The sequence below is a fragment of the Oceanirhabdus seepicola genome (assembly GCF_023684385.1).
In the GTDB taxonomy this organism is placed as follows: Bacteria; Bacillota; Clostridia; order Clostridiales; family Clostridiaceae; genus Oceanirhabdus; species Oceanirhabdus seepicola.
In genome coordinates this window covers 1,153,424-1,211,094 of the sequence record NZ_JAGSOJ010000002.1, presented here as the reverse complement: position 1 = coordinate 1,211,094, position 57,671 = coordinate 1,153,424, and the positions used below count along the sequence as shown (strand labels likewise).

The 57,671-nt window shown below is 30.7% G+C and carries 52 protein-coding genes and 1 other RNA gene (2 of these 53 running past the window's edge); 10 read left to right on the top strand and 43 right to left on the bottom strand.

Features of this window, described 5'->3' with window-relative positions; genetic code table 11:
• The 3 genes from KDK92_RS13005 to KDK92_RS12995 all read left to right on the top strand — a co-directional run.
• Positions 1-2,105: the final stretch of a nicotinate-nicotinamide nucleotide adenylyltransferase gene (locus KDK92_RS13005; protein ID WP_250859738.1), read on the top strand. The gene continues 2,734 nt to the left of window position 1, outside the view; 2,105 of the gene's 4,839 nt are visible here — the last part of the coding sequence; the start codon falls outside the window, past its left edge; it ends in the stop codon at positions 2,103-2,105.
• Between the two features lie 294 nt (positions 2,106-2,399).
• The gene (locus tag KDK92_RS13000; RefSeq protein WP_250859737.1) at positions 2,400-3,674 is read left to right on the top strand and encodes a Rossmann-fold NAD(P)-binding domain-containing protein; all 1,275 of its coding nucleotides are present in this window, start codon (positions 2,400-2,402) and stop codon (positions 3,672-3,674) included.
• 37 nt (positions 3,675-3,711) lie between these two features.
• On the top strand, positions 3,712-4,770 hold the full coding sequence (locus KDK92_RS12995; protein WP_250859736.1) for a flavodoxin family protein: 1,059 nt from the start codon (positions 3,712-3,714) through the stop codon (positions 4,768-4,770).
• Between the two features lie 220 nt (positions 4,771-4,990).
• On the opposite strand, the gene KDK92_RS12990 is transcribed toward KDK92_RS12995, so the two are convergent.
• The 8 genes from KDK92_RS12990 to KDK92_RS12955 form a co-directional block, all read right to left on the bottom strand.
• Complete coding sequence (locus KDK92_RS12990; RefSeq protein ID WP_250859735.1) at positions 4,991-6,697, bottom strand: methyl-accepting chemotaxis protein; 1,707 nt, start codon at positions 6,695-6,697, stop codon at positions 4,991-4,993.
• A 241-nt stretch (positions 6,698-6,938) separates the two neighbouring features.
• The gene (locus KDK92_RS12985; protein ID WP_250859734.1) at positions 6,939-7,559 is read right to left on the bottom strand and encodes a nucleotidyltransferase domain-containing protein; all 621 of its coding nucleotides are present in this window, start codon (positions 7,557-7,559) and stop codon (positions 6,939-6,941) included.
• 130 nt (positions 7,560-7,689) lie between these two features.
• Complete coding sequence (gene folK / locus KDK92_RS12980) at positions 7,690-8,505, bottom strand: 2-amino-4-hydroxy-6-hydroxymethyldihydropteridine diphosphokinase (RefSeq protein ID WP_250859733.1); 816 nt, start codon at positions 8,503-8,505, stop codon at positions 7,690-7,692.
• Positions 8,506-8,526: 21 nt separating this feature from the next.
• Entirely contained in the window at positions 8,527-9,339 is an 813-nt protein-coding gene (gene folP / locus KDK92_RS12975) for a dihydropteroate synthase (protein ID WP_250859732.1), read from the bottom strand.
• A gap of 96 nt (positions 9,340-9,435) precedes the next feature.
• The gene (locus tag KDK92_RS12970) at positions 9,436-9,915 is read right to left on the bottom strand and encodes an HD domain-containing protein (protein ID WP_250859731.1); all 480 of its coding nucleotides are present in this window, start codon (positions 9,913-9,915) and stop codon (positions 9,436-9,438) included.
• Between the two features lie 14 nt (positions 9,916-9,929).
• Positions 9,930-10,661, bottom strand: coding sequence for an aminotransferase class IV (locus tag KDK92_RS12965; protein ID WP_250859729.1), 732 nt, complete (start codon positions 10,659-10,661; stop codon positions 9,930-9,932).
• Positions 10,654-12,021, bottom strand: coding sequence for an aminodeoxychorismate synthase component I (gene pabB / locus KDK92_RS12960; RefSeq protein WP_250859727.1), 1,368 nt, complete (start codon positions 12,019-12,021; stop codon positions 10,654-10,656). Before pabB ends, KDK92_RS12965 begins: the two co-directional genes overlap by 8 nt.
• Positions 12,002-12,604 (bottom strand): anthranilate synthase component II, encoded by a 603-nt coding sequence (locus KDK92_RS12955; RefSeq protein ID WP_250859720.1) that lies wholly within the window; start codon positions 12,602-12,604, stop codon positions 12,002-12,004. Before KDK92_RS12955 ends, pabB begins: the two co-directional genes overlap by 20 nt.
• A 270-nt stretch (positions 12,605-12,874) precedes the next feature.
• Between KDK92_RS12955 and KDK92_RS12950 the strand changes: the two genes are divergently transcribed.
• On the top strand, positions 12,875-13,714 hold the full coding sequence (locus KDK92_RS12950) for a PHP domain-containing protein (RefSeq protein ID WP_250859718.1): 840 nt from the start codon (positions 12,875-12,877) through the stop codon (positions 13,712-13,714).
• 173 nt (positions 13,715-13,887) lie between these two features.
• On the opposite strand, the gene KDK92_RS12945 is transcribed toward KDK92_RS12950, so the two are convergent.
• From KDK92_RS12945 to KDK92_RS12930, 4 genes are all read right to left on the bottom strand, one after another.
• The gene (locus KDK92_RS12945; protein WP_250859716.1) at positions 13,888-14,505 is read right to left on the bottom strand and encodes a lactate utilization protein; all 618 of its coding nucleotides are present in this window, start codon (positions 14,503-14,505) and stop codon (positions 13,888-13,890) included.
• Positions 14,506-14,608: 103 nt separating this feature from the next.
• Positions 14,609-14,968, bottom strand: a complete 360-nt coding sequence (locus KDK92_RS12940) for a four helix bundle protein (protein ID WP_250859714.1) — start codon at positions 14,966-14,968, stop codon at positions 14,609-14,611.
• A 301-nt stretch (positions 14,969-15,269) separates the two neighbouring features.
• Positions 15,270-16,685 carry an aminopeptidase gene (locus KDK92_RS12935; protein WP_250859712.1) on the bottom strand — a complete coding sequence of 472 codons (1,416 nt, stop codon included), beginning with the start codon at positions 16,683-16,685 and terminating at the stop codon, positions 15,270-15,272.
• 95 nt (positions 16,686-16,780) lie between these two features.
• Positions 16,781-17,719, bottom strand: a complete 939-nt coding sequence (locus tag KDK92_RS12930; protein WP_250859711.1) for a magnesium transporter CorA family protein — start codon at positions 17,717-17,719, stop codon at positions 16,781-16,783.
• 289 nt (positions 17,720-18,008) lie between these two features.
• Between KDK92_RS12930 and KDK92_RS12925 the strand changes: the two genes are divergently transcribed.
• Positions 18,009-18,164, top strand: coding sequence for a Spo0E family sporulation regulatory protein-aspartic acid phosphatase (locus tag KDK92_RS12925; RefSeq protein WP_250859709.1), 156 nt, complete (start codon positions 18,009-18,011; stop codon positions 18,162-18,164).
• 233 nt (positions 18,165-18,397) lie between these two features.
• On the opposite strand, the gene ssrS is transcribed toward KDK92_RS12925, so the two are convergent.
• From ssrS to KDK92_RS12905, 4 genes are all read right to left on the bottom strand, one after another.
• Positions 18,398-18,578, bottom strand: a non-coding RNA gene (ssrS, locus tag KDK92_RS12920) — 6S RNA.
• 90 nt (positions 18,579-18,668) lie between these two features.
• On the bottom strand, positions 18,669-19,226 hold the full coding sequence (locus KDK92_RS12915) for a flavodoxin family protein (RefSeq protein ID WP_250859707.1): 558 nt from the start codon (positions 19,224-19,226) through the stop codon (positions 18,669-18,671).
• Between the two features lie 36 nt (positions 19,227-19,262).
• On the bottom strand, positions 19,263-19,652 hold the full coding sequence (locus KDK92_RS12910) for a hypothetical protein (RefSeq protein ID WP_250859705.1): 390 nt from the start codon (positions 19,650-19,652) through the stop codon (positions 19,263-19,265).
• A gap of 309 nt (positions 19,653-19,961) precedes the next feature.
• On the bottom strand, positions 19,962-21,134 hold the full coding sequence (locus KDK92_RS12905) for an FprA family A-type flavoprotein (protein ID WP_250859703.1): 1,173 nt from the start codon (positions 21,132-21,134) through the stop codon (positions 19,962-19,964).
• Positions 21,135-21,510: 376 nt separating this feature from the next.
• Here KDK92_RS12905 and KDK92_RS12900 point away from each other — a divergent pair, with 376 nt between their 5' ends.
• Positions 21,511-21,669 (top strand): hypothetical protein, encoded by a 159-nt coding sequence (locus KDK92_RS12900; RefSeq protein ID WP_250859701.1) that lies wholly within the window; start codon positions 21,511-21,513, stop codon positions 21,667-21,669.
• Positions 21,670-21,954: 285 nt separating this feature from the next.
• Here KDK92_RS12900 and KDK92_RS12895 read toward each other — a convergent pair whose 3' ends face one another.
• The 13 genes from KDK92_RS12895 to KDK92_RS12835 all read right to left on the bottom strand — a co-directional run bounded on the left by KDK92_RS12895 (position 21,955) and on the right by KDK92_RS12835 (position 34,756).
• Entirely contained in the window at positions 21,955-22,293 is a 339-nt protein-coding gene (locus KDK92_RS12895; protein ID WP_250859700.1) for a hypothetical protein, read from the bottom strand.
• Between the two features lie 426 nt (positions 22,294-22,719).
• Entirely contained in the window at positions 22,720-23,382 is a 663-nt protein-coding gene (locus tag KDK92_RS12890) for a V-type ATP synthase subunit D (protein WP_276575952.1), read from the bottom strand.
• 2 nt (positions 23,383-23,384) lie between these two features.
• On the bottom strand, positions 23,385-24,767 hold the full coding sequence (locus KDK92_RS12885) for a V-type ATP synthase subunit B (RefSeq protein WP_250859698.1): 1,383 nt from the start codon (positions 24,765-24,767) through the stop codon (positions 23,385-23,387).
• Positions 24,760-26,532, bottom strand: coding sequence for a V-type ATP synthase subunit A (locus tag KDK92_RS12880; protein ID WP_250859697.1), 1,773 nt, complete (start codon positions 26,530-26,532; stop codon positions 24,760-24,762). The genes KDK92_RS12885 and KDK92_RS12880 overlap by 8 nt, the downstream gene beginning before the upstream one ends.
• Before the next feature lie 17 nt (positions 26,533-26,549).
• Positions 26,550-26,858, bottom strand: coding sequence for a V-type ATP synthase subunit F (locus KDK92_RS12875; protein WP_250859696.1), 309 nt, complete (start codon positions 26,856-26,858; stop codon positions 26,550-26,552).
• Complete coding sequence (locus KDK92_RS12870; protein ID WP_250859694.1) at positions 26,851-27,855, bottom strand: V-type ATP synthase subunit C; 1,005 nt, start codon at positions 27,853-27,855, stop codon at positions 26,851-26,853. Before KDK92_RS12870 ends, KDK92_RS12875 begins: the two co-directional genes overlap by 8 nt.
• Positions 27,856-27,895: 40 nt before the next feature.
• Entirely contained in the window at positions 27,896-28,492 is a 597-nt protein-coding gene (locus KDK92_RS12865) for a V-type ATP synthase subunit E (protein ID WP_250859693.1), read from the bottom strand.
• A gap of 27 nt (positions 28,493-28,519) precedes the next feature.
• Complete coding sequence (locus tag KDK92_RS12860; RefSeq protein WP_250859691.1) at positions 28,520-29,020, bottom strand: V-type ATP synthase subunit K; 501 nt, start codon at positions 29,018-29,020, stop codon at positions 28,520-28,522.
• A 30-nt stretch (positions 29,021-29,050) separates the two neighbouring features.
• Entirely contained in the window at positions 29,051-31,033 is a 1,983-nt protein-coding gene (locus KDK92_RS12855) for a V-type ATP synthase subunit I (protein WP_250859690.1), read from the bottom strand.
• On the bottom strand, positions 31,020-31,346 hold the full coding sequence (locus KDK92_RS12850; RefSeq protein WP_250859689.1) for an ATPase: 327 nt from the start codon (positions 31,344-31,346) through the stop codon (positions 31,020-31,022). Before KDK92_RS12850 ends, KDK92_RS12855 begins: the two co-directional genes overlap by 14 nt.
• Positions 31,347-31,638: 292 nt before the next feature.
• The gene (locus KDK92_RS12845; RefSeq protein ID WP_250859688.1) at positions 31,639-33,348 is read right to left on the bottom strand and encodes a B12-binding domain-containing radical SAM protein; all 1,710 of its coding nucleotides are present in this window, start codon (positions 33,346-33,348) and stop codon (positions 31,639-31,641) included.
• Positions 33,349-33,364: 16 nt separating this feature from the next.
• Positions 33,365-34,069 (bottom strand): zinc dependent phospholipase C family protein, encoded by a 705-nt coding sequence (locus KDK92_RS12840; RefSeq protein ID WP_250859687.1) that lies wholly within the window; start codon positions 34,067-34,069, stop codon positions 33,365-33,367.
• 126 nt (positions 34,070-34,195) lie between these two features.
• Positions 34,196-34,756 (bottom strand): ferritin family protein, encoded by a 561-nt coding sequence (locus tag KDK92_RS12835; RefSeq protein WP_250859685.1) that lies wholly within the window; start codon positions 34,754-34,756, stop codon positions 34,196-34,198.
• 525 nt (positions 34,757-35,281) lie between these two features.
• Here KDK92_RS12835 and spoVB point away from each other — a divergent pair.
• Positions 35,282-36,790 carry a stage V sporulation protein B gene (spoVB, locus tag KDK92_RS12830; RefSeq protein WP_250859684.1) on the top strand — a complete coding sequence of 503 codons (1,509 nt, stop codon included), beginning with the start codon at positions 35,282-35,284 and terminating at the stop codon, positions 36,788-36,790.
• Between the two features lie 51 nt (positions 36,791-36,841).
• On the opposite strand, the gene KDK92_RS12825 is transcribed toward spoVB, so the two are convergent.
• Genes KDK92_RS12825 through KDK92_RS12810 form a run of 4 tightly spaced genes read right to left on the bottom strand, consistent with a single transcriptional unit; the run spans position 36,842 to position 42,656 of the window.
• Complete coding sequence (locus tag KDK92_RS12825) at positions 36,842-38,434, bottom strand: putative polysaccharide biosynthesis protein (protein ID WP_250859683.1); 1,593 nt, start codon at positions 38,432-38,434, stop codon at positions 36,842-36,844.
• A gap of 9 nt (positions 38,435-38,443) precedes the next feature.
• On the bottom strand, positions 38,444-39,415 hold the full coding sequence (locus tag KDK92_RS12820; protein WP_250859681.1) for an RluA family pseudouridine synthase: 972 nt from the start codon (positions 39,413-39,415) through the stop codon (positions 38,444-38,446).
• A 13-nt stretch (positions 39,416-39,428) separates the two neighbouring features.
• Entirely contained in the window at positions 39,429-40,607 is a 1,179-nt protein-coding gene (locus tag KDK92_RS12815; protein WP_250859680.1) for a M20 metallopeptidase family protein, read from the bottom strand.
• Between the two features lie 12 nt (positions 40,608-40,619).
• Positions 40,620-42,656: a cell division protein FtsA gene (locus tag KDK92_RS12810; protein ID WP_250859678.1), complete on the bottom strand. Its 2,037-nt coding sequence runs from the start codon at positions 42,654-42,656 to the stop codon at positions 40,620-40,622.
• Between the two features lie 488 nt (positions 42,657-43,144).
• Between KDK92_RS12810 and KDK92_RS12805 the strand changes: the two genes are divergently transcribed.
• Positions 43,145-44,365 carry a D-alanyl-D-alanine carboxypeptidase family protein gene (locus tag KDK92_RS12805; protein WP_250859677.1) on the top strand — a complete coding sequence of 407 codons (1,221 nt, stop codon included), beginning with the start codon at positions 43,145-43,147 and terminating at the stop codon, positions 44,363-44,365.
• Between the two features lie 125 nt (positions 44,366-44,490).
• On the opposite strand, the gene KDK92_RS12800 is transcribed toward KDK92_RS12805, so the two are convergent.
• Together KDK92_RS12800 and KDK92_RS12795 are read right to left on the bottom strand one after the other, a co-directional pair.
• Positions 44,491-45,897 (bottom strand): NosD domain-containing protein, encoded by a 1,407-nt coding sequence (locus KDK92_RS12800; protein ID WP_250859675.1) that lies wholly within the window; start codon positions 45,895-45,897, stop codon positions 44,491-44,493.
• A gap of 414 nt (positions 45,898-46,311) precedes the next feature.
• Positions 46,312-46,482: a hypothetical protein gene (locus tag KDK92_RS12795; protein WP_250859674.1), complete on the bottom strand. Its 171-nt coding sequence runs from the start codon at positions 46,480-46,482 to the stop codon at positions 46,312-46,314.
• A 345-nt stretch (positions 46,483-46,827) separates the two neighbouring features.
• Between KDK92_RS12795 and KDK92_RS12790 the strand changes: the two genes are divergently transcribed.
• Entirely contained in the window at positions 46,828-47,643 is an 816-nt protein-coding gene (locus KDK92_RS12790) for a GNAT family N-acetyltransferase (protein WP_250859673.1), read from the top strand.
• A gap of 210 nt (positions 47,644-47,853) precedes the next feature.
• Here KDK92_RS12790 and KDK92_RS12785 read toward each other — a convergent pair whose 3' ends face one another.
• From KDK92_RS12785 to KDK92_RS12750, 8 genes are all read right to left on the bottom strand, one after another.
• Positions 47,854-48,420 carry a hypothetical protein gene (locus tag KDK92_RS12785; RefSeq protein ID WP_250859672.1) on the bottom strand — a complete coding sequence of 189 codons (567 nt, stop codon included), beginning with the start codon at positions 48,418-48,420 and terminating at the stop codon, positions 47,854-47,856.
• 215 nt (positions 48,421-48,635) lie between these two features.
• The gene (locus KDK92_RS12780; protein WP_338115269.1) at positions 48,636-49,040 is read right to left on the bottom strand and encodes a 3'-5' exonuclease; all 405 of its coding nucleotides are present in this window, start codon (positions 49,038-49,040) and stop codon (positions 48,636-48,638) included.
• A gap of 205 nt (positions 49,041-49,245) precedes the next feature.
• Positions 49,246-49,791: a GNAT family N-acetyltransferase gene (locus tag KDK92_RS12775; RefSeq protein WP_250859668.1), complete on the bottom strand. Its 546-nt coding sequence runs from the start codon at positions 49,789-49,791 to the stop codon at positions 49,246-49,248.
• A gap of 275 nt (positions 49,792-50,066) precedes the next feature.
• The gene (locus tag KDK92_RS12770; RefSeq protein ID WP_338115268.1) at positions 50,067-50,471 is read right to left on the bottom strand and encodes a 3'-5' exonuclease; all 405 of its coding nucleotides are present in this window, start codon (positions 50,469-50,471) and stop codon (positions 50,067-50,069) included.
• Between the two features lie 216 nt (positions 50,472-50,687).
• Complete coding sequence (locus KDK92_RS12765) at positions 50,688-52,034, bottom strand: hypothetical protein (RefSeq protein WP_250859665.1); 1,347 nt, start codon at positions 52,032-52,034, stop codon at positions 50,688-50,690.
• Positions 52,035-52,789: 755 nt separating this feature from the next.
• Positions 52,790-53,524 carry a WG repeat-containing protein gene (locus KDK92_RS12760; RefSeq protein ID WP_250859663.1) on the bottom strand — a complete coding sequence of 245 codons (735 nt, stop codon included), beginning with the start codon at positions 53,522-53,524 and terminating at the stop codon, positions 52,790-52,792.
• Positions 53,525-53,544: 20 nt separating this feature from the next.
• A complete protein-coding gene (locus KDK92_RS12755) occupies positions 53,545-54,252 on the bottom strand; it encodes a hypothetical protein (protein ID WP_250859662.1) in 708 nt (235 codons plus the stop codon).
• Between the two features lie 266 nt (positions 54,253-54,518).
• Positions 54,519-56,516 (bottom strand): ATP-dependent helicase, encoded by a 1,998-nt coding sequence (locus KDK92_RS12750; protein WP_250859661.1) that lies wholly within the window; start codon positions 56,514-56,516, stop codon positions 54,519-54,521.
• 117 nt (positions 56,517-56,633) lie between these two features.
• Here KDK92_RS12750 and KDK92_RS12745 point away from each other — a divergent pair, with 117 nt between their 5' ends.
• On the top strand, positions 56,634-57,671 hold the 5' portion of the coding sequence (locus KDK92_RS12745; RefSeq protein ID WP_250859659.1) for a nicotinate phosphoribosyltransferase. Its footprint extends 447 nt past the window's final position; 1,038 of the gene's 1,485 nt are visible here — the first part of the coding sequence; the start codon lies at positions 56,634-56,636; its stop codon lies off the right edge, out of view.

The following is a 57,671-nucleotide window of genomic DNA, read 5'->3' as shown; positions in this document are numbered from 1 at the left end:
AAATTGCATTTTTCCCTGGGACATTTGATCCTTTTACTTTAAGTCACAAGGAAATTGCAAGAGCAATAAGTGATGATGGTTTTGAAGTATATCTTGCTGTAGATGAATTTTCTTGGTCAAAGAGAACTCTTCCTAATCTTCTTAGGAAGAAGATTATAAATATGTCTATCGCAGATGAACTTAATATCTTCTTATTCCCTGGTGATATTCAGATTAACATAGCAAATCCTATTGATCTCAAAAAGCTTAAAAGATTATTTCCTGAGTCTGAGGTTTATATGGTGGCTGGTAGCGATGTTATTATTAATGCATCAAGCTACAAAAAAGATTTAGATGGAGATTCTATACAAACTTTTCCTCATATAATTTTTACCCGTGGTAAAAAAAAGGAACTCCAAGAAGCAATAAAAACAATAAAAAATGATGTATCAATTTTGAGTTTATCATCAAAATTCCAAAATATAAGTTCAACTCAGATAAGAACTTGTATAGATCAAAATAGAGATATATCAAAGCTTATTAACCCTGTAGCAGAAAGATATATATATGAAAATGGATTCTATCAAAGAGAACCTCTTAATAAATCATCTATTAATCCATCATGGATAGATGTTATACATCATGAGGATATAACCGATAAACACATAAAAAGTATCTCACAGAAATTCAATGTAAATAATGATACCAATATTATTGATTTCTTACTTGCTTTTCGCCATAAAGAATCTACAAAAATGGTTATCCTTAAAGACAAAGTAAATGATAAGATTTTAGCCTTTTCAACCTTCTACTGGTTAAGATCAACAAATTATTATAATGAGCTACATGACACTACAATCTGCAACTATCTTAGATCAAAAGCTACAGGAAGAACCATTCATATAAGTGGTCTTTATGTTAATGAGGTGGAAACCTCCATTAATCTTTATCAAACTTTGATATCTGAAACTTTGGCTTTTGCTGTTGCAAAAGATTATGAGTATGCCATATTCGAAGATAGCTCAAATATTACAAAAAACAAAGAAATATTAAATTGGTTAAACCTTAGTGGCTTTGTGGAAGTACCTCACGAAAATCCTGAAGTTAATGTTTTATCTGTTGATATGAGTAATCCAGTTGTAATAAATCTAGATATAGATAAAGTTATAAAAGAACCATACAGAAGTAATCATAAAGTAAAAAATGTGATAAAAAATAATAGATATACTCTTTTGAACTCATTAACAAAACTTTATCCCGGAAATCTATTATTATCTTTTGATTATGAGTTAATGTCTCAATCATTGATTAAACTTATATGTGAAGAAAACGCTGTTCCTACAGAGGTTTCGGTTCCTCGTAAACTTGGGAATGATATGTGTGTTCCTTATGGTGATATTCTAGATAGATATGTTGTTCCTAACACTGTAACAAAATCTCTTCACATTGAGAAATTATTTTCACCTGATACAAAATCTTTCAATATTGTAGAATTCCCATATTATCTATCAATGGAAAATCAGGTTAAAATGATACAATCTTTTAAAAGAGATGTTATCCTTGTAGATAACCTTCTGCATAAGGGATACAGAATGCAAGCTTTAGATCCTTTATTAAATAAAAATAATTTAAAAATAAAAAATGTACTGGTTGGTATACTCTCAGGTAGAGGTAAAGACCTTATGGATATGCAAAATAGAGAAGTCAGAAGTGTTTACTTTATCCCTAGACTTAGGATATGGTTTAACGAAAGTAATCTTTACCCATACTTAGGTGGAGATGCACTTTGGCGTGGGAATCCTCCTACAAGAAACCTTATACCATCAATAAATATGATTCTGCCTTATACTTTCCCTTTCTTCATAAGGGATGCTTCAAAAAATAGCATATTTGATTTTTCCAAGGAGTGTCTTGAAAATTCTATGAATATGCTAAAGGTGATTGAAGATGAGTTCTATAAATATTCTTCAAGAAATCTTACATTATCTAATCTTGGTGAGGTTTTAAACATTCCAAGAATACCCGACAAGGGTGAAAGTATAAAATACTCACTGCATCAAAGTCCTTCCCATTACTTACAGAACGACTTTGAATTGTTAAATCGCTTTGAGGATTCATGGAGCTAATAAGCTCGCGCTGCGTGCTTTAGTGGAGAGTGGACAGTGGACAGTTGACAACGATTGACATTTCACTCTGTGAAATTTTAATTTTATTTGGTATGAAACCAGAGGGTTTACTCATTTTATCTTGAGATAAAATATTATATTTAAGTGCTATGTTTAACAATTTGAAATGAGTAACCCTTTATAGTTCAAAGAATCTTATTATTGAAATTCCTCAAAGAGATTTCTGTTCGAAATTTTAAAAGAAATAAGTTTTCTAAATCTAAATAAATAATTCGTAACATAGGAGATAATACAATGGGAAAAAAATTATTTTATTATATAAACAATAACAATGTGTTCGTCAGTGAAGAACCTATTTCATTAGATTTATTAACAGAAAAGGATGAGGACCAGGCCTCATCTGCCTTTGAAAATATATTCATATTGAAAAATTCTTCATTAAATGAGAATAGAATCTTTTATAAATTAAATGAATCAAACCTAGCTAAAGATGAAAGTCTAAGTTTGATCAACTCTAGTATAGAGGTCTCACCTCATACGGCTTATCCTGAATGGGTTATTACCGCTGTTAAAGAAGGTACTGCTTATGCACTTAATATGAGTAATCCATTATGGTATGAGCTACTTGAAAAGAGAAATAATAAAAGATTAACACTTACCCTTGCTGGTCTAGGTGATGTGGGTGGAACTCTATTAATGGGACTTAGATTGCTCGGTCATGACTGTATCGAAAAGATAAAAATATTCGATCTTGGTGAGGATAAAATACAAAGATGGTTATATGAGTGTGGGCAGATTACTTCCCCTTCTTTTCAAGAAATGAATGTTAAAATTGAAAAATGTAATGAGGATGATTTATTTAACTGTGATATGTTTATCTTTTGTGTTTCAGTTGGAGTTCCTAAAATAGGTGATGAAAAAGAAGATGTACGAATGATTCAATATAGAGGAAACGCAAAGGTTATAAGTCATTATGCTAAACTTGCAAGAAAGGCAAAGTTTAAAGGTTGCTTTGCTGTAGTATCTGATCCTGTTGACCACCTTTGTAAAGCCGCTCTGTACTATAGTAATATAGCTGATACTGGAGTATTCGACGGAAAAGGATTAGCCCCTGACCAAATCACAGGCTTTGGCCTTGGAGTTATGAATGCAAGAGCAGCCTTCTACGCCTCACAAGATGAAATTACAAATAATTATATGTCTGAAGGAAGATCCTTTGGTCCTCATGGTGAAGGGTTATTCATTGCAAATAGTATAGTAAATTATGATGAAAAATTATCACAGGAACTAACCTTCAAAACAAAGACTGCCAATCTTGCTGTTAGGGACACTGGTTTTAAACCATTTATCGCACCAGCTCTTTCATCAGGCACCTTAAGTTTACTTGCATATATAAGAGGAGACTGGCACTATAGTACTAACTTTATTAATGGAGCTTTCTTTGGTTGTAGAAATAGAAATGTAAATGGATTATTAGAAATTGAAAGTCTTCCTTTATGCGATGAGTTATATAATCACATAAATGAAACATATAATAATTTAAGACAATTTAATCCTAAAATAGATTAAAGTCATATAGATATATTTTTGAAAGAGGTGTGTATGGGTGGATAAATTATGCATAATACGTCCTAATAGTAATCAATCTTCAATGTTGAATGATATGATTACTTATACTGTGAAAGGTTCTTCATATGAAATCATAAAGAAATTCAAGCTACTTCAGAGCTATGAAAACAAGAAATTTGTTTTTGCCTTAGAGCTTGATTCTTTAGGGTATGATTGTGAAATGATTTCATTTTTAAAGAAACTAGATGAACACAAGGTATCCTTTAAAGGTTCTGTTTGTTCACTTTTGATTCATTCTAAGGGTGAGTTATATACAAAACGAGCTGCTCAGGATATAACCTTTTTAATTAATAATATGGGTGGATCCTTTATTGGCCATCCTCTAATTGAAGCCACAAGCACACTTAATAATTTTCTCACATGGCAGAAGGTTTATCCTGATAAATCCTTGAAAGACTTATGTCTTTCCATTTGTGAAAAGCAAGGTTTGCGATTGAGTAAATATAAATACAACGGAAAATCCAATAGCAAGATTCTTCTTCTATATTCAAGTCCTAACATAAAATCAAACACAGTTGCCTTGTGGAATATGGTTAAAGATAACCTTTTTGAAATGAGAGAAAATATTGATATCACTGAGATACAGATTGAGAGTGGTGAAGTGTTAGATTGTAAAGGCTGCTTATTTGATCTATGTCTTCACTACGGGGAGCGTAACTCCTGCTTTTATGGTGGACAAATGATTAAAGAGGTACTACCAGCCATTGAAGAATGTGATGTAATAGTTTGGCTTGCACCTAATTATAATGACACTCTTGCAGCTAATCTCACAGCAGTAATTAACAGATTGACTGTACTTTACAGAAAGATAAAGTTCTACAATAAAAAAATCTTCGGAATCGTTGTATCTGGAAACTCTGGAAGTGATTCTGTAGCCAAACAACTAATAGGTGCACTGAATATAAATAAAGGCTTCTTTCTTCCCCCAAACTTTGCAATCTGTGAAACAGCAAACGATCCAAATGCAATCTATGGAGTAAAAAATATTGAAGAAAAAGCTTCTGAATTTGCTAAACATATATTAGAAAATATTTAACTATATATTGTTTTTACTCTGTTTTCCATCTTAAGAGTTTCAGGCGTTGAAAAAGCCCAAGGTCAAGGAACAAGAGGAGCGAGCAGCGCAGTGTACAAATAGTACTCGAGCAGCACAGCGAGTCTTAGTGACGATGAGATTGGGCTTTTTCAACAGCCTGTGGCTTGCTTAATGCAAGCCCTTTAGTTCTTAAAATATATTTTTCCTACTCCTATGATTGTTAAATCTTAAACCTATCAGTTTGTCTTTTAATGCTCAAAGAAATATTCTTTATATTTTCAATACTTGCTCCTATTTCTTCAAAGGTACTTACTTGTTCCTCAACACTGGCACTTATCTGTTCAGATTCACCTGCATTAATTTGAACTTCTTGAGATAAATTATCAATAGTATTAGACATATCTTGTGCTATTAATGCTTGTTGTTTGGATGATTCAGCCATCATTTTAATCTTTTGTGATATTTCTTCTATATATTCCAAAATCTTTTTGAATTCAGAGTCAGTATCATACGCTTTATTAACACTTATCTCAACAAGCTGTTGTTCTTCCTTAATTATTGTGTCAGTTTTATTAGTCTTTTGCTGAATTTTCGTAATAAGCTCCGTAATTTTATTAGCTGACTTCTTACTCTCTTCAGCTAATTTCTTGACTTCTTCAGCGACTACTGAAAATCCCCTTCCCGCATCACCTGCTCTAGCTGCCTCTATAGCTGCATTAAGAGCCAATAGATTAGTTTGTTCTGAAATATTAGTCATTATTGAAACGATTTGACCTATTTCATCAGAAGAAACCTTTAATTCATCAATAACTATAGCAACCTGATTTGATGATATTTTCACCTTGTCAATTGCTCCAACTACTTCTTTCACAAGCTTGGCTCCAAAATTAGCAGCGTTTAAAACGTTATTTGTACTTTCATAAGAACTTTCTGATTCTTGTGTTATTATTTCAGCACTGTTTGACAAATCCTGAATACTTGCTGATGTTTCTTCAGTAACACTTACGGTATTTTGTATTCCATCACTGATAACATTAACGGATATCGCAACTTCTTCCATCCCTTGGTTAGACTGTTCCATAGCATGATTAATGGTGTCACTTGATTGAACTAAATTATTTGTGTTTAAAACCACTTCAGATACAACATTTCTGATTTTTTCCACAAATAAATTGAACCATTTTGCCATTTCGCCAAGCTCATCATTAGAGTTTATTTCTAGTCTTTGAGTTAAGTCACATTCTCCTTCTGAAAGATTCTTCATCATATTTACAGCTTGCAATAAACTTTTTTTAATACTTTTTATTGTGAAAAACGCTACTAGAACAGCGATTATTCCAGAAACAACTTGTATTACAATTAAGAAATATATATTTCTATTACTTTCCTCTTTCGCATTATTAAAGAAAGATACAGCATTATTATCAATAACCTCTGATAGCTCTATAATTTTTTCATTGATTAATGCAACTCTTTCTGCACCTTTTTCTCTAGTTAATTTATTAGCCTCATCCCTTTTTCCAACTAAGGTTAATTTAATTACTTCATCTCTATTTTCTTTCCATCCAGCAAATGCATTATATGCTTCCTCAACTATTCTTTGATCTCCTAGAAATTTATCTTTAATGATTTCGAAGTTATCATAAATCTCTTGTTCATATTCTTTAACTCTTTTATTAGAGTTTGCCACTTCAAAAGTACTTGCAAACGAGGAGATATCCTTCATTTCTCCATGTATTTTAATGATATTTAAATTCACTTGTTTTACCGCATTACTAACTCTAAAAGAATTTTCATACATCTTTGTATTTAAATCTTCTAAAGTTTTTAAAGCACTAATACTACTTAACCCCAAAACAGCACACAAAACTATAATAACTAAAAAACTAGCTATTAATCTAGTAGATATCTTCATCTTTTTTATCATAATACTCCTCCTTTTCTTTTCTAATAAAAAGTTAAAATGTAAGTAAATTATTACTAATCTAGCTTTTCTAAAAAGGACTATTTTACTAAACATCAAATATATTCATGTTATGTTATATTTTATCATATACACCGAATTATCGCCAGAATTTTCTGACAATAATCACAAAAATACACATCACTTCATTATTACCGCGAAGTGGTGTGTATTTATTTTGATGAGTCTTGTTATTAATGATGAATTATTGAGAATTAACAATAAAAGATATTAATTCCTCTGTTTTTTCAAATGATGAATTAATGTTTAATGCATCACTGAATAATTTATATGCTTGTTTATCGTTCTCTTTAAGCCAGTATAAAGATTTTTTTGGACCTAGATACCATAAGCCTTTTATACCAAAATATATCTCTAAACTATCTGATAACATCCAATGATATCTAAAGTCACCTTCAACATCACCTTTTCTTGCCCTATTTAGCATCTTCATTAACCAACTTTTATGAAAATTAATCTCCTCTAATGTAAGCTTTTTTGCACCATTATTAAAAACCTCACCTATATTCGCTAATAATTTGGTACATAAGTTTTTTTCATCTAAAAGAATTTTTCCACCATTGATATGGAGCAGTTCTTCATGCTTTGTAAGCATACTTGTATCATATATCCATGCATCAAGTTGCCTTCCATTAATTACACTAGTATCATTTTTTTTGAGGATATTATCACAGAAACATATAATATCTATATCACTTTCATTGGTATAAGTATCATTAGCAAACGAACCATATAGTATCATTGAGTGACAATTATATTTTTCTTTCAAATAGTCCTTTATATTTTCAAGAATACCTTTATCCATAAATCAATCTCTCCTTTAATTTTTTAATTAACGGTTTTATAGAAATTGACTTTTAAGGTTCCATAATCATTAATAATCCTCCTAAATATGATGTACTTTATAAAAGCATATCATAATTTGTTCTTTGTTCTTATTTTTCAAGTTCTTTCTTCAAATCAACCATTCTCTTTCTCAATAACGGATGTACCTTATAAGGTGCTAATTCACACATAGGTTCTAATACAAATATTCTCTCTGGAATTCCTGGGTGTGGAATTATAACCCTTTCATCCTCGCTTATTATATCATCATAGAAAAGAACATCCAGGTCCAAAGTTCTTGGTCCCCATCTAATTATTCTTTCTCTCTTTAACTGTTTTTCAACATCAAGCATGAAATTCAACAACTCAATTGGTGTAAGTAATGTTTCAATTTCAAATGCTGTGTTCATGAATGTATCCTGTTCAACCCCACCAAATGGTTCTGTCTCAATTATTTCTGCTCTTCTTAATATCTTGGTGTGATTAGATGAATTTATAATCTCCTCAGCATCATTAATATTCTTGAGCTTATCTCCCATATTTGCTCCTACCCCGATGTAAGCAATATGCTTTTCTCTAAATATCTCAACAGCTGGATATTCAACAGGTAGTCCAATAGGTGCCCAAGGTTTCTTAAGCAATACTTTTACCCCTCTGACCATCTCATATTCATTTAGAACAAATTCAGCCATCATTTCGCAGCACTTCTCAAGAAGTTTATGATTTTCTTTTTTAAATAAATCTGTTATCTTATGACATAACTCCCCATAATGAACTGAAGCTTCAAGCTCATCAGTCATTCCTGCTTTTCTTAAATCTAAATGAAGTTCAAAGGATATTAGAAATCTCTGTCCTAATTTATTTTCCTCTTCATATACTCCATGGTTTCCATATACCTCTAAATCTTTAATTATTATTTTATCCATGTTTACACTTCCGTTCTTACTCTATTTTTCACTGTTAATAACCGCATCAGCCATTCTGGCTGCTCTAAGATTTTCCTTTATATCATGTACTCTTACAAATTCACATCCGCTCATTATACCCATTACTGTTGTTGCTATTGTTCCTTCAACTCTCTGTTCAACAGGAAGATCAAGTGTTTTACCTATCATTGATTTTCTTGATGTACCAAGAAGAACAGGATATCCAATTTTTCTTATACTCTTTAAGTTGTTCATAACAATTAGGTTCTGTTCAACAGTTTTACCAAATCCTATTCCTGGATCTAACATAATATTCTCTTTCTTAACACCAGCTTTAAGTGCAATATCAACACACTCATTTAACTCTTTGATAACATCTTCCATTAGATTATCATACTCTGTATTATCTCTGTTATGCATCAAACAACAAGGAACTTCGTACTTTGCAGCCACTTCAGCAATATATGGTTCTTTCTTAAATCCCCATACATCATTGATAAGACTTGCCCCAGCTTTTATTGCTAGTTCAGCAACTTTACCTTTATATGTATCAATAGAAATTGGTACATCTATTTCTTTTACAAGAGCTTCTATTATTGGAACTACTCTTTCTATTTCTTCCTGTTCCAGTACCTTAGCTGATCCTGGTCTAGTAGATTCACCACCTACATCAATAATATGAGCTCCCTCTTCTACCATTTCCTTAGCATGCTTCACAGCTGCAGCGATATTATTGAATTTTCCTCCATCTGAAAATGAATCTGGAGTAACATTAAGTATTCCCATTATATAAGTTTCTTTTCCTAATTTAAATTCCTTTTTACCTATTCTCATACTACACTAAGCCCCCTCAACTATAATTAATAATAATATTAAAATTCTCTGAAGCATGAAGAAAATTCACCATATTTATTCTTTATTCTCTGTATGTTAGTATTTTATAAAAATATTTTTATCCTCTTCATTCCATTTGCACTCATAAGAAGCACTACATTCATAGCATTCCCTTGAAAGTTTATCTGCTCTATATGCAAGTTTTTCAAACATTGTACCCTCTCCACAATATCTTCTGTGAGCCAAAATTGCATGATTAATTATTTCAATCTCACTATTCTTGTATCCACTCTCTTCAAGTATGTCTTTAGCTAATAAAACACTACCCGCCTCATGAGGAGTACCTTTTTCATACTGAAGTCCCCTTCCAATATCATGAAGTAATCCTACAGCATATACAACTTCTTTATCAATCTTCAGCTCTTCTTCTAAAGTTAGAATATATAATATCCTGCTCATATTCAAAAAATGTGATATGTTATGCCTGCAGAATTCTCTATTCTTCTCATAGCTTTCAATCTTCTTAGTCACTTTAATATATTTCTTGTTTTTCAAAATAGCATTAACCCTCTTCATAATACCAGCTCCAACTAAAATTCTTCCAATAATAGATTATACCATTCTCTAAGTTCATCATAAAGAGAACATCTCTCGTATTTCTTTTCACCTAATGAATTCACCCACATGATACCCATAAGACTATTTGTAATAAAGGCTCCCTCACATTCCATTGCTTCCTTTAAGGTTATCTCCACCTCATGAATAATATCCTTAAATTTCTCAATAAACTTTTCTCGAATTATTCCATTCAGTAATCCACATTCCACTTTTGGAGTGATTATATTCTCTCCTTTTATGAAGAATATATTTGAAACAGCCCCTTCAGCTATGTATCCTTTTGTGTTTAAAAATATTACCTCATCAAAACCTTCGCTGATAGCTTTTTTCTTCTCAATAATGTTATCGTAGTAATTAAAACTCTTCAAATATGTCATATGACTGCTTTCATTTCTCATAACCTGAGATAATTTTAATGAGAAACCCTTCTCATAGTGTTCTGGTCTATAGGAGATATTTCTCATCTCATACATTGTATTTTTTTCTGATACCATTATTTTAAGTGCACAATCATTCTCACTTATATGCTCTTTAACATCTTCTACACAAATTTTTTTATTTATCCCTAACTTCATTAATCCTAAATTAAGACGGTTTAAATGTTCCCTTAGAAACACAGGCTCTTTTTTAATTAATATTGTCTCAAAACATCCTCTTCCGTAAAAGAATCCATCATCATATGAAATACACTTATCTTTATTCATTACACAACGCCCTCATCAATGCATTTGCCTTATGTAGTGTCTCCTCATACTCAAACTCCTCTTCAGATTCCCATGTAATTCCTCCACCTACACCAAAATAGGCAGTTCTATCCTTTAACATTATAGTTCTAATAACAATATTAATATCACAGTTCCCATCAAATCCAAGATAACCTATGGATCCTGTATATATATTTCTCCTTACCTTCTCCATCTCATCAATAATCTCCATAGCTCTAATCTTGGGAGCACCTGTAATTGATCCTCCTGGAAAACCAACTCTTATGCAATCTATAATATCCTTACCTTCTTCTAGTTCTCCTCTAATATTAGCCACCAGATGAAACACAGTAGGATATTCTTCTATTTCAAATAACTCGGTTACCTTAACACTGTTTAGTTTACACACTCTACTAAGATCATTTCTCTCCAAATCAACTATCATAAGAAGTTCAGATTTATCCTTCTCACTATTCATGAGTTCAATTCTATTAGTCTCATCTTCTTTAGGATTTTTCCCTCTAGGTCTTGTTCCTTTAATTGGTCTTGTATCAATTACACCTTCTCTAACTTTCAGAAACCGTTCAGGAGAACATGATAGTATTTCAAACTCATTCAGCTTCATATAAGCCCCAAATTGTGCCGGATTAATAGTTCTTAAGTCATGGTATATATCATATCCTGTTCTTTTAAAATCACACTGAAATCGCTGTGTGAGGTTCATTATGTATACATCCCCGCTACATATATAATCTTTAACTTTTCCAACTGCATTTATATATTCTTCTTTCTCAAAATTAGAAGTAAATTTACTAAAATCAATTCTTTCAACAACTTCGGGTTTCTCAATTACTACTCCATTTTTAATTACACTTTCTATTTCATTAACACTTTTATTTGCTTCCTTCTTAATTCCTAAGGCTGATATATATGTCGTTTTATTGAGATTATCAAATATTATTACATTATCATAAAAATTGTAGTATACCTTTGGTACCTCGATATCCTCTTGTGCCATCTCTATTATTTGTTCGAAGTCTCTTCCTAAATCATATGAAAAATACCCCATGCCTCCTCCAACAAAAGGAAAGTGAGTATTATTTATTATCTTATATTCTTCTAATATACCTTTTATTTTATTTAGAGCATCCCCATTTGAAGCTTTGCCATTTAATACATATTCTTCAGTATCACCTTTAATAGTTATAAAAGAGTTTATACCTAAAAAAGAATATCTTCCTGATCCTGAGAAATCTTTTCCGCTATCAAGAAAAACAACCTCATCCTCATTCTTAAACAATGAAAAAATATCAAATGGAGCGAGCTTAGTGCTTATTTCTTTAATATATACTTCTCTCACACAAAGCACCCCTCTCTCTACAGTTTTCAATGAAATTCTTAATCATCTCATGACCAAACTCTGTAAGCTCAGCTTCAGGATGGAATTGAACCCCTTCTATAAAGAATTGTTTATGTCTAATCCCCATTATTGTCCCATCATCTGTTTCAGCTGTTACCATAAGTGATTCTGGAATATGTTCATTCTCTACTACTAGTGAATGATATCTAGTGACATTAAATCGCTTAGGAAGACCTCTGAATACTCCCTTACCATCATTATTAATGAATTGAACTTTCCCATGAACAGGTTCTTCACCCTTTATAACTTTTCCTCCAAATTCGTGAGCAATTGTTTGATGACCAAGACATATTCCCAAGATTGGTATTTTGCCTTTAAACTCATTAATTATTTCACTACTTATACCAGCATTTTGTGGTGTCCCTGGACCTGGTGATATGATTATTCCTTCTGGCTTACTCTCTCTTATTAAATTTATATCCACCTTATCATTTCTATATATTTTAATATCTTCTCCCAATTCTTTAACATATCTTACAAGGTTATACACAAAAGAATCATAGTTATCAATCATTATAAACATTTTAATCCCCTTCTTTACAAAACATCTTTCACTTGTTATTTATTTTTATATACCTTATAATTTTTACAATATGATTATATCATATTGATATAAGGTATGTGAAAATTAATAACAAGTCATAGATGCGAAATATATTTTGTAAAATAGGTCGAGTTGGGTTCCGCTGATAGTGGTTCTCTCAGTGGGTTCCAAGAATGAAGTAGTTTGCAAAATAGACGAGTATACTGACTTGTTATTTATTTGAACTTGCCTATGAAATGGAGTGATAAAATGACCTTAAAAGCAGACCTTCATATGCACACAACAAGTAGTGATGGTACTTTTACCCCTACTGAACTTGTGAACCATGCTAAGAAGCGAAACATAGATATAATTGCGATAACTGATCATGATACTGTAGAAGGAATTGATGAAGCTATTGAATCAGCAAAAACAGTTAACATAAAAGTTATCCCAGGAATTGAACTATCCACCACTTATAATGGTGAGAACATTCATATTATTGGATATTTCAAAGGATATGGATATAAAGATAATTCTCTTATAACCTTCCTTGAAGAATTAAAAGAAAAACGACTCACAAGAGCTATGAAAATCGTTGATAATATGAAAACAATACACAATATTCATATATCATTTGAAGATATAATGAAAAACTCTGATGGGGTAATCGCACGACCACATATAGCTAGAGAAATATTGAAAGTTAGACCTGACCTAAAATGGGATGAGATTTTCTATAAATTCTTAGGGGATGGATGCCCTGCATATATTCCTTCAGTCAAAGTCCCATTAGAAGAAGCAATAGCCTTGTTAAAAAAGTATGATGCTCTTGTTTCACTAGCTCACCCTACAATTATTAGAAAAACCCCTGTCAAAAAGTTCATTGAATTTAACTTTGATGCTATGGAGGCAATATACCCTGAGAATAAATTTGGTGAAACAGGAAGGTTCATTTCTATATGCAATGAACACAATCTCCTTGTAACTGCTGGTTCCGACTTTCATGGTAATCTAGGTCAAGACACCATGCATCATGATATTGGCACGGTTTCTTTAGAGGGTATTCATTTGGAAAATTTCTTAGAAGCGTTGGATTTGAATCTTTAGAATAAAAATCTTTAGAATAAGTTGAGAGTTGGAAGTGGAGAGTGGAGAACGTAGGATGGTTCTGACTAAGGTCAGAACCTACATCTTATTGGTATTTAGGACAATAGTTTTTACTCATTTTATCTTGAGCTAAAATATTGTAGTTGAGATACAAGGTTAAATAATACTTTGTTTTAGAATCCACATTCATGATTAACTATAAATAACTTGATTCTACTCCAATCTGATTGACCTTCAATTATTACAAGACTATTACAAACTCTTTCATCTGATACACAATCCACACATTTATTTAATTTTACACATGGTGGATTATATCCTGCTCGTTTTGCATTTAAAGGTGCAGCAATGTTTTTGGCTCTTTTTATTGCTTCATCTAACGTGTCAACTATTTTGTTTTTCCCTACAACTATAACCACCTTATCCGGACCAAAACTCATTGCGGATACTCTATTTCCACTATGATCAATATTAACAATTCGCCCATCAATTGATATGGCATTTGAACCAGTAATATACCACTCTGTCAAAAGTGATTTTTTTTTGATTCTCATACACTCTTCCTTTGTATTTCCTAACTCTTTATCATATACGGTATTTCCTCTCTTTATTAATAAGTTTGTTAAATCCATCTTTTGTAATGTTACTGAGTGACCAATACCAACAGTGGATTTACTCGGTATAATTTCAAATATATGTTGTTGTACTTCATGTAGAGTTTCAAAATAACTTACTTCTATATTTCTACGCTTAAAGTTTTCCTTTAGCTTATTAAACTCTATATGATTCATCTTATTTCTCCTTATATATTGCTTTCTAAAAAAGTCCCTCATAAATATATATGATGTTAAAATACATTTTAACACCAAGAAAAACCTCACCACAGGTTTCTTTTTAGTTTACTTGCTTTTCCTTACAACTTTTAATAATACTTCTCAGTATTCTGATGATTTCTTCACATCTTTTACTTAATCCATCTGAGTTATATGTATCTAGATATTGTGAACAGCTAAGTAACTTTATCCAATATCTTGTCTCACAAGCTTCTTTCAAAGCTATACTCATTTTAGCAATAAAATCTTTCTTACTCTGTGCTTCCTCACCTTCTACCACATTTGCACCAATACTAGTACCTGCTCTTAAAAACTGTTTAGATAATACATATTCTTTCTTTTCACTTGATAATTCCTTATATATCTCTATTACATATAAAGCAAAGTCAAAACTTTTCTTTTCAATAATACTATCCTTCAACTATAATACCTCCATATTAATTATAGTCAAAGTCTCTCCTATTTCATTATAAGTAATCAAATATGCCTCAAAATTTAGAACTACAATATTTTATCCCTGATAAAATGAGTTACACCTACTTACTCTATGACAATACCGTAATTCTAAATAGACAACAATGTTTCATCCAGATGAAACAAGTAACTATCACATTGTCTAACGAACAATAAAATCAAAAATTTCATGGAGTGAAATCTCCTTCGTTCTCCACTCTCAACTTCCAACTCTCAACTAAAAAAGCACCCCTCAGGGTGCTTTATAATTAAGCTTCTATTAAGAATGCTTTATAACCTTTATATGCTTCATAAATATCTGCTTTAGAAGCGATTTCCCATGGTGCGTGCATGTTGTGAAGAGCAACACCACTATCGATAACTTCCATTCCGTATTCAGCAAGGATGTATGCGATTGTTCCACCGCCTCCTTGGTCAACTTTACCTAACTCTGAAGTCTGCCAGATTACTCCGTGCTTATCAAAGATATTTCTTAATTCAGCGATGAATTCTGGATTTGCATCATTACATCCACCTTTTCCTCTAGCTCCAGTATATTTATTTAACACTAGACCTTTACCGAAGAATGCATTGTTTCTCTTATCTGATACTGATGGGTAGTTAGGATCAAATGCAGCACTTACGTCTGAAGAAAGCATTTTAGAGTTAGCTAATGCTCTTCTTAATTTAAGATCATTATAATCTTCCATAAGGTTAATGATTTCAGCAACAGTGTTCTCGAAGAACTTACCTTTCATACCTGTAGCTCCTTGGCTTCCTACTTCCTCTTTATCTACAAGAAGACATACAGAAGTTCTCTTTGGAGTATCCATCTCAAGAATTGCTTCTAAAGACGTGTATGAACATACTCTATCATCATGACCATATGCAAGAACCATTGAACTATCTAATCCATAATGTCTAGCTCTACCAGCTGGTACGATTTCTAATTCTGCAGAAACAAAATCTTCCTCAGTAATTCCATATTTTTCGTTAAGAATTCTAAGTGTATTAGCCTTAACTCTATCTTTAGACTCTTTATCTTCTATTGGCATAGATCCAACACAAATGTTTAATGATTCTCCGTCTATACCTTTTGCTAAAGTCTTAGCCATTTGATCTGCTGATAAATGAATTAATAAGTCTGAGATACCAACAACTGGGTCTTTATCATCTTCACCAATTACAATGTTAACAATAGTTCCATCTTTTTTAACAACAACTCCGTGTATTGCTAGTGGAGTAGTTACCCACTGATACTTCTTAACTCCACCATAGTAGTGAGTTTTAAATAATGATATATCAGAATCTTCATAAAGAGGATTTTGTTTTAAGTCTATTCTAGGAGAATCAACGTGAGCACCTAATATATTCATACCATTTTCTAAAGATTCTTCACCAATTAAGAACATAGCAAGAACTTTACCCATAAGTTCAGCGTAAACCTTATCTCCTACTTTAAGTGTTTCTTTGTTCTTAATAATATCTTTAAGATTTTTGTATCCACCATTTTCAGCAATTTCAATACTCTTTGTAATGCATTCTCTTTCAGTCTTGCACTCAGACATGAAGTCTATGTATCTTTCATTTAATGAAAAAACAGCCTCTAGGTCTTCTTTAGAATAAGAATCCCACGCTAATTCATATTTTTTTTCTAATTTTAATTCTTTATTGTTCTTTTCCATACTTTTGCCTCCTAAACTATTTTTATACTCGAATAAATACATTGTACTAAATTAACTAACATATTACAATGTAAGACAGTAAAGTTTCGAAACTTTTACAGCCATTTTTTTCTCTTAAATATAATAATTAATAATAATGTTATTAAAATCATGATAATTATAAAATAATAATATCCATTATTACATTCAATGAATGGTATCTTCTTAAAATTCATTCCATACATACTTGTAAGTAAATTCAGTGGAAGAAATATAGCTGATATTAGTGTGAAAATTTTCATTAATTCATTTGTCTTATTTGCTATCTCTGATTCAAAAGCCTCTCTAACCAGTGCCAAATCTTGCACTAAACTCTCAAGTGCAGTCAAAAGTTTATCAATTTTAGTATTTACCGAAACAAAATTTTGGATGTAATCTTGTTCAATTATGTCATTTTCATTACTAAGAATACTATCACCAATATATCTAAGGGGATTTAAGTACTTCCTTGTTTTATAAACCTGTCTTCTTAAATGTATTAGTTCATCTATCTGCTCATTTTTGGGGTTTTTCAAAATATTTATCTCAATTTTATCGGCAAATGCTTCTAGATTTTGAATTATATCATAATTTCTTATAATTATCCTATCCATAATATAGTAAAGAACAACACTAGGGTTGGGCTTATCTTTTAACATAAAGCAATTTCTCGAACAATTAATATCATCTAATAATTTTTCTATCAACTCTAATTTATCTTTAAATACGGTTATTATGTAGTCTTTACTGAGATATATGTTTATTTCTTTAGCAATTATGATTTTATTTTTCATTATGAGAACATTACACACTAAAAACATATAATTACTATAAAAGCTAATTTTAGAAGCCTGTCTCATATCAATACACTCAAATATACTGTCATCATCAAGATTAAGTTTATTTTGAATGTCTTTTATCTCTTCACCTTTAACCAAAATCCAATAATTACTCTTTCCTTCTTTCCATTCACCTTTAACTTCTTTAAAATTATCCATAATGTCATATACTCTCATCTTATAACCCCACCTTTTCAGTAGTATTTTTTCCATTTAAATAAATATTATTAATAAGAAAATCGTAATACTTTTTTTTACCATTTTCGATATTTCCATTTCTTTACATTTGGCTCTTTTTCTACAATCACACCCTATTTGTAAATATTTTACATTTAGATTTTATGGTAATTATTGTGTTATTTTGTTAATTACTGATATTTTATATATTTAAGTGTCACCCGATTTTTTTTACAGAGTTATCGTAAAATGGTAAAATATAGGTATAAATTTGAAGGAGAGGGAATATATGAATGAGAGAAAATTTTATCGAAAATCAATTGACTTTTTAAAAGGACTTCTTAATTATTTAGTAGACAAGCTCGGAGTAGGAAGTAAGTTAACCTTATTTGTTAGTCAAGTACTGGACAGATTTATCACAGTATATCAAAGATCTTATTGTTAAAAATTATATTAATTCAAATTACATCCACATTAATAAATAAAATATATATATTATAAATAAAAAAAAATATATAAATAAAAAAAGACAAAAAAAATTAAAGGCTTTGGTTAAACCAAAGCCTTTTTTATATTATAATTTTACAAGTAATTTTCTAAGGTGTTCCGATTTTCAGGAACATGTATAAGACATATTCAAAAAATAAAAAAGCACACTACTGTGTGCGATTAATCATAATCTATCCCAAATCTGCCGGTAACTTACGTTGTTCATACCCGCCACATTAAGCAGGTGGGCTCTCCTCATCATACTTCTGCCTTCTCTTCACTGAGAGCTTGCCATCCACATGAATTTCGGCGATCCCTATTTCAGTTTGTCAGTTGAACAAAATAAGTTTTTCGTACAGCTCAGGATCTCTGTTAAATTCATTATATCATTAATACAAATAAAATCAATATTTCTTTTAGACTATATCCTTGGAAATTATAACTTTATTAAGGATTTTTATTAATAATCTCTAAATTTCTCACCTTTTCTTATTGCCTCTTCTTTTATCTCTCTATGTAATTCATGTATCTTTTCATTGTCAGTATTGGGTATAAAAACTATATCCTTTAATTCGCATCCGATGGTATTATAAAAATATTTTCCTACCTTAGTCATAGGTTCTAACATTCCACCCCATTCATTTCCAGCAGTAATTACCATTATTCCATTACGCTTAACTTCAATTTTATCATTGAATACATATTTCTTACACCATAACACTTGAGTTCTATCAATAAGTGCTTTTAATGGCGCAGGAAACATACCAAAGTACATAGGAGATGCTATTACAATGTTCTCAAACTTTTGTAGTTTATCATATAAATCAGTCATATCATCTTTTATTGAACATTCTCCTTTTTTTGAAGAACAAAAACCACAATCAATACATGGAGATATATTACTTTCATATAGATTAACTATTTCACCTTCAATTTTTGCATTCCTTAAATACTCTTCCAAAAGCATATTAGTTCTTCCTTTTTTATTTGGGGAAGCAAAAAGTATTAAAGTATTCATAAAGCTCACCTTATTCTTTATTTATTTTCATATGCCTTATTCCATTACTTCCAAAAGATATTCTTCTAAATTAACACCATTATCTTTAATTGAAATAGAGCATATAAAATCATTATATTTTGTCTCTTCTATAGGAACATCAAAAGCAATAAATTGAAAATCTAATTCATCTTCACAAAAATCATCCAAAATATCATTAACATTATCTACTGCCATATCATTTAAATAAGGTAAAAAGAAATCATAATTCCATTCATCCTTATCACCATCACACTCTTCATCAGCATATGCATTTGCACCTTCAAGTTCTAACTTATCAAACTTGTAACTCATTCTGAATATTGTGTAGTCTTCTTCATCTTTCAGTATATCTATAAACTCAAGATTATTATCATTCAAAAAATCTATTAATTCTTGTTTTAACATTTGATTCCTCCAAGCAATAATGCATTAAATTTCATTTTCTATACTTTATTAATTTTACACATATTTCGCGTTTTTAGTCAATGATTTGCATTTCATCTTCATTATATCACTTTTTTAATATGTAAAACACACAAATAATTGTAATCCACAGATAAAATATTTCACTTTAAATACAATGTATCACCAAAGGTGCTACAAGTAAAATTATTTTCCCAAGGACCAATAAGATTAAATTTCACGGAGTGAAATGTCAATCATTCTCCATTTTCCATTATCCATTAAAAAAACACGGCAATGAAGCCGTGTTTTTTACATCTTTTCTATAAACTTATTCAAGAATTCCATTCCTTGTTCAATCTCTTGTGCACTAGGAACAAATTTAAATTTAAATCCTTCTTCTACAACATTAAATTTAAGTGATTTCAATCTCTGTGTTAACATTGGTACACCTTCGCCACTCCATCCATAGCTTCCAAATGCCCCAGCTGCTTTTCCTCTGTTAGTTATAGCACTTACAAAAGATAATAGTCCCCACGCTGGTTCAACAGCATCCTGGTTGATCGTTGGTGATCCTATAAGTACTCCTGAGCTGCCATCAATTAATTTCAAGCAATTTTCAACACCATATTCAGTAATATCATGGGCTTCCGCTTTATATCCTTTTTTAATTAGTTCTTCTTTAAACATTTCAGCAATCTTTTTTGTATTATCATAAGCAGAAATGTATAGTATTGCTACTTTATCCTTTTCAGGAAGTTTAACTTCTGACCATTCTCTATATAACTTTTTACACTCTTCAATATCATTTGTGTGTACAGGTCCATGACTAGGTGCTACCATATCATAATCTATATTTTCAATTTTATCTAATGCCATATTAACAAACTTCTTAAATGGTCCCATTATACAATCATAGTAATATTTCATTTCAGTGTAATATTCTTGATTATATTCATCCATTACGTTCCCTTCTGGTGAATAATGACTTCCAAATACATCACATGTAAATAACATTTTAGATTTCTCTACATAGCTAAATATAGTATCTGGCCAATGTAAGTTTGGCGCTGATATGAACTTTAAAGTCTTATCCCCTAAGTTTAAATCTTCTTTAGCTACTAATGAATTAAACTCTTTATTCAAAATATTCTTTGAGTAATTTAAAGCAGCATTTGATCCAACAACTACAGCTTCTGGATAATCTTCTAAAAGTCTTTTTAATGAACCACTATGATCTAATTCAGTGTGATGAACTATAACATAATCAATTTTTCTATCACCAATTACATCAACTATATTTTTCTTAAATTCATCATAATAGCCATTTTTTACTGTATCAACTATTGCTATTTTCTCATCTTCTATAAGGAATGAATTATATGTAGTACCTTTTTTAGTATTCATTATAATGTCAAATACTCTTAACTCTGGGTTTTTAACACCTATCCAATATATATTGTCTTTTAATTTAATTGCTGCCATAGGTCGACCTCCTCAACACTTATTACCTGTTAATATTTTAACACCTATTAAAATTATTTTCAATGAATAATCATTATTTTTTAACACATTTTATTGCTTTGCAAAATTTTACTTGTTTTTATTTATATTTTCCCATTTATTAAATATAACTATACCATATATCAAGAATTATTGACATGATTTGAATCACATAATATAATAATTATATACCCCATGAGGGTATGAAGGTGGTGTTACTGTGAAAATTCAAGAGAAGTTATTAAATTATTTGAAATCAAAAAATAAAAAGTATTTATCTTTAAAAGTTGTTACTCTTTCATGTGGATGAGCAGGTGGTAATACAAAAAGTCTCAAGGTTGAGATTTTAGATTCCCCAATGAAAAACAGTCATTTCAAAGAACATAAAATAGACGATATAACAGTATACGTACATGATGTAATTACATTAACTAATGAATCCGAATTATTTCAAACACTAAAACTCCCATTTATGCCACCTGTTATTGGTGTAAAAGGCGTTACTCATAAGAATTAATAAAACAAAAAAGCACGGCGAACCGTGCTTTTTTTAGTTGACAGTTGATAATGGACAACGCTGGATGTTTCTGCCTTAGCGGCAAGAAACTACATCTTATTGTTCTTTAAAACGAGAGGTTTTTACTCATTTTATCATATATAAAATATTGTATTTTACGTAGAATCTTTCATTTAAAATGAAACGATTAAAGAACTCTTGTTTTTTACCAATAAAATGTAGGTTCTGACAGAAGTCAGAACCATCCTACGTTGTCAATTGTCAACTATGTTTTTAAAATTTGTCTTAAAAAACATATCCACTATTATATTCTTGTCCTACATACAGGTTATATTGTCTTAATGCCTCTGCATCATCAACTTTTCCCTCTTCAAGTTTTCTATATAGCATGTACAATTTTACATTAAGCTCTGAATCATCTGTGTTTTTCATCTTTTTATAAATAATATCTGCAATATTTTCGTTTTCTTCTACCTTTTCACCTTCAAGAAGATTTATTAATTTCTCAACCTTTTTTCTTAGTTGTGGATCACCAACTGAAAGCTTTAATTCATTAAGAGCAAGTCTTATCTCCTTAAGTTTCATCTCTTCAATCATAACTAATTTGCTTTCTTTTTCTATCATCTATACTTCCCCCTATATTATGCATATTCAAATAAATAACAGTCATAGGTATACGATGTACCATCTTCATCCTTTGAACCAACTAATAATGTATTTATCAGCGAACCTCAACTCTTGGTACATCTGAAAATATCCGTCGCATGTTTGACTTGTTATTTATTTTCATATACATTATTTATATTATATTCTAAGTTGTTTATCTTACTATATATAAGAGTCATATTCCATAGTAAAAACTCATCTACTTCTCAAAATTTCACTTATAAATAATTATAATATAAATACATGTAAAAAACAAATTGAGAATGCATAATTAATAATGTATAATGCTGGATGTTTCTGATATGTTTTTCTCGTTTTTTATTCTTCAGAAATTTTTTGAGTTTATAAGAAAATAAAGAAGAAGGGAGAATTTCCCCTTCTTCTTTAACCTTCAGCGTTTTTAGCTGCTTCTTCCATCATACTCTTAACCTTCATAAGTCTAGTTATTGAACTTCTTTCATTTTCATCAAGCTTCATCTTGATAAATTTGATAGTCTCAGTAAGATTAGGAATAGTCATGTATTCAAGAGCATTAACTCTTCTTCTTGTCTTTTCTATTTCATCAGCCATAAGCTGACAAGATTTCTCCACCTCAGCAAGTTCTAATAACTTTGGTAGAATATTATATATCTTTTCAAGAGATTCATCAAGTTCAGCTGATGTATTAGCAAATCCATAAGGATATATGCTTCCCTCATCACCTTCTAATTTCCTCATAAACTTCATTATAGGAACATTAACACTCATAACATTCTTAGTTTGAACATCTAGACTTATGTTCTCTTTTGGATAAGCTATAGCCTGTTCTAAGAACTCATCTGACATGACAGCTCTAGCCATTACAAAATCTTTAAAAGAACCTTCTAATTGTTCTTCAACTTCTTTTCTAAGTTTATTATTATATTTTACGAGCTCAATAAATCTTCTCATTAATTCATCTTGTTTATCTTTTAATAGCTTGTGCCCTCTTGTAGCTGTTAATAATCTTTTATTTAATTGGGTCTTCACCATTCTAGTAGGATTAACGTTCAATTTATTAGTAGCCAATCTTACTCACCCTCTCTTTTAGGTAAGTACTTATCAATATATTCATCTCTGATTCTCTTAAGTTCTGTTTTAGGTAGGATAGATAATAACTCCCAACCAAGATTCAATGTATCTTCAACCATTCTATTAGCTTCGAATCCTTGTGAAACATATCTCTTCTCAAATTCATCAGCGAACTTTGCAAAAGCTCTATCACTTTCTGAAAGTGCTGACTCACCAAGGATAACAGCAAGCTCTTTTGCTTGTATTCCTTGAGCATAACCAGCAAACAATTGGTTCATTGTATCTGCATGATCTTCTCTAGTCTTTTCCTTACCAATACCCTTATCTTTTAGTCTTGATAAAGAAGGAAGAACATTTATAGGTGGCATTATCCCTTGCTTATACAGTTCTCTTGAAAGAATAATCTGTCCTTCAGTGATGTATCCTGTTAAGTCTGGAATTGGATGTGTTTTATCATCCTCTGGCATTGTTAAAATTGGAATTTGAGTGATAGATCCCTCAAGCCCCTTAATTCTTCCTGCTCTTTCATATAAAGTAGAAAGGTCAGTGTATAGGTATCCTGGATATCCTCTTCTTCCCGGAACTTCTTTTCTAGCAGCAGATACTTCTCTAAGTGCCTCACAGTAGTTTGTAAGGTCAGTCATTATAACAAGTACGTGCATACCTCTCTCATAAGCTAAGTATTCCGCAGCTGTAAGCGCCATTCTTGGTGTTGCTATTCTCTCGATTGCTGGGTCATTTGCTAAGTTCATGAATAAAACAGTTCTATCAATTGCACCTGTTTTTGTAAAGTCATCAACAAAGAACTGAGCCTCTTCAAAAGTAATACCTATAGCTGCAAAAACAACAACGAATTTAGAATCTGAATCTTTAACTTTTGCCTGTCTAGCGATTTGTGCAGCAAGTTCAGCATGAGGAAGACCTGAACCTGAGAAAACTGGAAGTTTCTGTCCTCTTACTAATGTATTTAATCCATCAATTGCTGATACTCCAGTTTGAATAAACTCATCAGGGTAGTTTCTTGCTACAGGGTTAATAGGCTCTCCATTTATATCCAGCTTTTTATCAGGTATAATCTTTGGTCCACCATCTTTAGGTCTACCAAGACCATCAAATACTCTTCCCAACATATCTTCTGATACGCCAAGTTCTAGAGGTTTACCTTCAAATCTAACTTTAGCTCCCTTAAGGTTTATTCCAGCAGAACTTTCAAATAACTGAACAACTGCCTTATCTCCGTTAACCTCAAGAACTCTACCTCTTCTTTTTTCGCCAGTATGAAGTTCTATCTCTACTAGCTCATCAAATTTTACTCCTTCAACTTGGTCAACAAGCATTAAAGGACCAACAACTTCTTTTACCGTTCTGTATTCTTTAAGCATTACCGACACCTTCTTCGCTGATTATTTTTTCCATATCCTTGCTTAAGTCATCGAAGACTGAATCAACTCTATTCATTTCACTTTCTGGAATATACTTAACTCTTGCAATTCTATCTCTTATTTCCATCTTAAGAATCTTTTCTAAATATACTCCAGCTTTTATAGCTTTCTCTGCTTCATCTTTAAAAGTAAGAATTAATCTTAACATTTTATATTGCTTATCAAGAGATGCAAATGTATCAACTTCGTGGAATGCATTCTGCATTAAATAGTCCTCTCTAATTGACTTTGCAACTTCAAGTTTTAATCTATCACTTTCAGATAAGGCATCAATACCAACAAGTCTAACAATCTCTTCTAATTTAGCTTCATCTTGTAATAAAGCCATTGCTCCTGTTGTAAGTTTTGTCCAATCACTTGCAACATTCTCATTCATCCATCCACCAATTTTTTCATTATATAATGAATATGAGTTCAACCAGTTAATCGCTGGGAAGTGTCTCTTATATGCTAACTGTGAATCAAGTCCCCAGAAAACCTTAACAATTCTTAAAGTAGCCTGTGTAACTGGCTCTGAAAGGTCTCCTCCTGGAGGTGAAACCGCACCAATCATTGTAAGTGCACCTTCTCTATCTTCTCCACCTAAACAAACAACTTTTCCAGCTCTCTCATATATATCAGCTGCTCTTGATCCAAGATATGCAGGGTAACCTTCATCACCAGGCATCTCTTCAAGTCTACCAGACATCTCTCTTAAAGCCTCTGCCCATCTAGATGTAGAGTCTGCCATCATAGCTACAGAATAACCCATATCTCTGAAATATTCTCCAAGAGTTAATCCAGTATATATAGATGCCTCTCTCGCTGCAACTGGCATATTAGATGTATTTGCAATAAGAGTTGTTCTCTTCATTAATGATTCTCCAGTTTTAGGGTCAATTAACTCTGGGAATTCATTAAGAACGTCCGTCATCTCATTACCACGCTCTCCACATCCAACATAAACAACAATCTCAGCGTCTCCCCATTTAGCTAATTGATGTTGAACAACTGTTTTACCACTTCCGAATGGTCCTGGTACACATGCAGTTCCTCCTTTAGCAACAGGGAAGAAAGTATCTATAATTCTTTGTCCTGTTACAAGTGGTTCAACAGGGTTTAACTTCTGCTTGTAAGGTCTACCGTTTCTTACAGGCCATTTTTGCATCATCATTACTTCTTTATCACCATTTTCAGTTTCAACTACTGCAACAGTTTCAACTACAGTGAATTCACCTTCATTTATACTCTTTATCTTACCTTTAACTCCATGAGGAACCATTATTTTATGACTAATAACTGAAGTTTCTTGAACAGCACCAATAATAGTACCGCCTTCAACTTCATCACCTACCTTTGCAGTAGGTACAAAATGCCATTTCTTTTCTCTATCTAATGATGGAACTTCAACTCCCTTAGTTAGGAAGTTACCAACCTTCTCCATGATACTATTAAGTGGTCTTTGAATTCCATCAAACATGCACTCCATAATTCCTGGTCCAAGTTCAACACTTAACGGTTCTCCAGTTGTCTTAACTGGGTCCCCTGGTCCAATACCTGAAGTTTCCTCGTAAACCTGTATAGAAGCTCTATCGCCTCTCATTTCTATAATTTCTCCAACTAATCCTCTTTCACCAACTCTAACAACGTCATAAACGTTAGCTTCATCCATGTTTTCGGCAACAACTAGAGGACCAGATACTTTAAATATCTTACCGATTTTCAAGTCAACTACCTACCTTTCTATAGAATATTAACTCCTACTGCTTTTTCTACATTATCACTAATTCTTTTCATTCCAATATTAAGTGAACCTTGATTACTTGGAATCAATATAACGGCAGGAAGCATTGTTTTATCATATCTTTCAATAGTGTCTGGTATTTCTGCTGCAACTTGTTCAGTCACAAAAATAATTCCGTACTTATCTCTTGCCAGTCTATCTATTGTTTTTCTACTTTCTTCTGCTCCTACAACAGGATAAACTTCTATTCCTATAGCTTTAAATGCTAAAATGGAATCTTTATCCCCTACAACTCCGATCTTATACATAAATATCACGCAGCCTTCCCTTAATCAAATCTGGCTCAATATTATTAAGTTTACCAACCATTATGGTTCTGATAGCTTTCAATTCAGATTCTTTTCCAAATATATATGCTATGATTGGTTCACTTCCAAAGCTCACATATTTTGCATCTTTTATCATATTCATAATAAAATTATCTCTTAACATTTCAAGTGTACTTAATTTACCACTCTTTGAAAGTTCTTCAACACCATCTCTTACTAGATCATAATAATCAGTATGAGCTATTCTTGATGCAAAATTTTCAGCTGAATCATTGTAATATTCATTATAAATATCCAAATCAATATATCCATTACTTAGTAGTGCAAACTCTAAAAACAGCTTTTCTTTTTTCTGCTTTTTTATTCTGAAGAAAGTTGTAATATTAGTTACGTCAATACTCATTTTTACGTATTTTTCTATGAATGGATCCCCTATTTCTTTTGACATCTCATACATATCTATGTACATATATTTATCCATTATCATATCTACACGTTGTGGATCTGAATATTTTTCATAATCATTTAAACTTTCTTCTATTCCAGTTCTCATCCTACCTTTAATATCATAAAAATCTTCATTATCTAAAGTGTTCTTTAATTTCTCAATACTATACATTCCAATAGGTATAAGTATTTCATCTAAATTTTTATTCAAGAACTTAGCTTTAAGTAATGTTTTAATATTATGATAATCATATCTAACGCCCATTATATCGATTATTCTTCTATCTGGAGAAACTTTATACATCTCATTGTAGACACTTTTAAGTTCTTCACCCAGCATATATTCATAATCTTCTGTACGCTCTAATTTTGATATATATTGACCGTATACTGTTTCAGCTAGAATTTTCATGGCTTCGTCACCAGTTGAACTCTCAATCATTCTGTTAAGTTTTCCCTCATCTAAAAGATAAAGTTCCAATGCTCTTATATGAGACACAGCTTGAATGAATATAGTGTTATCAATCACAGGTTTTCACCTCTTTCAACTTTTTCTTTTTCAAAGCCATTTAGAATAGGATTGCAAGAATTTCACTTTCAAGCTCTTCTCTTAAATTCTCAACTATAGCTTGGAATGACCAGTTAAGTTCTATTCCATTTTTGCTAATTATAAATCCGCCTTTAAGATTCCTATCCTCTTTACAAACTTTTAATTCGCCTTTTTTACCACTAGATTTAAGCTTTTCATTCATTTCTTCTAAATGTTCTTTTTCAAATACTTCAATAATATCATTGCTTAGTATAATTTCCTCATCACCAGCAAGATCGATTTCATTAATAGTTTTTTTAATGAATTCAATTTTACTTTTACCATCTAAAAGATTTAATTCCATCACAGATTTTTCAAAAACCTTATCCAATATACCTTGCTTAGCTTCTAGTTTATCATTTCTAATTTTCAACTTTGCATTAGAAACAACTCTTCCTCTTCTAAGTTCAGCTTCTCTTTTAGCCTTTTCAAGAATTAATTCTTTTTCTTTATTTCCTTTTTTCTCCATGGATGAGATAAGCTTTGATTTTTCTTCTTCGGCTTCTTTTAAAATTCTATCAGCCTCGATTTTAGCTTCCTCAACAATTTTATTTGTTAACTTCTCTAAATTAGCCATCTTCTTCACCCTAACTTTTTTTTTTAATTAAACAGTAATACCCATTAAAGCTAACATAGATACAACGAATGCAAGTAAGGCATAAGTCTCAACCATAACTGAAAGGATAATTCCTTTAGTTGAGTGCTCTGGCTTCTTAGCTAAAATTTGCATACCAGCTGCTGCAACTTTACCTTGAGAAATTGCTGATTTCCATCCAGCGATAGCAATTGGTAAACATGCCATGAATATTAAGAATCCTGATTGTATATCTAAATCTAATTTTAGTCCACCTAAAACTCCAACTTTTATAAATACTAAGAATGCGATAACGAATCCATATATTCCTTGAGTACCAGGTAATAATTCTAAGATAAGTGCTTTACCAAACTTATCTGGATCTTCTGTTATAACTCCTGATGCCGCTTGCCCAACTATACCTATACCTCTTGCTGATCCAACACCTGTTAATCCTACTGCTAAACCTGCTCCTAATAATGCTAAGATGATTCCACCATATTCTACTAAAAATGTTGTAAAGTTTTCCATTATTATTTCCTCCATTCAATTATAAACTGATTATTTTTCACAAATCTCAAAGTATTTCTTTTCTGCTTCTAAAGGCTTAAACTTATTTCCGCCACCTTCGTAAAACTTATTAAAGAACTCTAGATATTGTAATCTTGAAGTGTGCACGTAAGTTCCAAGTCCATTAATACCAAAGTTAAACAAATGTAATGGTATAAATAAAAGTAATACAAGTACAAGCTTCAAGGCAAAATTTACTCCTGAGTTTCCAACTAATGCAACTATACTATTAAATGCCATTGATATACTTCCTGTAGCAAGCCCTAATGCCATAAGTCTTGAGTATGAAACTATATCTCCTATATATCCTGTTATTCCATAAAGACCATACACTCCTCCACCGATTTTTCCACCGATAGATTCTGCATCTCTTCCTTGTGTCAATAATAATCCGCCAAGTCCGGCAATTGAAAGAATCATTCCTATTGTTGGACTTATTCCACCTAACCATAATATTAACCCTGTTACTGCTGCATACCATGTACAAACGTCACAAATAATATCAAAATATTTTTTCTCTCTAAACAATAAATATGCTTTCATGAATAATCCTACATAAACATGAATAACACCAAAAATAATTGAAATTATTAATATTTCTGACACTTGTTTTTGAGTGTCTAGTAACGGATTGTTAAAGTAACTTAGTAATCCAGTTTCGCTTCCTAAATATTGAGCAGTTAAGATATCTCCAAAGAATGCTCCATATATTAATCCCCAAACTATTGTTGATATTCCAAGATAGAAGAATAGTTTCATGAAATTCTTAGTTTTCTTATCTAAATTAAATTTCTTTATCACAATTCCAGTACCTATAACCATGAGTACTCCATAACCTGCATCTGATAACATCATTCCAAAGAATATAATGTAGAAGAATGATAATACAGGGGTTGGATCAATCTCTTTATAATTTGGCAAACTATACATCTCAGTAATACTATGGAATGCTTCAGTGAAAGCATTTCCTTTAAGCTTGATTGGAATATTAGCTTCATCTTGAGCCTCATTTGCTTCTAAATAATAATACTCTCCACAAACTTCCTTAATCCCACTTTCAAACTTTTCTTTAGCGTCTTCAGTAACCCATCCATTCATAATTACAATGTTATCACTCTTACTAAAATTCGTATAACACTGTAACTTTCTTAATTCTGCTGAAAGGAATTCATATGCAATCCTAAATTCTTCCTTATGGCTACTATGTTTCTTGATTTCTTCAATAGTTTTAGTTATTTCACTTCTGATTTCTTTAATTCTTTTTTTATGACCAGAAATTTCATCAGAAGGTTTCTTTGTAAATTTTATATTCACTTTACTAAATGAGTTAGAAATTAATATTTCATCTAAGATTTCTTTCTTTTCTTTTAAACCTGCTATTAGTACTTTGCAACCATCATTATCAGCATTTATCTCTTCTAAATAAAATTCTTCATCACTCTCTTGAAGTACCTTTTTAAAAGATTCAATGTTTTTAAGTGGTATCGTTCCAATCTCAACAATACAAGCATTTAAGTCTTCAATATCTTTAAGCCCTATGTCAAGATTCAACCAAGGAACTAATGCTTCTATATCTCCTAAAAGCTTATTCTCTTCATTCCCTAGGAGGTTTAATTTTTTATCAAGCTCTTTTAAAACTTTAATATATTCTTCATATTTTAGTTTTAAATAACTTTTTTCCAAGTTCTCATATGTAAGAGCTTTTTTCCCCTCTTTCATAGCCTTAAAGCCTTTTTCTTCAGGTGAATGTTCATTTAGTAACTTCAATGCGAAATTCACATCTGATATCTTATCATTGATATCATTGATTTCAATTGAACTATCATCAGCCTTAAGGAATTCAGATTCTTCAGCTTTGTGAAGATTAAAATCCACAAATTGAACCTCTTCAAGCTTTTGAAACTTATCAAGCAATGCTTTTTTAGAAGATTGAAGCGCAAATAAGTTGAATTTAAACATTTTAACTATTGCCATTTATATTCACAACCTTCTTTTTAATAAGTTCTACAGCACTAACTATTTTTTCTTCATCGATATGTAGTATCTCTTGCACCTCTACCTTACCGCTTTCAAAAATAGGCGCTGCTTCTTGCTCTCCAGATTTGATAGCCTCTTCAATTAATTCATTTTTTTCTGAATTAGCAGATTTGACTATACTTTCATACTTATCTTTTGAGAGCTTATCTGCTTCTTTTAAAATTTCCTTTTTCTTAGATATAGCGTCCTCAACTAGTGCTTTTGCTTTATCCTCACTTAGTTTGATTTTATTAATCGCCTCCATTGCCAATTTATCACCACCTTCTTTAAAATTCTTAATTATTGTTTAATATAATTAATTAATACTGCTAATATAATAACTTTTAACCATTATTACTTTAGCAATATTGTTTTATGTAGTAATGATTACAATATCTATTATACTTGCATTTTTACTCAGAATCAAGAGAAATTTGTACAAGTTGTAATATATTTTAACAATCAACATTCCTCATTCAAAATTCAAGGAATTTTCTAAAAATTAAATGCACATTTTTTCTTATCATTCAATCTCTTAATGATAAGCACAGCTTGCGCCGTGCCTAAATAATACCTTCTTTTTGCAATCCATCTGTTATATCAATAATTTCATTATTCCCAATGTCATAAAGTAGATATTTTTCCTTTTTCTTCACTTCGTCATTATGAATAAAAGATAGTATATCAATTTCATATTTCTCTATATTTATGGAATTTCTATCTATATCTGGATAGTTTACTTTAACATACTCTTTACATTCATTCATAAACTTTTTATCATTTAATCTGTTTAAAAACTCTGGGACGTATCTCTTTTTGTTAAATAATAAATAATCATATTTAACAATTTCTTTCAATGCATACATTTTTTCCTCAGCTATATTATCACCAAACTCTAAAAATACTTTATAATAATCTTTACTACTAATATTTCTGCTGAAATACCCTCTATTTTCAAAGAACATACCTAACTCATAATAGAAATCAAATGGTGTTTCAAATTTTTTCTCGAAAAACTTAATGATATTCTCAAATTTTCCACTATTGTAATATTTATTTACCATAGCTTCTATCTTCTTTAGTTTTAGCAATTCTCTGTAGGATATGTGCTTAGTTTGCAAAATTTCATAAGGTTGATAAGGAGAATATTTCATTTCCCATTTTTCAGCTTCTGCTCTCATTGGTGAACCTTTAATTAATTTCAAGAATCCTAATTGTATCTCATCAGGTCTTATCTCATAAACATCATTAAAAGACTTCTTAAAAGTTTCAAAATCTTCTCCAGGCAGCCCAGCTATCAAATCTAAATGTTGCATGATATTACCACATTCTTTAACTTTTTTCACATTTTCAGCAATTTTAGAAAACTCAGCCATTCTATTGATATTTTTCAAAACAGCTTTATCTGTTGATTGCACTCCTACCTCAAACTGGAATCTATCTTTAGGAGATCTTTTAAGTATTTCTATATCTTCATCTCTTAAAAGATCTGCTGATATTTCAAAATGGAACTTAGTATCAGTATTCATCTCACCGAGATATGTCCATAATTCTCTTGAGAATACTCTATCACTATTAAATGTTCTGTCAACAAATTTAACTAAATGAACCCCTTTATCACTTAAGTATTTAAGTTCTTTCTTTACTCTTTCCACATTAAGAAATCTAAGTTTTTTCAAGGTAGCGGATAAACAATACTTACAGTTAAATGGGCACCCCCTTGAGGCTTCATAATAAACTATTTTATGTTCCAAGTCATCATCATCACTATAAGGAAATACAATTTTATTCATATCCATGGCTTCTCTAGGTCCATTATATATTATTTCACCCTTATTTCCCTTATGATAAAGACCTTTAATATCTTCTAGTTTCATTTTTCCTTTTAAGTGTAAAAAGAATTCACGGAAAGTTTCCTCTCCCTCACCTTCAATTAAATATTCTCCAGGATTGTTCTTAAAGAAATTTTCACTGTCATATGAAACCTCTGGCCCTCCATAAAGAATCTTTATCTTATCATCTACAGCTTTAATTAATCTAGATACTTCTCTCACATATTCACCATTCCATATGTAAGTAGAAAAAACAACTACATCTGGTTCTTCCATTATAATATCTTCAAGAATTTTTTCTCTTCTCTCATTAATTGTGAATTCTCTTATATCACATGTTAAGTTTTCTCCAATAATATCTTTAACATATGCCTTTAAATATCTTATAGCTAAATTACTGTGTACATATTGTGAGTTGATTCCACACAATAAAACCTTCATATTTTCTCCTCTTTTCCTATGTTTTAAGGTTATCATTATAAAATTTTATTAATAGCCCAGCAGTTGAACTCTGAGATCTTTTAATAATTTTTCTACCAATAAAATGATACCTCTCATCTTCATTTTTAATCTTTTTACTATCAATATAAGTCTTATATGAAAACTCGACATTATTAAAGACATAACTTTCAACTTTGTCATACATTAAAGCTTCTCTTGTAACAATCCTAGTGCCTTTTTTAGCAAAATTTTTAATAATCCATTTTTCGAACTTTCTATGGTTCAAAAGAAGTTTATTAAGCACGTGATGAGGCACAGTAGAATCATGGAGAAGATGTAGTGCTGCCCCTAGATAAAACATACTTTTTTTGTAATCATTATGTTTTGCTCTATCAATTGCTTCCTCATAATATTCACTAAATAATCCATATGCATCTTTAAATCCGAATAAACCTCTTCTCTTTTTATGATGAAAAAAATGATTTATACTCTTAAAATCTTGATCTGCCCATACTACTCCACTATTAACATATTGTTTATATTCATTAAACCACGAAAACTCTTTATGATAACCTAAAATCTTTAATTCTTCTATCGATCCATTATTTATCATTATGTGAACTAAACATGGTGTATCTACAATACGCTTTTTCAAAGGATTAATCCCTTTTAATACAGAATTTATCATACCACTATACGCTCTTCCAACTATCTTTTTCATTTTTACCTCTTTCCTATACACACATATATTTCAATATATTAAAGATCCAGTTGTAATGAAACAACTAACTCATCTTATTTAATATTCCTCATTTGAAATAATTTAATGTACTTTAGAAAGTAAACTTTATTCAGTCATAATAATGTGATCTTTTTCAATCTCCATAAATGCCTTTAGCACTTCTTTCACAGTTTTATCTTCTGAATTAGCTATACCTTTATCATAGAAACTAACCGCATGTCTTTCTCTATTATTTGCTTCTTTAATAAATTCTTCATCATTTTTTAATCTACCATAATCAATCTTTCTTAGTTCAGGTTTCTTATCAATACCTCCTAGCTTCATATGAACTTTAGCATGAATATATTCAATATTTGCTAATTCTCTGAACATAAGTTTATTTTCATCCTTAATAGCTCTTCTTGAGGCTTCCATATAGAAATCTCCATTAAAGATTTCTAGTTTAGTAGCATGATCAAAAATTTCTAATTCTTTAATAGTTAACTTCTCCGTGTCTGTTGTATAAATTTTTTCACTACTCTCACAGAAATATCTCTTATGGGCACCACAAAAAGGACAGTATTCATAATGTTCTTCACTATTTCCTTCAGGTAATGCATTATTATTAATCTCAAAATTCTTTTCATTTATAGACATTCCACAAATCTTACAAAAAACTTTTCCCATAATACCCTCCATACATAGAATTCTTACTTTAAAAACTTATTTTATTCAAGGTGATATAAACTTATATAAAGAACACTTAATAGAGAACAATTGTTTATACCTTTCAGTAGCGCTGAAAGCTTTTAAATTAACAAATAATTAATGATAAAAGATTATATTTATTTAACTATGAAAACTAAAATAAATTTTAATTACTTGTATAAATTACAATTAAAATAATCTATCTATATTCCCTACATCATTTTACCATATATAGATGAACTAATTACAAACTAATTTTTTTAATATTTTAGTTTTTTATATTCTTTAGAAATATATTTTCTTTAAGATATTCTGAAGCATGAAGAATATCAACGTGATTTATTCTTTATTCTTTATTCTTTATATATATAATTCATAGCATATATTTATATCCCCCTCATAAACATATATAAATCACTATTATTTTTTTGAAGGGAGGTGGACTGTTGCGAAATTCTTAATAAACTTTATTATAGAATTTTATAGAGTTTTGGCAACGGTATAATGACTAAAGATACATTTTATAAAAATTCCATATTATTAACTCTGACCAACCTTTTTACGGGAATTCTTAAGTTTGTTTTTGCAATATTCCTTTCCAGAAAGTTAGGTCCTGAAGGTATGGGCTTATACGGATTGATTATGCCTATATATGATTTATTCTGTTGTATTATTAACGGTGGTATGATTACAGCTATGTCAAAAGAATGCGCTTCCTATGCTGCTAATGATGACTATAGGAATATTAACAAAACCGTACATACAGCATTACTCTTTGAAGTTTTCTGGTCAATAGTAATGGCAGCAGTATTAGTACTTAGTTCAAGATTCATAAGTGTTTATATTTTAAAGGACATCAGAGCAATCAGCTCATTAAGATTTATCAGTATAGCTGTAATATTCGTAGCCGTAGGTTCTATTCTAAAGGGATATTACTTCGGTACAGCTAAAGCTGAAGTACCTGCAATAATTGATATTTTTGAAAAATCAATAAGAATCATTGCTGTAACATCTATCATTACAATTTTAGCAATAACAAGTATTGAAAAAGCAGTAACAGCTACTTATGCCTCACTTGCAATTGGAGAAGTAGTCAGTTTCACCTTTTTATTTATATTCTATAAGCTAGTCTCGAGTAAGCGCAAAGGGAAAAATTCGAATTGTCGGGTAGAATCTTCTCCCCAAATTCTGTTCAACATATGGGCAATAGCACTCCCTTTAAGCATAAATGGATTTTTAACCACAGCAATATCAGGTTTTTCAAAACTAATGATTCCAATGAGGTTAACAGCTGCTGGTTTTACCCACAGCGAAGCTCTTGCTCTTATTGGTAAGTTTTCCGAAATGGCAATGACAATTGTATTCTTTCCAATGATTGTAATAATGTCTGTTTCAATTATATTAATTCCTGATCTCTCAAGAAGTGCAGCAGAAAAGAATTATTACAAGATGGAACACAGAGTTAAAGAAGTTCTTACCCTAGCATTCCTATTAGGAGTGTGTATACTTCTTATTTCAATAACAATGCCAGATAGCTTGACCTACTTATTATTTAAGCGAACTGATCTGTCAAAATATTTAATTCTTGCAGCAGTAGGAGCACCATTAATGTACGTAAGCATGACAACTTATGGTATTCTAAATGGTTTTGGAAAACAGAAGATAGTTTTAAAAAACTCCATAATAACAGCTTTACTTCAACTAATTCTATGTTTCTCACTCATAGGAATAAACTGGATTAACATTTATGGTTATGGTATAGCTATGGTTGTATCTTCAATTGTAGGATTAATCCTAAATATGAGAGAGATCCAAAAACATATATATATCGGAATAGATATTGGAAATCTTCTTATCTATCTTGCAGTTGCAGCATTATCATTCTACTTAATAAAAGTAATGTTATATGTTATTCCTAACTCAATTGGAGCATTTAAAATACCATTCATATGCTTGGCTGGAATATTTATATTCTTCTTCGGATGTTATAAATTGAAGAAAAAAGAAGGGTAGAAAAAAACACGCATATGCGTGCTTTTTTCTGTTATTCTAAAGTTTTTCACTCTATTTTAAGAATTTCTTTGGAATAATTCTCTTTATCTTATTCGGCATTGCTTCTAATTCTTCTTTTGACAACCCGCCAATCATTAATATCACTATACCATAGGTTACTGCACCAATTATCACTGAAAGAAGAACAGCTAATGCATTTGATATGTAAGCTCCAAGTATCATTGAAAATATCATGAACATGAGCTTATTTGCTCCATATACAACTATTCCCATTATTACAGCTGAAATTAAAGGCTTAACAGTGCTGATAATAATTTTCACTTTCCCACCTATAGTCTTATTGATAGAAATTGTACTTAATATTACAATTAATAAATATCCTATTCCATTTCCTATTAAAACACCTATGTAGTCAAATTGAACTATAGTAAAATAATTGATAGCTAGCTTCAAAGCTAGTGCAGATACTGAAATTATTGTTATAGTATATAGCTTATTTATCCCTTGCATTATTGCTGTTTCAATTTGTATAATACTCATTAATAGTAAGATACCTGATCCATAAATCAACAGTGAAGCTACACCATAGTCATACTTCAACAAGTCACATATAGGATACGCCAATACACTAAGCCCAACAGCACATGGTATCGTTACTAGAAGACAAAGTTTAATAGAAAAGTCAATTCTATTCTTAACACGCTCTTTATAACCTTTTGCCATAAGCGCTGCTACAGATGGTAACACAGCTATTGCTAATGCCATTGCCAATGCTATAGGCACATTAATTAAAGAATTATATCGGAATATAAAACCATTGCTAACTTCAATAGCATTCTCAACAATACCAATACTACTCAAACTCTTTTCAAGAATCTTAGGATCCAAAATCAAACTTAATCCTTGAAGCGCCATACAAAAAGTTATTGGTGCGGCTTGAGATATGATCTTCTTAATAAGCATTTTATCTTCAGTATTATCAGTTTTTAATTCTCCAAGCTTATTTCTTCTGTAGTAAACTATCATGATTAATATTGCTAATAATGCACCAACTACAGTTCCAGTAGTTGCCCCAGCCACTCCAAAAATCTCTCCACTGTTCATGAGCAAAGCCGCTACTGTTAGACTAATAAATACATTAGCAACTTGTTCAAATATTTGAGATATTCCTGTAGGAGTCATAAACTTCTGGCCTTGAAAATATCCTTTATAAGAACTCAATACTGCAGTGATAAATATTGCTGGTGACAACACTTTTACAGCGAGAGCTATCTTTGGAAACCCAATCCATTCAGCAAAAATATTACTACCTAAAAACATTACTAATGATAAAAATGCACCAAATATAATCAATAATTTTCTTGAAAGAAGAAATATCCTATGGGCTGTTTTTTTATTACCCAATTCAATCTCTTCTGATACAAGTTTAGATATTGAGTTAGGTAATCCACTGTTTGCTATCATATAAAAATATACAAAGATCCCATAAGTGGCACCGTAATTTCCCATTCCATCCTCACCTAATATTCTATTCAATACTGGATGATAAACTACTGATAATAACTTTGAAAGTATACCAGCAATTGAAAGAATGGCGAATCCCCCAACAATACTTTGTTTTTTTATGCTACCCCTATTATCCATACTAACTCCTTAGAAACGCATTACATCTTTTTTAATAGTTTTAAATATTGGAGGTAAAGCAGCTGTAATTGTCTTATTATTTAAGTAAGAAAGCTCTTTCCCTTCCTCCACATTGAATTTATACTTATATGCATAAAGATATTGGAATTTCAATGCAAATTTATTATCGAAATACTCATTCACTTCTCTTATACCATATTTTCTATCACCAACTATTGAATGTCCTAATTCCTTTAAATGTGCTCTTATTTGATGACTTCTTCCAGTAATAAGTTTTATCTCTATCAAAGAGTTTACCCCAACACTCTCAAGAAGTTTAACTTCCATTGAAATCTTCTTGCTATCCTCAACTTCTTTTTTGTACACCTTAGAGATGTTTTTATCTTCATTTTTCTTTATATAACCTTCATATAATCCATCTTTAATTCTTCCATTTATAAGTGCTAGATAGTATTTATCAATCTGTCTATCTCTTATAAGTTCGTTCATCTCTTGCATAACTGTGAAGTTCTTACCAAATATTACTCCACCTGAAGTGTTTCTATCTAATCTATTACATGGAGCAGGTTTGAATGTAGTCTCTTCTTCTGGTCTATAGTCACCTTTCTGATCAAGATAAGATAGCACATGATCTGTAAGCGTTGGAATACCTGAGTCATCACTTGAATGAGTTAATACCCCTGGCCATTTTTCAACTATAAGAATATTATTATCCTCATAAATCTTCTTTAATTTATCCTTATCAACTTTTATATGTTCGCTTGTTCCAATCTTCTTTGCCGTTTCAGAGTTTATGTATTTAGCAGTAAACACATCTCCTTCACATAAAACGTAGTTCTCTTTTGCTTTCTTTTCATTAATTCTGATATCACCTTTTCTAAGTGCTTTATATAGCTTACTCATAGGAACATCTTTAAATAATTTTCTAGAATATTTATCTAGTCTTTGTCCTGCTTCGTTCTTACCTATTTCAATTCTCATATTTTTCCTCCGTCTATTCATTCAAGAATTCATATGCAGCTCTGCATTGAATTGCAACTCCTAACTCTAAGCAACTCTCATCTATATCAAATTTACAGTTATGAGCTGGATGTATTATTCCCTTTTCTTCATTTCTACTTCCTAGGAAATAAAACACACTTGGTCTTTCCTTTGCAAAATACGCAAAACTCTCGACACCCATATTAGGATGTTTTTTTATTAAAACATTATCCTGACCAATTATATCATTTGCACAGCCAATAAGCAATTCTACCATATCTTCATTATTGATTAAACAAGGGTAACTCTCAAAGATCTCAACCTCTGCTTCCCCTCTCATGGTCTTAGCTATTCCTTCTACAACTTCTTTAACTCTATTTTTAACATATTCCCTGTGTTCATGTGAAAGAGTTCTAATTATCCCTTCTAACTCAACACTACCAGGAATAACATTAGCTGTAGCTCCCCCTGATATCTTCCCAACTGATATAACACATGGTTCTGTAGGAGATGTCTCCCTGCTCACAATATCTTGAAGAGCGATTATTATATTAGAAGCAATAACCACAGGGTCAACTGTTCCATGAGGTCGTGCTCCATGGCCACCTTTTCCTTTAACAGTAATCTTAAAGGGATTAGAAGCCGCCATCGCTGCACCATAATTAACTCTTATTTTTCCTACCTCACATTCCTCATCCACATGAAGTCCAACTACAGCCTGAACATTATCCAGCACGCCTTCTTCAATCATAACTCTCGACCCACCAACAGTCTCCTCTGCAGGTTCAAATATTAATTTAACACATCCCTTTAGTTCATCTTTATGCTCATTTAATATCTTAGCTGCTCCTAAAAGTACTGCGGTATGCCCATCATGTCCACATGCATGCATACATCCCTTGTGTTTTGATTTAAACACTACTCCACTTTCCTCTTCAATAGGAAGAGCATCCATATCACCCCTTAAAGCAATACATTTTTCCTTCTCAAAATCTTTGTTAATCCATGCACATATTCCAGTCTCAGCCATTGTCACATATGGTATTCCCCATTCTTCCAGATATGATATGACCTTCTTCTGAGTCTTATTCAATCCAAATCCAATCTCAGGAATCTCATGCAATTCTCTTCGTATGTTGATAATTTGCATTCTTATATTTTCAGATTCTCTTTTAAAATCTATTTTACTCAATAATTTCACCTCTTACTCCCAGAATATCTTTATCTCATCCCCATCACTTAATTGGTCATAATAGCCTGCATTTTTCCCATTAAGTGTCATACTTAGTTTTCCTTTTGATGTTGTAAGATCAAATTTAATATAGTTGAACACATCCACAAAAATATATTTTTCTCGTCCACTCATTCTATGTTTTTCATCATTCACAATTACAGTAATCATATGTTCTTCCTGTTCCACAATACTAGAAGTTGTCTCTTCATTTATATTTCCTTGAATCTCTTCTTTATCTTTTAAACTTTCATAAGCAACTTCTTCATATACATCTATAGTATTGATTCTTTCCCCTTCTTGTACAATATAATCCTCATTAAGCGTTTTTTCTTCAGATTGTATTTCAATAGCTTCTTTGATTTCAAATACCCTTCTTATATTCTTTATACTACATTCATCTTTAACCTTAACTATATCTCCATCCTTAATTAATGAATCTAATGTTCCTAGGTCTCCATTTAAGATTATCTCTGGTTCGTAATTTTTAAATTCTCCATCAAGATAGAATGATGTTGTATTCACAAGCTTAATATAATCACTAACTTTTGGAGTTGCATCCTCTCCATCCACAGAATACTCTAATAAAATCTCATCACCATCTTTGATAATAGTATCTAGGCTACCCTTAGAATTATTAACAGAAATCACTGCTTCTTTTGGCATTCCTCCAAAAGCAACTCTTTGTCTTTCATTAAATGTAAACTTAACACTCTTCCCTTTTTTACCAATGAGACTCATAGGATCAATACCTGCTTGAAGTAACACATCCATAACCGCATGATTATAACAATTAAATAATGATATAACCTCACCATTTAAATTTATATTTATAAAATCATGACCTGAGTTCTTAACAGCCATAAGTCCAATACCCAGAACTGTAACTCCTGTACTTCCTAATGACTCATCTGCCCCTTCACATTCAATAACAGCCTCTCTACCTTTAACAGCAACCCTCTGGGAAACTAGGTTTAATTTAGTAGTGATTTCTTCTTTCAATCCTGGAGTATGTGCTCCTCCTCCTACAAGGAATATTGCATTTGGCGCCTTTCCCCCATTTAACTCAATAATTTTTGAACATATTCCTTCACTTATTTTCTCTACAAGAGGGCTTATCAATTTTGTAACGTCTTCTCTATTAACAGAATTCTCAAATCCCATGATATCTATATATGTAACACTCTCTTGGTTTAAAAGTCCACACTTTATTTTCTCAGCAGTATTAAAATCAGTTAAGTAGCTCTGAGAAATCAATTCGGTAACTTCATCTCCAGCCATAGGAACCATCCCATAAGCAACTACACTCTCCCTTGCGCATATGGCAATGTCTGAAGTCCCTGCCCCAATATCAACAAGTCCAATATTAAGCAATCTTAAGTTTTTAGGAACTGCCGCTTCCATAGCCGCAATTGGTTCAAGAGTCATATTCATAACTTCAAGATCTAATTTATTTACAACAGTATATAAAGATTCAACTACTGACCTTGGAAGAAATGTAGCTATTACCTCACAACTTATCTTTTCCCCTTTATGTCCTTGAAGATTACTTATTAAATACCCGTTTAGATAAAAGTTTTTTACACTATACCCAACACAGTATAGTCTTCCTCCTGAACTTTCAGTTATTCCTTCTTCTGCTTCCCTAACTGCTGTCATCTCTAAACTCTTGATGATCTCTTTTGTAATCTCTTTATCTCCTTCAACTTCTAATTCACTTTTAACCTCAGTAGTCTTTAAAAGTCTACCCGCTGCTGCCACCGCTACTTTCGTAAGCTTAAATCCAAGTATACTTTCTAATTTTTCTTTAACCTTCTGAACTCCCTCTTTTACAAGTTCTATATCATGAATCTGTCCATCTACCATTGCTCTATCTTCATGTTCTATTATTTCCTCGCAAATAACTGAAAACTTCTTACCTCTCATAACCCCCACTGTACCAATTACAGTTCTCGTTCCAATATCTAAAGAGAATATAACATCCTTAGGGTTTACATTAACACCACTCATTTATCTCCCTACTTTCTTATCAGTTCTCGTCTAAATAGTTCTCATCTAAATAAATTATATATTATGGTAACTCTTCCTTCAACAAATACCTATATATATTAGATATCCTATCATTATTTAAAATTACCATAACAAAGAATTTTCTTCTAATATTATTATCGAAAACTATTTCAATTTCTTTCTTATCTTACAGCATATTCAAATAATATATTTCCACAACTCCATAGATTGTTTATATTATACTACATTTATTCCCTATTCTTTAGATATCTACAATAAAAACTTTCACCACTTCCTGATGTACCTACAATTGTTACTCCATAGCTTTTTAGAATTTCTCGATATACTTACATAGAATAACCACTTTCCCTCATATTGTTTTATTTTACAACATTCTCCTGATATATTATAATAAAATAGATTAAATTTTTTAAATATCTCATTCAAATGTTTTCTAAAAAAATTTTAATATTGTTCGGAGGTCTATTATGAAAAGCATAAAGAAATCATTATCACTATTACTTACTATTTTTGTTTTAACAGTAAATCTCGCCTATGCAGATGAAGAAACTAATGAAACTTTAAATTTGTCAGTAACTTCGGCAATATCCTATGATATGGAAACTAGAGAAATAATTTATACTAAAAATATTGATAAAAAAATCTATCCAGCTTCTATAACTAAATTGATGACTGCTTTACTTTTAGCAGAAAATATGAAAACAACTGATATGCTAGTTTATACTGAATCTGCAGCCCAGCAACCAGCCTGTTCTTATAGAGAAAACATTGAATATGTAGCGATTGGAGATAAAATGCGTGCTGACTACATTATGGACGTGCTTTTATTATATTCAGGAAATGATATAGCTTATGTAATCGCTGATAATGTAGCTGGAAGCACAGAAAAGTTCATTGAAATGATGAATGAAAAAGCTAAAGAATTAGGAATGGAAAATACTCATTACGAAACAGCTAATGGATTAGATAGAGATTATCCAGAACATGTAACAACAGCATATGATTTAGTGAAGTTACTTACTGCCGCCTATGAAAATGAATGGGTTAGAGAAACAATGAATAAACAAAAAAGTATTGTAAAAACATTAAACACGCCTAGTAGAACTATATCTAATAGCAATAAAAACTTGAATATAAACGGCTGTATCGGTGGAAAAACAGGATATACCGATAGAGCTGGAAGGTGTCTTGCTACTATTTACGAAAGAGATGGAAGAAAAATTATATCGATTGTAATGAAATCAAATGATATTTTTGGAGATACAGAAAAATTAGCCGATTATAGCTATAATGCAAAGAAAGTTACTTATATTCCAAAGGGTAAAATTATAGAAACCATTAAACAAACCTATAATCCTTTAGCTTCAGTAAACGTATCAAAAATCGCAAAAATTCCAATCTATCTTAAGGAAAATATAAAATACTATAGAAATGATATCACACCTGAAGTTACTTATAATATTTCGAATATAGACGTATGGACATTAGATAATACTAAGCCAGTTACTACATTAACTTTAACTTTGAGAGATTACTCACAACAATATAATACATATTCTGATTTTTCTATAAAAGATATTATAAAAACTCATGTAATGGAGATATTGAATAAATTATTCCCCAAAATTAAGTTCAATAAAGATCATATACAAAACATAGTAGATAAACCTGAATTTAATTATATATAAAAAAGGCGCATTTCGCGCGCTTCTAATTTTTAGCATTCATCTACCAAGTACAAAATATGGGGGATGAATGCTAATTATATTCAAAACTTCTTTATATTTTTTCATTTAAGTTATTTGAACTTGACTTACACACCATGAATTTTAAACTCCATTTTCATAGTTTTATTTAATTCCTTTTTATCTATAGATCGCACATCTTTAACCCATAAATTATAAGTTTCACCCTTATTGTACTTATTAACAGGAGTAATAGTTATACTAGTGTCATCATTTTTTTCTATTGTTACATCTACTTTTTTACCATTTTTATCTAATATGTAAATATTCTCAGATGTTATTTCATTAAACAATATTGATTTATTAAATTCTATAGTCCAAATTTTATCTTGTAAAACCCTATCTTCAGATGGTAATTCTATGTAATCCTCGACAATAACCTCACATTCCGCCTTCTTATCACCATTTTCTGTTTCTACTGAAATTATGGCTCTACCCTCTCCAACTGCTGTTAATTCTCCATTTTTAACCTTTACAACATTTTCATTATTCGTTAACCAACTAATATTCTCATTAGCTTTTTCAGGACTTATTGAGTATTCAATTTTTTTACTTTCACCCAAATTTAATATTAAATATTTCTCTATAAAACTTATCTCAGAAACATCAATATTAATATCGGGTAATTTTCCAATTTGGTTTTTAAGATACGGTTCGTACCTCACCTTCGTATATTCATAATCATCATAAAAATCAAATATCATTTCTTCAATTTCTTCTTTATCAGTCGTTCCCCAATAGTTATAATAAAAAAAATATTGATCATTTGCATTTTTAGTATCTACTTGCAAATTATACTCATCATTATTATATATATTATTCCTTCTAATATAATTTTTTTTCAAACACACACCTTGATATATGCCAATATTGTTATTGGTTATATTACAATTACTAATTGTAGTATACTCTGATCCCTTGATATTTACCCCTATTTCATTGTAAGCCAATATACAATTTTGTATCTTATTTGATTCACTTGAATAACAAAGTTCCAAAGATATACCTACATCATTATTTATTAATTTGCATTTATCTATAGTGTTTGAATGTGCAGTTTCGTATTTCAAATGTACTCCGTTTTCAGAATTCTCAACAACACAATACTTCATTTTATTATAAGCGCTCTCAATTTTTATTCCTTTCCACCTTATATTTGTGCCAGAACTAAATTTTATATTTTCCTTCTCACTTCCTTGAGCAATTATTTTGCCTTTGATATCTAGATAATAATTTCCGTCAAATATAACTTCAACTCCTGGTTGTATTTTTAAAGTTGCTCCTTCATCAACTAAAACATTACCTTCTACAATATAAGGACTATATTTTTTACTCCAAGTAGTACTTTTACTGATTAATTCACTTACTTCTGTAGCTTCATAAGCATAAACCTTTTTGGGGTTTAATATTATTAACCCATTAATAAACAAAGCAATAATAAGTATTACTGATACCTTACTTTTATTTCTATACATGATTTTTCCTCCAAAATTATAAATTATAATCAACAAATTACTTTAATTGTTATTTTAACCATCATCCATTATAACATAAATCTCAGAGAATTTTATTAAAATTACTCATTTTAACACTCATCCGTCCCAGTAGAGGTACTATATATTTTTTTGCACAACAAAAGAGATAGTTTTTCATTACACCTATCCCTTAAAATAGCAACTTTATGAAATTATCGAATTAACTTCTCAACCTTATGAAACCCCTTATTTATTGTAACTCCAATACACTAATTGACTCTCCTTCAATTCTAAATTCCATTTTCATGGTTTTATTTAATTCCTTTCCCTCTAATGATTGGATCTTTTTGATTAATAAAGTATAATCTCTAGCCTCATTACAATTTTTAACACGAATACCATATATTAATTAAATTACACTATAAATAATACCCATATAAGAACTATCGCACCCAAAATCCAACCAAACCATGCTAAATACCTGAAAACTTTTGAATTTTGTTTTGAGTGTACGCTTGGGTCTGTCCAAGGTGATGGAATAGCTGTAATATCCTTTGGTTTTTGATCCTCCTTCTTCTTCTTCAAACTTTTACCCTCCTTCTAATATTTAAATTACTTATATCTTTTTTAAAATTGCTATATAATTCAACAAATTTATTACAGGAACTTTCTTTTCATACCACTCAAAAAATATGATTATTTTAAAAATTCATTTACAATATTAGTATAACATACTTATTTTGTAAATAACTACTTATACAGGCTATTAATACTCATAAGTCCCTTTAAAAGACCTGAAAATGTTAAGTAAAAAACAATTATCAACTATTCTGAACCTAGAATATACATATCAAATAGTATATAATACAAATATTATGGATAATAGTTGCAAAATTGTAAATATAAATCCAAAGAAATGAGGGGAAAATTATGTATAAAGTAGATAGTAATTTTGAAAAATTTAAAAAAGTGTTTAGTTCAAATATTAATAAATTTGTTTTTGAATCAATTATCGAAGGAAATACACCAGGAGAAATATACCTGAATAACTTAGAAAATCCTGAGTTATATGTAATTTTTGATAAAGGTAACTTTGTACTATACGTTGGAGGCGAGACTGCTACTCATAAAGAATATGATAAGTGCATCAATTACATAAAAGAAAATATCTTAACTGAAAGTTTGAAAAAAGACTTCTATAACTATGTTAAAATTTCTTATACATCAGATATATGGAAAAATGTAATGTTAGATATATTTAATAACTTAACAGTTCATCAACGTAAAAGAGTTTTATATAAATATAATCTACATAACAATGATAATAAATTTCTAGAAAATCATTCCAGTGAAATTAAACCTATTAACCAAGAATTACTTAACGACAGTAACTTAGAAAATCTTAAAATACTAAAAGAAGAGATAAAAGGAATGTGGGGAACTGTTGATGGTTTTATTAAAAATGGGTTTGGATATTGTGCTTTTAATGGTAAAAGATTGATATCCTGTTGTACGGCTGAACTTGTTAGTAAAAATCATTGTGGAATAGGTATCGAGACTATCGAAGATGATCAAAAAAAAGGTGTAGGAACAGCCCTTGCAGCAAATATTGTTAAAGACTGTGCTCAAAGAAACTTAATACCTCATTGGGATAGTTGGATAGATAATTTGGCATCTGTTAAAATAGCCGAAAAAGTTGGATTTAATAAAATTGAAGAGTACGAAGTACTTGTAGTTGAGTTTTAGATGTTGTAGTACTAAACTATAATGGAGTGTGCACTATTATGTATTAATATAATAATAGATTGTATTTTATCTAATTAGCAGATCAGTTCCAAAAAGAACTTGTATTTATGTGCAAGTTCTTTAATTTTAATTCAACATAGATAAGTATGGAACAAAGTAACTATCTGTTCTATCATAATCATCGGGAGTTTTCTTCCTTATACTCACATCTCAAAGAAAAAATCTAGTATATTGTCTATCCTTTATCTGAAAATCACCATAAGAAATTTCATCATTTAAAAATATATCCCTATCCAATTCAACTTTTCTATCCAGTTTCTCTTCATCTGCCCAAGAAGCAAATACTTCAATAAACTCACCATGATTCAATCTTTCTCTTATATATTCAAACAAAACTTTAAAACATTTATTATATCTATCTCCTTCACCATAATTCCCCTTAAAATAATAACTACAATCAAAATTTCCAAATACAGGCGCAAGATCATACACAAATTCATTCGTGAAGTGATGTTTAACCATCTCAGCTCCATTACTTAACTCTCCAATATAAATCCCCTTTGCATCCTCTTCTGTGTCATATATCATGAGGCCTTTCTTAACCTCATCTAATGACTTACCCTCATATATAGGAAATTCACATTCAATCTCCCTAGTTGAGTTAACAAGTATCTTATATGTACTGATTATCTCAACTTCTTCTACATCCACCTTCTTCGTTCCAAAAGTACCTATATCTAATTTTCTTGGCGATGCAATATAATAAAATTGGCTCATATATTTTTCTCCTTCAATATCTTATAACTTCTGAGTTTTCTGTCGATGAAAATAAAACAAGCTCAAGGAACAAGGCGAAAGAGCAACGGAATGTACAAGTAGTACATGAACATCACTATTCCCCTCTCCCACTGCTTTTTAAATTACACGATTAAAATTTCTCGAAGAGAAATATCCATCATTCTACATTATCCATTGTCAATTCTACATTTGTTTTATATTTTAGTAATCATATCATTCCTCAAAAGAACCATAACATCAAACTTTCTCTTAGTATTATTAGCAAAAACTATTTCAATCTCTTTCTTATCTAGATATGATATTTCTCCAAGCCCAAAGGATATATGCTTAACCTGTTCTCCTACCTTATAATCATCAGGGGTTTTCTCCCTTAGTACTCCCATTTCAAAGAGAAATCTTGAAGGGTCCATACTTCTGTTTCTCATAAATCTGCAGTGGTCAAGCCATAGATTTTGAGAGGTTCTTGTTATCCCTACATAGAATAATCTTCTTTCCTCTTCTATGTTTTCGTGCATACTTTTAACATATGGGATTATTTCTTCATTACAATTTATAATGATTACGTTTTCAAATTCCATACCTTTGACACCGTGATGAATTCAAGTAGAACTCCTATAGGTAAGAGATGTAGTCATTGTCCAGATTTATTAGTTAATTCGTTCCAGTCATGTGTAATTTTATACTCCATAATAATTTCAAATTATATTGAATCTAGCATTAAGACATAATTGTTGTACATCAATTAGTTTCTTTATTTAATCATTAAATAAAAAAAGTATGTCTTACCACAACTAAAGATTATACTTATTTAACTAAAGAAATATAATCTGACTTAATAATCCCCATATAAATATCACTACAATAAGTACCATTAATTAATGCGCCTTCTCTGTCTATACCTTCTTTTATAAATCCACATTTCTCATAACATTTTATTGCCCTTGTGTTATAATCTAAAACCCTTAAATATACCTTGTGATATTCTAAAACTTCAAATGCATGTTTTAATACCATTTTAGTAACATTTGTTCCGATACCACAACCATACACGTTGTAGTCATATATTTCAATGGAGAATCTCGCTTTGTTATCTTCTTTATATGGTCTAAGACCAACGACTCCAATGCAAGTACCATTATACTCAATAACCCACTTACATGGATGTTGAATTATTTTTTCATACCATTTGATAGCGTCGTCCATAGTGAATCCGCCCAAATTACTAATATTACCACCACACATCATAACACATTCCTTGTTTATTCCTAACTTCGCACGGATAGCAATATCTTCTTTTATTGGTTGACGTAATATGATATTATCGTTTTCTAATTTTATAGCACTATTCACACCATCATCTCCTCAAAATATAAATATCCTTCGTTATATTTAACTATTTCGTTGTAATTAATATATTTCCTTTATGACACTATACAAATATTTCGTGCCTCAGTTACTTGTACTATTTTACCATAAATCCCCTTGTAAGTTATTACAAAATAAAAGCAATGCCGTTAAATTGAATTTTAACCTCGTTTATAATCAAAATAAAGAACATCCTATTTGAATGCTCTTATAATGTTTAGTTTTTAATTCTATACTTTTTCTTAATTCACTCAACACCTTTACACCTTACTTATCATATCATTCCTCAAAAGAACCATAACATCAAACTTTCTCTTTGTATTATTAGCAAAAACTATCTCAATACTTTCCTTGTCTAGATATGAAATTTCACCAAGTCCAAAAGATATATGTTTAACCTTCTCTCCAACCTTATAATCATCAGGGGTCATCTCCCTTAGTACACCCATCTCATAGAGAAATCTTGAAGGGTCCATACTTCTGTTTCTCATGAATCTACAATGGTCTAGCCATAAATTTTGAGAAGTTCTTGTTATTCCTACATAGAATAATCTTCTTTCCTCTTCTATGTTTTCGTGCATGCTCTTAACATAAGGGAGTATTTCTTCATTACAATTTATAATGATTACATTTTCAAATTCCATACCTTTGACACCGTGATAAATTCAAGTTGAACTTACATAGCTAAGAGAGGTAGTCATTGTCCAGATTAATTAGTTAATTCGTTCCATACATTGTTGTAATTATTATACTATATTGATTTAGTTTATACACTAACAAATAAATGCTTATGATTTTACTTTATACAAAGTCAAATCTCAACTGCACATCTAATACAATTAATACCTCCATCTTTATACAACTTTTCTTATTCCTATCCGTTACACCCACTCTACCATTCCGTTTTTAACTATGTACCCGTTTCTCTTTTTCTCAATTGCAGGTTTATCTGCTTTATCATAGCCATTTACTTTATCATAGTCATTTACTTTGGCATAGCCACATACTTCAGCATAGTCATATACCTTAGCATTACCATATACTTCAGCATTACCATATACTTTAGCATAGCTATATACTTTAGTATTATCATATACTCTAGCATTATCATATACCTTAGCATTATCATATACTTCAACCTTACCATATACTTCAGCCTTACCAAATACCTTAGCCTTATAATATACTTCAGCATCACCATATACCTTAGCATCACCATACACTTTAGCATCACCACACACTCTAGCCATATCATATACATTAGCATTACCATATACATTAGCATTACCATATACTTTAGCATCATCATACACTCTAGCCATATCATATACATTAGCATTACCATATACATTAGCATTACCATATACTTTAGCATCACCATACACTCTAGCCATATCATATACATTAGCATTACCATATACTTTAGCATTACCATACACTCTAGCCTTATCATATACTCTAGAATTACCATATACCCAACAATCATTAAATTGGCTTAGCTTTCCTTCATTCTGGACATAACCACCCAAGTCACCTTCTTTGACATCTCCAAAATCTCTTAGTGCTTTAATGCGATATAATGTCATTGTATTGACCGTTATAGTATCCTCTTTTACTAGTTCATATCTTTCCAACATAAAGTTTGTAGTAGTTACCTTAGCACCACCATATAATTCAGTCTTGCCATATACTATACCATAATCATATACCTCAGTATTACCATATAATTCAGCATCACCATACACTTTAGCATCACCATACACGCTAGCCTTATCACATACATTAGCATTACCATATACTTTAGCATCACTATATACTTTAGCATAGCTATATACTTTAGCATTACCATACACTCTAGCCTTATCATATACATTAGCATTACCATATACTTTAGCATCACCATATACTTTAGCATAGCTATATACTTTAGCAGCACCATACACTCTAGCCTTATCATATACATTAGCATTACCATACACTTTAGCATTATCATACACTTCAGCATTATCATATATAATAGCAGCACCATATACTTCAGCAGTACCATATACCTTAGCATTATCATATACCCAACAATCATTATATTGCCCTAGATTTCCTTCATGCTGTATATAACCACCTAAGTCCCCCTCTTTAACATCTCCAAAATCTCTTAGTGCTTTAATACGATATAACATTGTTGAATTGAATATTATACTATCCTCTTTTACTAGTTCATATTTTTTCATGATAATTTTCTCCTTTATGTAAATCAAACATCTATTGTAAATTATTTTAACAACTCAAATTTTACATACATTTACACCTTATATTTCCATAATATCACTTAATTATTAATATACTTTTATTAGATAAAAAAAACAAGCCTATATTAATAACCTTGTTATTTGATACCTATAATTATTTAACTCCTTGTTTCATATACTCTTAAAAGTCTAACCCTGAAATCAATTTTAAATCATTTGTAAACAGAATAAAGAGCATCCTACATGAATGCTCTTGTTTACTTAGTTTTTATTGATGATTCTCAATATTCTTTATAACTTCAGAGTTTTCAGGCGTTGAAAAATCCCAAGTTCAAGGAACAAAGCAAACGAGCAGCACAGTGAAACTTAATTACGCAGAGATTGGGCATTTTCAACCTTATAATCATCAGGGGTTTTCTCCCTCAATATTCCCATCTCATAAAGAAATCTTGAAGGTTCCATACTTCTATATAGATTAGGTTTACACACTAACAAATAGTCGCATTGATATACCTTTTAAAATAGCTAAGAAACATAACATATATGATTCTATTTACACCTTCTACTCAGTTGCCTATTCTTGTTGAAACCCTATCTATACTTAAACGGTAATCTTTCATAATTTAAATTTATTATATAAATAAAAAATATGAAAACTGTATAGTGCGCTTCATAAAATTGAACAAAATAATCAAAAACACCTAAATTGATAGATGCAATTAATCTTTATACTTATTTTAACCATATGGATGTGTCTTTTTATAGTTTCTTAATTCTATCATAGCCTTAAAATCATTAATAGTAGGTTCAATAACAAATTGTCCCTTCTTATTTATATAAGATATTTTTTTCCATAAAGGATTTGAACCAGTTAATACATAAGCATATCCGTCTTCAAACTCACGGCAACTAAAAAATTGAGGTTCAATAACAATATCATAATTTTCATCTATAAATCCATATTTATCGTTGATACATACAGATGCTAGTCCTTCTGAAAACTTACCCATATATTTAAACTTTTTCTTTTTTCCTTCTATCACAGATAGCATTGAAGCTACTCCCCCTCCATTTTCGAAGTTTTTCCCATACCATGAAATTCTATCAATTTTATAATCTTTATTGTTTGGAACTTCAAATATTAGAAGATATGTTTGAGTCTGCCCTGCTTCAAGATAATCTTGTCCAATAAATTCATAATATGAATCTGTTTTTTCAACATAATCTAGAATTTCTTTATTCTTTGTAATATCAATATTTTGATATCTGTAACGACCAGTTTCTATATGAAATATTAAATCTTTAATATTTAATCTTTCAGATATAGTAGATGTATTATTCTTAACTCTTATTTGAAAATTAATAACAATATACTTATCTAATGGTGACTCATAACATTCTGGTTTGTTATATAGTACATTAACACTATATAACTCATTTTCATAGCTTGCACTACCTAATTGATATGACATTCTATTATTTCCCCTTTGTATTAGTAATTTTTTCTGTGTTTAAAATCAATGTTATTATATTCATTATGAACTTCAACGTTCTCCACTTCTATAACCTTTGAACCTCCATCACTCAAATAATTTTTGTTTTTATTATTTCCTTTTAATGAATCAACAGTGCCTAATACAGTAGTTGTTGCACTTACAGTATCTAAGATTGCTGCTCCAGCAGCCATTCCACCACCACCTGCTGATATAGCTCCTCCACCTATATGAGCTAAAGTAGCACTTGTTTGTGCAGCACCATTAATTGTAGAAATAGCAGCACCTGTACTCGCTGTAGCAGTAGCAGCAGTTACTCCTGTAATAGCAGCACCAGCTATATCCCCTACTACTAATCCTGCAGCTGCTCCACCAATTACATTACCTACCTTTTTAGCTGTTTGGATACCTTGTGAATCTACTCCAGCAACTTCTGCTACAAATTCACCAACGCCTCCGCCTATTTTACTTGATACATCTACAGCAGTATCCACTACTGTTCCTGTAACATTGCCAGTGAATTTCGCTACTTCATTAACTGTTTTTCCAAGTCCATTCCCAACATTCCTAGAAATCTCTGAAATTTCATCACTTCCTAAAGCCCCTGCAATTCCACCTACTATTTCACCTGTACCCTTTAATGCAACTTCAGCAACTCCACCTACTACTTTACCTGTTCCTTTTAATAAATCACCTAATATACCCAATATTCTTCCTCCAGTAGCTATTAATTTAGTTTATATTGCTAGTTTTACAATATTTTCTTGTATGTATTATTGGTAAATTATAATGTTTTTACCATTATATTATCACATTAAACATTATAAAGTAAATACTACTTTGATAAACTACGAACGCTCCTAGTAATGCAAAGAAACGTCCTAGAATCACTTCTAAGACGTTTAAAATATCATTAATATATTTTTGTTTTCTATTATTAGAATCCTCACAACTCAATTCAATATTTTCTTTACTACACCTTATTTATCATATCATTCCTCAAAAGAACCATAACATCAAACTTTCTCTTAGTATTATTAGCAAAAACTATTTCAATCTCTTTCTTATCTAGATATGATATTTCTCCAAGCCCAAAGGATATATGCTTAACCTGTTCTCCTACCTTATAATCATCAGGGGTCATCTCCCTTAGTACACCCATCTCATAGAGAAATCTTGAAGGGTCCATACTTCTGTTTCTCATGAATCTACAATGGTCTAGCCATAAATTTTGAGAAGTTCTTGTTATTCCTACATAGAATAATCTTCTTTCCTCTTCTATGTTTTCGTGCATGCTCTTAACATAAGGGAGTATTTCTTCATTACAATTTATAATGATTACATTTTCAAATTCCATACCTTTGACACCGTGAATTGTACTTAATATAATCCCCTCTTTTGTAAGATCATTCTTTTTCACTTCATTTTTAAATTCTTCAATATGCTCAAGGAATGCTAATGTATTACTATATTCTCCTGCAAGATCTTTGAACTCTTCAAGAATTTCATCGAAATCTCCTAGATTCAAATTAGACCTCTCACAGTAATCTCTTAAATGATCATAGTATCCCAGTGTTCCGATTATGGTCTCAATTGCCGATGATAATGAATATTTATTTAACATAAGCACATCACGTTTTAAATCTTCAATAGTTTTTATCTGGAATGGATGAAGATCTTCACAATCAATTAGCCACTGAAACGCATCCTTCCCATTGAGATTTTCATTTTTAAGCTTAAAAACAATACTCTTACTTACATATCTAAATGGTTTATTGATTATTCTAACGAATTCTTCTTTATTATATGGATCAATACTTAATCTCAAATATGCAAGTATATCCTTTGCTATAAAATGCTCGTAAAAATTATATTGCTTATCTAATAATCTAAAAGGAATTCTATGCCTTATAAAGGAATCTATAACCTTTGTTATCTCCATATTAGTTCTAGCTAATATAGCAATATCATCCCAATTGTATTTATTAATTCCATGAAGTTTTATAACCCTCTCAGTAATCTTACTAATTTCAGTCCGTTCATCATTATGAATGTTTACTTCAAGAACACCCTCTTCTTTATTAACTGGATTTAGTTCTTTGTGATTTCTCATTCTATTATTCTTAATAAGTTCATTTGATACCTGAACCAGATTTTTAGGATTTCTATAATTATTCTTAAGGTATATCTTTTCTCCATTTTCAAATGTATCTTGAAAATCAACCATGAAATCAGGTCTTGATCCCCTAAATCCATATATACACTGATCTTCATCACCTACAGCATAAATAAAATTATCTTTATTGAGCAGTTTCAATATATTCACCTGCCCACTATCACAATCTTGAAATTCATCAACTAATATATGTTTAAAAAGATTTTGATACCCTCTTAATATTCTTTCATCTTTTTCCAAAAGTTGCTTTACCTGAATCTGCAGATCATCAAAATCGAATAAGTTATGCTTCTTCTTATAATCTTCATATTTATTAAAGCAGTCTTCAAAAATATCCATAGAAAACTCAATATCCAACATGGTCTTGTTAAAATCTTCTTTTTTATATATAGAAATAACATTCAACATTTCCTTCACTTTATCATCAGATATATCCTGCACATACTCCATTAGAGCACTTCTTATAATTCCGTAAGTTTTCCCACTGTCGATTATATTAAATTCAAACCCATGATTCTTTAAAATCTTATAGAATAAACCATGGAAAGTTCCAAAGAAAGGTGGGGTAATATCTTTATTGTTATAAGCAAATCTTTTTTTCATATTCATTGCTGCTGCTTTTGTAAACGTCATTACTACTATATTTCTACTTTTAACCTTCTTTTCTCTCAAAAGATATTCTATTCTTGAAAGAAGAGTTGTAGTTTTACCTGCACCTGGCGTTGCAACAACCAATACATTATTTTTCTCAGTTTTTGCTGCTACTGATTGAAATTCATCTAAATTAAACCTCATTCCATATTCTCCTTATTTTCTTCCTTGTAATACTTACAGTTTAGTATTAAAATAAAATAAACTGAAAACTATTATTAATTATAGACAATATTGTGATTAATATAAAGGAGAAGAATCATGGAATACATTAAAAATTTCAATGTTAGGAATAATAGAAACCTAACAATGCTTGTTGATTTTTATGAATTAACGATGGCTAATGGCTATTTAAAGACCGATGTTAAAGATAAAATTGCCTATTTTGATATGTTCTTCAGAAGAGTACCTGATGGCGGTGGATATTGTATTATGGCTGGAATACAACAATTATGTGAGTATCTTTCTAGTCTAACATTCACAGACTACGATATTGATTATTTAAGAGAAAAGAACCTATTTGACGATGATTTCTTGACTTATCTTAAAAATTTTAAATTCGAATGTGATGTTTGGGCAATTCCAGAGGGAAATCCAGTTTTCCCATCAGAACCATTAGTTACTGTTAGAGGACCAATCATTCAAGCTCAATTTGTTGAAACAATGATTTTACTTACAGTAAATCACCAAACTTTAATCGCAACAAAAGCTAGTAGAATTACTAGAGCAGCAAAAAATCGTCCAGTAATGGAATTTGGTTCAAGAAGAGCTCAAGGTTATGATGGCGCTATATATGGAGCAAGAGCTGCATTTATAGGTGGTTGTTCTTCAACTGCTTGTACTATAGCAGATCAAATGTTTGGAATTCCTGCTGTTGGTACAATGGCACATAGTTGGGTTCAATTATTTGATTCAGAATATGATGCTTTTAAAGCATGGACTGAATCATATCCTGATAACTGCACATTATTAGTTGACACATATAATACCCTTAAATCTGGTGTTCCTAACGCAATAAAAGTTTTTGATGAGGTATTAAAACCTCTTGGAAAGAGACCTAGCGGGGTAAGAATTGATAGTGGAGATATTACATACCTGTCTAAAGCAGTTAGAAAGATGCTTGATGAGTCAGGTTATAGTGATGTTAAAATAGTCGCATCTAATTCATTAGATGAGTATATCATAAGAAGTATTCTTGACAACGGTGCTTGTCTTGATGTTTTTGGAGTTGGTGAAAGACTTATCACTGCGAAATCAGAACCTGTTTTTGGCGGTGTATACAAGCTTGTTGCTGTTGAA

Excerpts from the sequence above, each read along its gene's own strand:
- KDK92_RS13000 (WP_250859737.1), top strand. The coding sequence starts at position 2,400 with ATGGGAAAAAAATTATTTTATTATATAAACAATAACAATGTGTTCGTC.
- KDK92_RS12990 (WP_250859735.1), bottom strand. The coding sequence starts at position 6,697 with ATGATAAAAAAGATGAAGATATCTACTAGATTAATAGCTAGTTTTTTA.
- KDK92_RS12985 (WP_250859734.1), bottom strand. The coding sequence starts at position 7,559 with ATGGATAAAGGTATTCTTGAAAATATAAAGGACTATTTGAAAGAAAAA.
- folK (WP_250859733.1), bottom strand. The coding sequence starts at position 8,505 with ATGGATAAAATAATAATTAAAGATTTAGAGGTATATGGAAACCATGGA.
- folP (WP_250859732.1), bottom strand. The coding sequence starts at position 9,339 with ATGAGAATAGGTAAAAAGGAATTTAAATTAGGAAAAGAAACTTATATA.
- KDK92_RS12970 (WP_250859731.1), bottom strand. The coding sequence starts at position 9,915 with ATGAAGAGGGTTAATGCTATTTTGAAAAACAAGAAATATATTAAAGTG.
- KDK92_RS12965 (WP_250859729.1), bottom strand. The coding sequence starts at position 10,661 with ATGAATAAAGATAAGTGTATTTCATATGATGATGGATTCTTTTACGGA.
- KDK92_RS12955 (WP_250859720.1), bottom strand. The coding sequence starts at position 12,604 with ATGTTTATAATGATTGATAACTATGATTCTTTTGTGTATAACCTTGTA.
- KDK92_RS12950 (WP_250859718.1), top strand. The coding sequence starts at position 12,875 with ATGACCTTAAAAGCAGACCTTCATATGCACACAACAAGTAGTGATGGT.
- KDK92_RS12945 (WP_250859716.1), bottom strand. The coding sequence starts at position 14,505 with ATGAATCATATAGAGTTTAATAAGCTAAAGGAAAACTTTAAGCGTAGA.
- KDK92_RS12935 (WP_250859712.1), bottom strand. The coding sequence starts at position 16,685 with ATGGAAAAGAACAATAAAGAATTAAAATTAGAAAAAAAATATGAATTA.
- KDK92_RS12930 (WP_250859711.1), bottom strand. The coding sequence starts at position 17,719 with ATGAGAGTATATGACATTATGGATAATTTTAAAGAAGTTAAAGGTGAA.
- KDK92_RS12925 (WP_250859709.1), top strand. The coding sequence starts at position 18,009 with ATGAATGAGAGAAAATTTTATCGAAAATCAATTGACTTTTTAAAAGGA.
- KDK92_RS12915 (WP_250859707.1), bottom strand. The coding sequence starts at position 19,226 with ATGAATACTTTAATACTTTTTGCTTCCCCAAATAAAAAAGGAAGAACT.
- KDK92_RS12910 (WP_250859705.1), bottom strand. The coding sequence starts at position 19,652 with ATGTTAAAACAAGAATTAATAGATTTTTTGAATGATAATAATCTTGAG.
- KDK92_RS12905 (WP_250859703.1), bottom strand. The coding sequence starts at position 21,134 with ATGGCAGCAATTAAATTAAAAGACAATATATATTGGATAGGTGTTAAA.
- KDK92_RS12900 (WP_250859701.1), top strand. The coding sequence starts at position 21,511 with ATGAAAAACAGTCATTTCAAAGAACATAAAATAGACGATATAACAGTA.
- KDK92_RS12895 (WP_250859700.1), bottom strand. The coding sequence starts at position 22,293 with ATGATAGAAAAAGAAAGCAAATTAGTTATGATTGAAGAGATGAAACTT.
- KDK92_RS12885 (WP_250859698.1), bottom strand. The coding sequence starts at position 24,767 with ATGCTTAAAGAATACAGAACGGTAAAAGAAGTTGTTGGTCCTTTAATG.
- KDK92_RS12875 (WP_250859696.1), bottom strand. The coding sequence starts at position 26,858 with ATGTATAAGATCGGAGTTGTAGGGGATAAAGATTCCATTTTAGCATTT.
- KDK92_RS12865 (WP_250859693.1), bottom strand. The coding sequence starts at position 28,492 with ATGGCTAATTTAGAGAAGTTAACAAATAAAATTGTTGAGGAAGCTAAA.
- KDK92_RS12860 (WP_250859691.1), bottom strand. The coding sequence starts at position 29,020 with ATGGAAAACTTTACAACATTTTTAGTAGAATATGGTGGAATCATCTTA.
- KDK92_RS12855 (WP_250859690.1), bottom strand. The coding sequence starts at position 31,033 with ATGGCAATAGTTAAAATGTTTAAATTCAACTTATTTGCGCTTCAATCT.
- KDK92_RS12845 (WP_250859688.1), bottom strand. The coding sequence starts at position 33,348 with ATGAAGGTTTTATTGTGTGGAATCAACTCACAATATGTACACAGTAAT.
- KDK92_RS12840 (WP_250859687.1), bottom strand. The coding sequence starts at position 34,069 with ATGAAAAAGATAGTTGGAAGAGCGTATAGTGGTATGATAAATTCTGTA.
- KDK92_RS12835 (WP_250859685.1), bottom strand. The coding sequence starts at position 34,756 with ATGGGAAAAGTTTTTTGTAAGATTTGTGGAATGTCTATAAATGAAAAG.
- spoVB (WP_250859684.1), top strand. The coding sequence starts at position 35,282 with ATGACTAAAGATACATTTTATAAAAATTCCATATTATTAACTCTGACC.
- KDK92_RS12825 (WP_250859683.1), bottom strand. The coding sequence starts at position 38,434 with ATGGATAATAGGGGTAGCATAAAAAAACAAAGTATTGTTGGGGGATTC.
- KDK92_RS12820 (WP_250859681.1), bottom strand. The coding sequence starts at position 39,415 with ATGAGAATTGAAATAGGTAAGAACGAAGCAGGACAAAGACTAGATAAA.
- KDK92_RS12810 (WP_250859678.1), bottom strand. The coding sequence starts at position 42,656 with ATGAGTGGTGTTAATGTAAACCCTAAGGATGTTATATTCTCTTTAGAT.
- KDK92_RS12805 (WP_250859677.1), top strand. The coding sequence starts at position 43,145 with ATGAAAAGCATAAAGAAATCATTATCACTATTACTTACTATTTTTGTT.
- KDK92_RS12800 (WP_250859675.1), bottom strand. The coding sequence starts at position 45,897 with ATGTATAGAAATAAAAGTAAGGTATCAGTAATACTTATTATTGCTTTG.
- KDK92_RS12790 (WP_250859673.1), top strand. The coding sequence starts at position 46,828 with ATGTATAAAGTAGATAGTAATTTTGAAAAATTTAAAAAAGTGTTTAGT.
- KDK92_RS12785 (WP_250859672.1), bottom strand. The coding sequence starts at position 48,420 with ATGAGCCAATTTTATTATATTGCATCGCCAAGAAAATTAGATATAGGT.
- KDK92_RS12765 (WP_250859665.1), bottom strand. The coding sequence starts at position 52,034 with ATGAAAAAATATGAACTAGTAAAAGAGGATAGTATAATATTCAATTCA.
- KDK92_RS12760 (WP_250859663.1), bottom strand. The coding sequence starts at position 53,524 with ATGTCATATCAATTAGGTAGTGCAAGCTATGAAAATGAGTTATATAGT.
- KDK92_RS12750 (WP_250859661.1), bottom strand. The coding sequence starts at position 56,516 with ATGAGGTTTAATTTAGATGAATTTCAATCAGTAGCAGCAAAAACTGAG.